We start from the raw sequence: 57,671 nt of genomic DNA on the forward strand, positions 1-57,671 counted from the left end.
AGGGCGAGTTTCGTGACCGCTTATTTTGTTGAGCAACGCAAGGGAGCCGAAGGCCGTGATGGCTGGGTGCCCTCTTTTTGGTTACTTTTTTGGGGCAAGCAAAAAAAGTAACTCGCCAACAAGGCGAAAAGGAATGCAGCAATGAAGAAAGACCTTTTGTTCTAATCACGCTTCTTTTAGATTCGGCCGATACAGTGGCCTAATAATCTTGTGCATGATTTATCCCGTGCCGAAGAACGCTGCATTTATGACCAAATATTTCACGGTATGACTAATCCTGCTAATTTCCCCAACATCCCGCAAGTCTTTTGCAGTGTCTGCTAGAATACAGCCATGGATATTTATTTGATGCTGAAGGCCGTGATCATGGGCCTGGTCGAAGGCGCGACCGAGTTTATTCCTGTCAGTAGTACTGGACATCTGATCATCACCGGGGAGTGGCTGGATTTTCTCTCTAAAGATAAACGCGATGTGTTTGAAATCATCATCCAGCTGGGCGCGATTCTGGCCGTGTGTGTGGAATACCGCCAGCGCCTGTGGAATACCGTGCAACGTATTCAAACCGACACTAATGCGCAGCATTTTGTGCGTAACCTGATCATCGCTTTTTTACCTGCGGCGTTAATCGGCCTGGCATTTCATCATCAAATTAAAGAGCATTTGTTTTCCTCTTTCACCGTTGGCATTGCGCTGGTGGTGGGTGGGGTGCTGATTTTGCTGATTGAAAAATTTGCACCTCCTGGCCAAACACGTGAGGTGGACCAGATTTCTGCCAAGCAGGCGTTGCAGATTGGGTTTGCGCAAGCGCTGGCATTGGTTCCTGGCATGTCACGTTCAGGGGCTACCATTCTAGGCGGCATGTGCTTTGGCTTGAGCCGTCAAACAGCGACCGAGTTTTCGTTCTTTTTGGCGCTGCCGATTATGTTTGCGGCGACCGGGCTGGATCTGTTCCAGGCGCGTGATTTGCTGTCTGCCGATGATGCGTTGATCTTTTTGATTGGCTTTGTGGTGTCATTTTTGTCTGCGCTGGTGGTGATTCGTGCCTTGATTCGCTTTGTGGCACAGCATTCGTTTGCGGTGTTTGCTTGGTACCGCATCGTATTTGGTATTCTGATATTGGCCTTTTTTGCACATTAATCTGTTTAAGGTTTGAGTCATGAATCGTGCACTGTTTAAAAAAATTGCGTTGGGTATTGCCGCTGTTCTGGCCGTGTTGCTATTGCTGGTGGTTTACCTGGCGGTGACCTTTAATCCTAATGATTACAAGTCAACCGTCATCCAGTTAGTCAAAGATAAAAAACAGCGCACGCTGGATATCAAGGGCGATATCAAGCTCAGTTTCTGGCCAAAAATCGGTGCCGACTTAGGCGAGCTCACTTTGTCTGAGCATCAATCTGACAAACAGTTTGCTGCGATTAAAAGTGCGAAAGTGGCGCTGGCGGTGTTGCCACTGCTCAAAAAGCAAATCGTCGTCGATACGGTTTACCTCGATGGCGCGCAGGTCAATGTGGTTCAGCATGCCGATGGCAGCTTTAACTTTGATGATTTGCTGAGTAAAGATGAATCAGAATCTGAGCAGATTAATTTTGATGTGCAAGGCGTCAAAGTCACCAACACGCAAGCCAGTTTTAGCAATGAAGGCACCGGGGCTCAATACAGCGTAGACCAGTTAAACCTGACCACTGGCCAAGTGGCGTTGAAAAAACCGTTTGATGTGGCGACAGATTTTCACCTGCTGGCCAATCAGCCAGCGGTGGATGCCAAAGCGGCGATTAAAGCCAATATCATGGCTGACCCTGAAGGCAAACATTTTGTGGTGAAAGGCCTGGATGCGCAATTAAAAGGCGCTCTGCTCGATGGCAAGGATGTGACCGTGACTGCGCAAGGTTCGGTAGATGTGGATGCGGCGAAAACAGCCTTGGATGTGTCTGGCCTTAAGTTGGCCATGCAAGGTGATTTTAAAGGCGTGCAGCGCGATGTCAGCGTGCAGGCACCGGCCTTGAAGGTGAACCCTAGCTTGATTAGCAGCGATAAAGTGCTGCTGTCGCTCAAGCAAAAAGATACCAATGGTGATGTAGACCTGGCAGTTGTATTGGCTGAGTTAAAAGGCAACCAGCAAGCGGTAGAAAGCAAAGGCATTACGGCCGATGTGAAGGTGAATGCTGGTGCGCGCAAGGTAGAAGGCCATTTTGCCTCGCCAGTGAAGGCTAACCTGGCTGACCTGATTTTTGAAGTGCCTGCGCTGGCTGGCAAATTTGATATTAAAGACCCTGCTCTGCCGAATGGCGCCATGCAGGGCCAGTTCAAACTGGCCGCCAATACCAACGTGAAGCAAGAGCAGGTGAAAACCAGCTTTGACTTGAGCCTGGCAGAGACCAAACTGAATGGCGATGTGAGTGTGGCCGGTTTCAGCACACCACATATCGGTTTTAAACTTCACGCCGATACCTTGAACTTAAATGCGCTGTTGGGTAATACGGGTGCTAAAAAACAAGCTGCGGCTAGCAGCACTAAAGCCAGTAGCAAGGCCGATAAGCCTGCGGATTTGAGCGCGTTAAAAACCTTGTTTTTGGATGGCAGTATCAATATTGGCAAGATTCTCTATAGTCCTTATACCTTGAGCGGCCTCAATGTCGGTATCAAAGCCGATGGCCAGAAACTTGCCTTGCAAGGGCTGGATGTCAAACTCGACGACAGCCACATTCAAGGCAATGTCGGCGTGAGCCAGTTCAGCAAGCCGCTGTACACGTTTGATCTCAATATCGACAAGCTGGATTTGAACCGTTACTTGTCTGCCGCAGAGGCCAAGGCTGGGGATAGCCAACCTGCCGAAAAAACCGCTGATAAGGCTGAGCAACCGATTGATCTCTCTGCGTTAAAAGCGCTCAATGCGCAGGGCAATATCCGCGTCGGCTGGTTGAAATATGGCAAAACAGAAGCCAAAAACCTCAATATTGGTTTAAAAGCGCAAGATGGCCTGGCCAGTCTGGATCCACTCAATGTGGATGTCTACCAAGGCACAGTGCGTGGCGCTGTCAAACTGGATGCACGTGCCACGCCTGCGGTGGCGATTCAGCAAAATCTGCAAAACATCGCGGTGGGGCCATTGTTGGTCGATACCATTAATAACGACATGCTTTCAGGCAGCGGTAACTTGAATGTCAACGTCACTGCGCAAGGTAATACGGTGACGGCGCTAAAAAAGTCACTCGGCGGCTCGGTTGATTTGCGCATGGCCGAAGGCGCCGTTAAGGGCTTTGACCTCGCTGGCGCGATTCGCGATGCCAAAGGCAAGCTCAACGTGCTTAAAGGTCAATCCAGTGCCGACGTTGATAAAAGCAAAAAAACAGACTTTAGTGAGCTGACAGCAACGTTTAATATCAAGAACGGCATTGCACATAATGACGACCTCGCCATGAAAGCACCGGTGTTTCGCCTGACCAAAGGCGAAAGCAAAGGCGATATTGATATTGGCAAAGAGCAGATTAACTATGTCGCCAAGCCCACCCTGGTGAATTCACTCAAAGGCCAGGGCGGTAAAGATGCCGAGCAACTTGGTAGTATTGGTGTGCCAGTTAAAATCACCGGCACATTTGCGGCACCTAAATTTGGCATCGATATGGCCGCGCTCGGGCAAGCACTGGCGAAATCTGTGGCACTCGATGCACTGACTGAGAAGCTTGGTGGTAGTAATGCCGATGCATTAAAAGGGTTGCTCAATGGTAAATCATCGGGCGAAAGCTCTGGCGGTGATGCTGCAAAATCCGAGAGCGGGACGACAACAGAGCCAGCAAAACCTGCTGATCAGCTCAAACAAAAGGCGCTCAAAAAGCTGCTGAATTTTTAGCTGTGAGTGTATTTGCCGACAAACTCATCGCCTGGCAGCAGGTGCATGGCCGTCACGATTTGCCGTGGCAACAAACGCGCGACCCTTATGCGGTGTGGGTGTCTGAAATCATGTTGCAGCAAACCCAGGTTTCAGCCGTCATTGGTTACTATGATCGCTTTATGCAACGGTTTCCCACCATTGCCAGCCTGGCCGAGGCCGATCAAGACGAGGTGATGCGACACTGGAGCGGGTTGGGCTATTACTCCCGCGCGCGCAATCTGCATCACGCCGCGCAGACCATCATGCGTGAGCATGGCGGTGTTTTTCCAACAGATTTCGACACTATCCAAACCCTCAAAGGCATCGGTCGCTCAACGGCGGCTGCGATCAGTGTGTTTGCTTTTAATCAACGGCAGACTATCCTCGATGGCAACGTTAAACGTGTGCTGGCCAGGCTGTATGCGGTTGACGGCTGGCCAGGCTTGCCTGAGGTAGAAAAAAAGCTTTGGCACATTGCCGAAGCGTTGTTGCCCGATGACGGCTTGCCTGCTTATGTGCAAGGCTTGATGGATTTTGGCGCCACTTTATGTACGCGTAGCAAGCCGCGCTGTGATGGTTGTCCTATGCAGGATCAGTGTCAGGCATATCAACAACAGCGTGTGGCCCAACTGCCCGCCTCTAAGCCGCGCAAAGCATTGCCTGAAAAGCAGGTCACCATGCTGATGATTGTGGATGCGGGTGAGATTTTGCTGGAAAGGCGACCCAATAAGGGCATCTGGGGTGGTTTGTGGAGCCTGCCTGAGATCTCTGCAACACAAATTGCCGTGCCACATGCGCAGGAGAAACTAGGCCTGGAAACAGAAGCGCTAGAAGTGTTGCCTGTGCTATGGCATAGCTTTACGCACTTTAAACTTGAAATTACGCCGCAACCATTGCAACTGACAGGGCGGCGGCCTGCTCTGCCCCCCAATATGCAGTGGCTGTCATTGTCTGATGCAATTGGAGCCGCGCTACCAACCCCGGTGCGTACTTTAATTAAAGCGTTTAAACAGCTTGGTGGTTAACGCTTAGATATTTGCGAGCCTAAACACATGGCTGGCCAGTTCGGCTTGGTTGCTTTTGAGATGCTTTAACAAAGATGATGCGCTATCAGGCTTAACCAGCGCTTTGGTGTAGATCACCGGCAATTCAAAAATGGCGATTTCCCGCTCAACAATGTTCAGGTTGGTGTGTGCCGACCCTTGAATCACATCCATGAGTTTGTCATATACATTGTCAGTGACGCGGGTATAAGGAAACAGAATCCAAAAGTCTGTGCCTTCCCTGCCTACCAAATCAGAGCGTCTGAAGGAGTTCTGCAGATCGTGCGTCAACGAAGATAGTTGACGCAATGCCTCTGGCGCACCGTAAGCCTCACCCAAGCTATTGTCATCGCCATACGCAATTCTCACCAAGGCGATATTAAAGTCATCAGAGTGTCTGATCAGCACTTGGCAAATCCAGTCTAATGTATCAATAAAACGACTACATAACTGAATGTCAGAAATCATGAGAAGCCCCGGGTAAAGTCATATATAAAGATGCAGATAGCCGTAAACACGCTGTAAACCATTACCATGCTAGCAGAAACTTTTAGATAAATTGAGTTTGAACAACCCGATAAAACCATTCCTTTTCATAATCTTGCAATTGGCCGAACTAGTCAGACTGTTGCAATTCTGCAACAAATCAAACTTGCGCTAAGCAATTTGACGTATTCACTTGCGCCAAAAGCCCTGGATTTGCAAGAATTGCTCTGACCTTGTTGGAAATGCTTTTAGTGATTCCGCAGGAGTTCTCGAGTATGTGCGTTTTTGCGCGCATCTTAAAAAGCAATATCCTTACACAAGTTGTGAAAACAACATTTTTGGAGATTCGTATGAATACAAAATTGAACGTTGCAGTTGCAGCAGCCCTGTTCGCTGCCGCTACTGGCGCACAAGCTGGCATCACTATCCCAGCTGGTGACTGGACTCTGGACATCGGTGGCGTTGTTAACGCTTACTACACTCAAACTAGCTTCAGCGGCGACACTGGCGCAGGTACTTCAGCCCTAGGTTTAGGTAATGGTAATGCTGATAATAGTGCAAACATCACTACAGGTCTTCTGCCAAACTACCTGAGCGTTTCTGGTAAAACACGTCAGAACGATTTGGATGTTGGTTTCACAATCAGCATTAACCCAGGTGCATCTACTACTGGTGCTGGTGTACAAGGCTCACAACAAGAAAACCGTCAGGCATTCTTGACATTCGGTGATGCTTCTTGGGGCTCTATCAAGCTGGGTAAAGATCTGGGTATCTTCGCTTCAGACGCTATCTTGAACGACATGACATTGTTGGGCGTTGGTGGTGGTGCAGGTTCATTGGCTGGCAACACTACAACATTGGGCCGCATTGGTTCAGGTTTTATGTATGCTGACTGGAAATCTCAAATTGCTTACTCCTCACCAAACTGGAATGGCTTCCAGTTTACAGCTGGTTTGACTCAAGCATGGGATGCACAAAGCAGTGGTATCGGTTCATCTGTAAGCGGTAGCAACGGTACAAACAACCCTAACGCATTCAGCGGTCGTCGTGGCGGCGGTCAAACTGCATATGAAGGTAAAGCTTCTTATGAGTGGACTGGTGATGTTGCAGGTAAAGTTTGGGTTTCTGCAATCCACCAAAAAGTCGAAGACATTACTTCACTGTCTGCAACTTCTGGTTTTACGAATGATCGTGCATATGCATGGGATATCGGTACAACTATCAAAGTTGCTGATTTTGGTTTGACAGGTTACTACTACGATGGTAAAGGTATTGGCCAAACATTCCAATTACGTGATGGTTTTGACCTGAATGGTAACCGCCGTGACTCTAAAGGTGGTTATGTACAAGGTACATACACTGTACCAGGCGTAGCAACTAAGCTGGGCGTTAGCTGGGGTCAGTCAAAATTGGACGGCAACAGTGTTGATGCCTTCCGTGATGTAACTGACTCTATGTGGACAGTTGGTGCTTACCATCCTCTGACCAAGCACTTGAACTTGGTTGCTGAGTACTCACAAACTAAACGTGAGTTGGATAACAAAGGTGCAGCAGATTTGGATGCTAAAGCAAAAACCATCTCTCTGGGTGCGATCCTGTTCTTCTAGTTTAATGGCAGTTTAACTGCTTAAATTAAAAGTTAGAAAAAACGGCAACTTCGGTTGCCGTTTTTTTATCTATATAAAAGCTTATCTGCTGATAATGGTTAATCAATTATGAATTTGTATCCTGTTACGATCGTTGAAAATTTTTATGAAGACCCGGATGCCGTACGTACTTTTGCGCTGAATCAAAAATATCAATATCGTCATCAGTTGAAAGATGTACCTTATGTTTTTCCTGGGGCGCGCACAAAAGATCTTTCGGTGATTAATAAGCCCTTATTTGAGAATGTGAGTACCAAAATTGTCTCACTGTTTCATAACTCTGAGTTTGAGCGTATGCGTTGGGCCATCTCTACAAACTTCCAGAGTGTGAGTGAGGATTACGGTAGAGGTGTGATTCATACCGATGGCAATGCAGTGTTTGCCGCTGTATTGTATCTGAGCCCGGATGCTCCATTGGATTCTGGTACGTCACTATTCAGGTCAAATAAGAGTTTTGATCAAGACGCCTATGAGAAAGCATTAAAGCAAAACGATAAGCGTTTTGCGGATGGCACTGTCAAGATGGATACTTCTTATCACAGCATGTTTGATGAAATCGTACGTATTAATAACGTCTACAACACATTAATTTTGTATGAAGGCCGACATTTTCATGCGGCAAACAATTTTTTTGGGAAAACGCTGAAAGACTCACGTTTAGCGCAAGTCTTTTTTGTCAGTAGTATCGATGCGCAAAAACATAGCTCATTTCCGCTATGGCGCAGTCAACAAGTTCATATATAACTTAGTCGTCTATCCCCAGCTCTTGAATCTTACGCGTCAGCGTATTGCGACCCATGCCTAACTGATTGGCTGCCTCGATGCGGCGGCCATCTGTATGGGCCAATGCGCGCGTGATCAGGATGCGTTCGAACTCTTTGGTTTTGGCATCGAGAATATTGGTTTCACCGCGATTAAGCGCATCGGTCACTTCTTGAGCCAGAGCCTCTTGCCAAGAGCCACCGGTGTTATGTTTGCCGGTATCTTCTTTCAGTTCTGGTGGTAGGTCGTTCACATCGACGTTCTGGCCTGGTGCCATCACGGTCAACCAATGACAGACGTTCTCCAGTTGGCGGACGTTGCCGCTCCAATTGACTGACATCAGGTACTTGATCGCTGCTGCCGAGAGTTGTTTGGGCTCTACACCGAGCTGCTGTGCGCTGTGGGCGAGAAAATGTTTGGTCAGCAAGGGGATGTCTTCCCTGCGCTCGCGCAAAGGCGGCAAACGCAGGCGGATGACGTTTAAGCGGTGAAACAGGTCTTCACGGAAAAGGCCTTGTTTGACGCGTTCCTCCAGGTCCTGGTGGGTCGCCGCAATCACGCGCACATTGACTTTAATCGGTTGATGACCACCGACGCGGTAAAATTGGCCATCAGATAACACGCGCAATAAGCGTGTTTGCAAGTCAGCAGGCATATCGCCGATTTCGTCTAAAAATAAGGTGCCATTGTCTGCCTGCTCAAAGCGCCCTCTTCTTGCCGCTGCTGCGCCGGTAAATGCGCCGCGTTCGTGGCCAAACAGTTCGGATTCGAGTAAGTCTTTAGGGATCGCTGCGGTGTTGATTGCAATAAATGGTTTATCCGCACGCGGGCTATGCCTGTGCAGCGCGCTGGCAACCAGCTCTTTACCACTGCCTGACTCACCGTTGATGAGCACTGTGGAGTGCGAGCGACTCAAGCGGCCGATGGCGCGGAACACCTCTTGCATGGCTGGTGCCTGGCCGATAATTTCTGGCGAAGGACCGGTATCTTCAACCGCTTCTACCGATTGGCGCATGCTTTCTTCAACGGCGCGTTTGATAATTTCAATCGCTTGGTCAACATCAAAAGGTTTGGCCAAGTACTCAAAAGCACCGCCCTGAAATGCGGCGACTGCGCTTTCGAGGTCAGAGTAGGCCGTCATGATAATGACCGGGATATCCGGAAAGCGTTGTTTGACTTCTGACAGAAAGTCTAACCCGGAGCCGTTAGGCATGCGAATATCGCTAACGATGACTTGCGGTTGCTCGCGGTTGAGGGCGTTTAGTGCTTCGGCAGGAGACGAGAAGGTTTTAAAGTCAAAGTCAGTGCGTGCCAGTGCCTTTTCAAACACCCAGCGGATGGATTTGTCGTCGTCTAAGATCCAGATTGGCTTCATAGCTATTTCTCGTCAATTATTATGCTGATGATTTTAATTGCGTGCTCTCGATGGGCAGCAATATATGGAAGATGGTTTTACCCGGCTGTGAGTCGCAATCTATCATGCCATGGTGCTGGGTAATAAATGTCTGCGCCAGCGCCAGCCCTAAGCCCGTGCCGCCTTCGCGGCCAGAAACCAGCGGGTAAAAAATACGTTCTTTGATGCCTGCTGGGATGCCGGGGCCATTATCAATAATTTCTAGATGGATCCCCACACGATAACGCTTTCTGGCCAGTGTAATCTGGCGTTCGGCGCGCGTGCGAAAGGTAATGCTGGCATGTTCAGTCTGGCTTTGTTGCATGGCTTGCGCGGCGTTACGGGCAATATTGAGCACCGCCTGAATCAGTTTTTCGCGGTCACCAATCAGCTCGGGTAGGCTGGTATCGTAGTCGCGGATGACGCGAATATGATTGGGCGACTCTGCCAGCAGCAGGCTGCGTACACGTTCCAGTACCTCATGGATGTTGGTCGGTTCGTATTTAGGCACGCGGTGCGGCGCCAGCAATCTATCCATCAAGCTGTGCAAACGGTCCGCTTCTTTAATGATGACCTGTGTGTATTCTTTCAGGCTGGCTTGCGGCAACTCGAACTCTAGCAATTGGGCGGCACCGCGTAAACCGCCTAGCGGATTGCGGATTTCATGCGCCAGGTTACGCAACAGCTCGGAGTTGGCTTGTTGCTGAATCAGCATGCGTTCTTCGCGCGCAATACGTAATTGCTGGTCCATTTGTACAAACTCCATGATCAGCATGTCTTCTGGCGTTTGATTGAAGGTGGCTGAAATCGGTGTCACGGTACAGGTTACCGCGGTGGTGTGCCCGCGTTGTGTGGTTAGCGTGAACTCGTGTTCTCTAAAAGGGCCTTGTGTTTGTATGGCATTAGTCACCGCCATTTGGAGAATTTCGCAATTCACGAATACATCGTGAATGTGCAGGCCATGGATTTGGTTAGCACTAAACGCGAACAAAATCTCTGCACTGGAGTTGGCATAAGTGACTTCCAGCTGATTATTGAGCAGAATCACTGCTGTCGCAATGTGCTCTAAACCGCTAAATCCGTTGGGAGATTTTTGAACCATATCCTAAATTTGTTAAAAAGAGTGAATCACGCCCTGTTTTAAAGCAAAAGCCAAGCCAATTCTAACTTAGTTATCAAAAATGGATTAAAGAATTCCCAAAATGGTGCATTTAGAGGTTGAGTTCTTTGTTGAGTAGCTCAATATTGCGCTCGTGCGCCTGAATTTCAGCTTCGATCAGATGTAGTTTTTCTTCGTATTTGGCGACGTTTCTAAACGTTTTTCCGTTGGCACCTCTATACACTTCTGGCGTATTTTGCGCTTCTTCATAGAGTTGTTTGGCGTTCTCAAGTGCTTGTTTTTCTTGTGCTAATTCATTCATCAGCAGTTCGCGGCGTTTTTGGTCGCGTTGATTTTGTGTCTGATTGTCGACCTTGGGGAAATTGGCCGGAGAGGGTGTTTTGGCACTAGACTTTTTTTCGCGGACGGCGGGAGGTGGTTCTGCGGTTTTCGGCCCGCTGATGACCAATTCAGCTTTACTGTGGCCCTCTGGCTTGATGTTGGTGTATGTTGTCACGCCATTGCTGTCGGTATATTTGTATATATCGGCCAGGCTGTTGTTGCATACCAGAGCAAACGCAAAAATGTAAAAAAGTCTTTTCATGGCAATAGTTTAGAGTAGATTGTTGAGGTTATCAACGTGTGTTTGCGGCAAAAGGTTGACCATGTCAAACGCCCATAAAAAAACAGGGCAGCCTAAGCCGCCCTGTTTTAGTGCATCCTCTTGCGATTAGCAGGAGTAGTACAAACCAAACTCAACTGGGTGTGGTGTTTGACGCAATTTGGTGACTTCTTCCATTTTCAATGCAATGTAAGCATCAATCCAGTCGTCAGTGAATACACCACCGCGTGTCAGGAACTCACGGTCTTTGTCCAGATACTCAAGCGCTTGCTCCAGTGAAGAACACACAGTTGGGATCAATGCATCTTCTTCTGGTGGCAGATGGTACAAGTCTTTAGTCGCTGGTTCACCTGGGTGAATCTTGTTCTGAACGCCGTCCAGGCCAGCCATCAGCAAAGCTGAGAAAGCCAGGTAAGGGTTGGCAATCGGATCTGGGAAACGCGCTTCAACACGGCGTGCTTTGTCTGAATGCACGAATGGAATACGGATCGCAGCAGAACGGTTTTTAGCTGAGTAAGCCAGTTTTACTGGTGCTTCGTAATGTGGCACCAGGCGTTTGTATGAGTTAGTGCCTGGGTTGGTGATCGCGTTCAATGCGCGAGCATGCTTGATGATACCGCCGATGTAATACAGGGCGAAATCGCTCAAACCAGCGTAGCCGTTACCTGCAAACAGGTTTTTGCCATCTTTCCATACGGATTGGTGTACGTGCATACCAGAACCGTTATCGCCAAACATTGGTTTAGGCATAAAGGTTGCAGTTTTGCCGTAAGCATGCGCAGTGTTAGTGACCACGTATTTCAGGATTTGTGTCCAGTCAGCACGTTGTACCAAGGTGGCAAATTTAGTGCCGATTTCACATTGACCAGCAGTCGCCACTTCGTGGTGGTGCACTTCAACAGGCACGCCCAGCTCTTCCAGTGTCATCACCATGGCAGAGCGGATGTCGTGCAATGAGTCGACTGGTGGCACTGGGAAGTAGCCGCCTTTTACGCCTGGTCGGTGGCCTGTGTTGCCGCCTTCGAATTTTTCACCTGATGACCAGGCTGCTTCTTCGGAATTGATTTTAACGAAGCTACCACCCATGGTGGCATCCCACTGTACGCTGTCAAAAATGAAGAACTCTGGCTCAGGGCCAAAGTAGGCAGTGTCGCCCAGGCCGCTGGATTTTAGGTAGGCTTCTGCGCGTTTTGCCAGTGAGCGTGGGTCACGGTCATAGCCTTTACCATCTGTAGGATCAACCACATCACAGGTCAATACTAATGTTGGCTCGTCAAAAAACGGGTCAATGTATGCGGTGCTTGCATCAGGCATCAGTTGCATGTCAGACGCTTGAATGCCTTTCCATCCTGCGATAGATGAGCCGTCAAACGCATGGCCTTCAGTAAATTTATCTTCGTCGAAGTGAGACACTGGCACAGTCACGTGCTGCTCTTTACCTCTGGTGTCGGTAAAACGGAAATCAACAAATTTGATGTCGTTTTCCGCAACCAATTTCATTACATTAGCAACAGACATTACATTCTCCTCAATGATCAAGCTCAAACAGTGATTCAAGTTACGCACGTCAAAAAGGGACATGTTGCGGATGTCCCAGAACGTACGCAAGGTAAAAAAACAATAGGTTGTTTGAATTCAGCGCAATGACTGAATCCATTAAAACTCAATGTGTAATATTAGCAGGAAGCATGCCACCCCAAAATAACCATTTTGCATCCTTTTGGCGTATCTAGCATAAAATCATCATATCCACATGCACCTTTAATGTGCGATGCAACAAATTAAGCACCAATATGGTGCATAGTGATTTTGCATGGCTTTCGCAGGTATACTCGCCGTTTTAGAAGTGTTGATTAAGAATGAAGGTGTGATTTGGAAAGCGTAGAGAATATCTTAACCCAGGCACGGGCTCGCGCCTCACAAACCGGCTTGTCATATGCAGGTGCCGTGACGCCACAAGAGGCTTATGCGGTGATTAGCCAGGATAGCAGCGCGGTGTTGGTCGATGTGCGTTCGCGCGCCGAGCTGGAGCTGGTCGGCCGCGTGCCAGTCGCGACACATGTGGAATGGGCATTTTATCCAGGCATGGTGGCAAACGCCGATTTTGCGGCGCAATTGCAGGCGCAAGTGGACAAATCCCGCACGGTGATTTTTATGTGCCGCACTGGCGGGCGTAGCCATAATGCAGCCTTGCTGGCGCAGCAATTAGGCTACAGCCATGCTTATAACATGGTGGAAGGGTTTGAAGGCGAGGCCAATGCGCTTAAGCAACGAACCCTGATGAATGGCTGGAAACATGCCGGATTGCCCTGGACTAACTAAGTATTGAAATGAGTGGAAGCACCGCCGCGTATGACCGTTGAAAAGTATGCCGTGATTGGTCATCCAATCGAACACAGTAAATCGCCACTCATCCATCAGGCCTTTGCACAGCAATTCAATCAATCCATCGTTTACGACAAAGTGCTGGCACCGCTGGATGGCTTTGCTGCAACGCTTACACGTTTGCGCGCCGAGGGGTATGTGGGTGCGAATGTGACGGTGCCATTCAAGTTTGAGGCATTTGATGCTTGCCACGAGTTGTCTGCGCGCGCGCAAGCCGCAGGCGCGGTGAATACCCTTAGCTTCAAAGCGGCACAGTTGCTTGGTGACAATACCGACGGCTGTGGCCTGGTCAATGATATTCTCAAGCATCAACAGACCTCGTTGGCAGGCAAAAAAATCCTGTTGCTCGGTGCGGGCGGTGCGGCACAAGGGGTGATGTTGCCCTTGCTTGAGCAGCAACCTTTACAACTGACCGTCGCCAATCGTAGCCTCGATAAAGCGCAGGTCATGGCAGGCAGATTTGCCGCACAGGCGGCAAGTAAACAGGTTGTCTTGCAGGTGCAGACGTTTGCGGATTTAGCGCAGGGCTATGACGTGGTGATTAATGCCACTTCGGCCGGGTTGACTGAGAGTGCCTTGCAAATGCCAGCGCTGGTCTTCCAGCAAAACACGTTGGCCTATGACATGATGTATGGCCGCGACACGCCATTTATGCAGCAGGCGCGTGCTGCGGGTGCGCGCGTGGCAGATGGCCTGGGCATGCTGGTAGAGCAAGCCGCTGAGGCATTTTATCTGTGGCATGGTGTGCGCCCCGACACCGCGCCTGTCATCCAGTCTTTCCGCCAGCCCTAGTTTTTTTGCCATGAAACAAGCCATTAAACTGTTTTTTGGCCTCTTGCTACTGTGGGTGTGCCTGTATCAGGTGTGGGTGCTAATACACATTTTATGGTGGGTTGAGCATAACCCTGATTCAACCGCCTTTATGGCGGCGCGCCTCGAGATCATGCAGGAGAGTCACCCTGATGCAAAGTTGCAGCAGCAGTGGGTGCCATATGCCAAGATCAGCAGCCACTTAAAGCATGCCGTGATTGCGGCCGAAGACAGCAAGTTTGTCGATCACGAAGGGTTTGACTGGGTGGGCATAGAAACCGCATTCGAGAAGAATCTGAAAAAAGGCAAAATTGTGGCAGGTGGCTCGACCATTAGCCAGCAATTAGCCAAGAATCTTTTTTTATCCGGGCATCGAACACCGTGGCGCAAAGCGCAAGAGGCAGTCATCACCTTTATGCTGGAAAAACTACTCAGCAAGCGTCGTATTCTGGAGATTTACCTGAATGTGATTGAGTGGGGCGATGGCGTATTTGGTGCCGAAGCCGCGGCTCGCCACTATTTTCATGGCAGTGCCAAGTCACTCGGCCCGGCGCAGGCTGCCAGGCTAGCGGCCATGATCCCTAATCCGCGCTTTTATGATGTGCATCGCAGTACGCGCTATCTGAGTCGCCATGCGGGCACCATACAGGCGCGCATGCGATTGGTGAAAATACCCTGATTTTAACGGTTTGTTTCAGCGATCAAACCCTCACGCCGCCACATACAATGTTTTATATAAATATATGTATGTGGCTTTACCACATCCGTATGCGATGCAGCCACATTAAAAATCACTGATTAGCAATGAGGGCGCATCTTGGGGACAGGTTGCATGTTGACCTTAGCCCTTGACAGCGAGATGTTCTAATAAGGGTGTGAGGTAACGGCCAGTATAACTGGCCGTATTTTTTGCCAGTTCCTCAGGCGCACCTACGCCGACCACCAAACCACCGCCATCACCACCCTCGGGGCCCATGTCGATCAGCCAGTCTGCGGTTTTAATTACATCTAGATTGTGTTCGATAATCACCACCGTATTACCTGAGTCACGGAGTCTGTGAATCACATCCAGCAATAATTGAATATCGGCAAAGTGCAAGCCGGTAGTCGGTTCGTCCAGAATATACAGTGTGCGGCCGGTATCACGTTTGCTGAGTTCGAGTGACAGCTTGACGCGTTGCGCCTCACCACCAGACAGTGTGGTGGCGGATTGCCCCAAGGTAATGTAGCCTAGGCCCACATCGAGCAAGGTTTTCAGTTTGCGCTCGATGACGGGTTGCGCACTAAAAAACTGATGTGCTTGCTCTACGGTCATGGCCAGCACCTGGTGAATATTTTTGCCTTTAAACTGGATCTCTAATGTTTCGCGGTTATAACGCTGGCCTTTGCACACATCACAAGGCACATACACGTCAGGCAAAAAGTGCATTTCAACGCGTAGCACGCCGTCACCCTGGCAAGCCTCGCAACGGCCACCCTTAACGTTAAATGAGTAGCGGCCAGGGCCGTAACCACGGGCGCGGCTTTCGGGCACGCTGGCGAATAAATCGCGAATAGGGGTGAACAAGCCAGTATACGTCGCCGGGTTAGAGCGCGGGGTGCGGCCAATCGGGCTTTGGTCGACGTCGACCACCTTATCAAAAAACTCCAGGCCATCAATGCTGCCATGCGGCGCCGCTTCAGTGCTGCTGCCATACAAATGGGTGGCAACCACGCGGTAAAGCGTATCGTTAATCAGCGTCGATTTGCCGCTACCAGAGACGCCGGTGACGCAGGTGAGCAGGCCGACCGGGATTTCGATGCTGACATTTTTCAGGTTATTGCCGGTGGCATTGTTGAGTTTGATCCAACGCGCTGGATCAGGCCGCGTACGCGGCAATTTAAAGGTGATCTGTTTTTTACCACTGATATATTGCCCGGTCAGTGAGTTAGGGTCGGCTTCGATTTCTGCAGGCGTGCCAAAAGAAACAATATTGCCGCCATGCTCGCCAGCCCCTGGGCCAATGTCGACCACAAAATCAGCCAGTTGAATTGCATCCTGGTCATGCTCGACCACAATGACGCTATTGCCAATATCGCGCAGACGTTTCAGGGTCTCCAGCAAACGGTCGTTATCGCGTTGGTGCAAACCAATTGAAGGCTCATCCAGCACGTACATCACGCCCGTCAGGCCGCTACCGATTTGTGACGCCAGGCGGATACGCTGCGCTTCACCGCCAGACAGGGTTTCGGCTGAGCGTGATAATGACAAGTAATCCAGCCCCACATTGGTCAAAAACTTGAGGCGGTTTTCAATCTCTTTGACGATTTTGTCAGCAATGGCCAGCTTTTGGCCGCTGAGTTGCAGCGTTTCAAAAAAGTGCAGCGCCTGTTTTAGTGGTACTTCACAAATCTGGTGGATATTACGATCGCCCACTTTGACGTGGCGCGCTTCTTTACGCAAACGTGTGCCCGCGCAATCGGGGCAACTGGTCGCATTGATATATTTGGCCAACTCGTCGCGCACCGCCGTCGAGTCACTCTCGCGGTAACGACGCTGCAGATTGTTGATAATGCCTTCAAACGTATGTGACTTGCTGAAAAACGTGCCACGCTCATTGAGGTATTTAAACGTGATTTGTTCGCGGCCAGAGCCAAACAGCAAAATTTGCTGGGTTTCTTCTGGCAGGCTTTCAAAAGGTGCTTCGAGGTCAAAACTATAATGCTGGCTCAGGCTGGCCAGCATCTGAAAATAAAACTGGTTGCGTTTGTCCCAGCCTTTAATGGCGCCGCTCGCCAGTGACAAATGCGGAAAAGCCACCACGCGTTTTGGGTCAAAAAACGTGACCTGGCCCAGGCCATCACATTTAGGGCAGGCGCCCATCGGGTTGTTAAAACTGAATAAGCGCGGCTCGAGCTCCACCAGTGAGTAATCACACACCGGGCAAGAAAACTTAGCCGAAAAGAGATGCTCTTTGTCAGTGTCCATTTCGAGGGCAATCGCCTTGCCATCGGCTAGGCGCAGTGCCGTTTCAAAGGACTCAGCAATACGCTGCTTCATGTCTTCGCGCACTTTGAGGCGGTCTACCACCACATCCACGCTGTGCTTGGTGGTTTTGGCGAGTTGCGGCAGGCTGTCCATTTCGTAGATCTTGCCGTCAATGCGCAAACGCACAAAGCCTTGGGCTTTCAGCGTATCAAATAAATCTAGCTGTTCGCCTTTGCGGTTAGAGACCACCGGCGCCAGAATCATCAGCTTGGTGTCTTCTGGCAATTTGAGAATGCTGTCTACCATCTGGCTGACGGTTTGCGCTTCAAGCTTGATGCCATGATCCGGGCACTCCGGGTCACCGGCGCGCGCGTACAGCAAACGCAAATAGTCGTGAATTTCAGTCACGGTGCCCACGGTTGAGCGAGGGTTGTGCGAGGTAGATTTTTGTTCGATGGAAATCGCTGGCGACAAGCCTTCGATCAGGTCGACATCCGGTTTGTCCATACGCGCCAAAAACTGGCGGGCATAGGCCGATAAACTTTCGACATAGCGGCGCTGTCCTTCTGCATAGAGCGTATCAAAGGCCAGTGAAGATTTTCCAGAGCCGGAGAGGCCAGTCACCACAACCAGTTGGTTGCGTGGAATATCCAGATTGATGTTCTTCAGATTATGGGTGCGCGCCCCGCGAATTTTGATAAATTCCATGATACTTTCACGAACAGACAGCCAACCTGATAATATACGCAATTATTCAAAATTAAGCCAAGATTTCTTACAGATTCATGCAGTTCTCCGAAAAAATGACCCAAATAGAAACACGTGCCACGGCGGCGCTGGCGTCTATCTATGGGCTGCGTATGCTGGGCATGTTTTTAATCCTGCCTATTTTTGCGATTTATGCTGAAACCCTGCAGGGCGGTGACAACCACGCCTTGATTGGTCTGGCACTGGGTGCCTACGGTTTTATGCAGGTGATTTTCCAGCTGCCGTTTGGCATGGCCTCAGACCGGTTTGGCCGCAAAAAACTGATTTACCTTGGCTTGATCATGTTTGCCGTGGGCAGTGTGTTTGCCGCCACCGCGCAGGATATCTATATGGTAATTGTCGGCCGTGCGATTCAGGGTGCCGGTGCGATTTCTGCCGTGGTCACCGCACTGGTGGCTGATTCTACGCGTGAAGAGCACCGCACGCAGGCGATGGCCATGATAGGCGCCACCATCGGCGTGACATTCGCCGTGTCGTTGGTGGCAGGGCCGATTTTAAACCAGTGGATAGGCGTCTCGGGCATTTTCTGGCTGACGGCGGTGTTATCAATTGTGGCGATTGCGGTGGTGAAATTTGCCGTGCCCGAGCCATTGCATGCGCACTTTCACTCCGACGCGCAGGCGGCGCCGGCCAAAATACGTGAAGTGTTGCGCGACACCCAGTTATTGCGCCTGAACTTTGGTACGTTTTGCCTGCATGGCGCGCAAATGGCCATGTTTATGGTGGTGCCGTTTGCCATTAAACACAGCACCGGCATGAATGAAAACGCACACTGGAAGATTTACCTGCCAGTGCTGGTATTGTCGTTTATTCTCATGGTGCCTGCCATTATTTACGCCGAGAAAAAGGCTAAATTAAAACCCGTCTTTATCAGTGCTGTCGGCTTGATGCTGTTGACGCAAATTGCTTTCATGTTCAGCCTGAACAGCCTGTGGGGCATTGTCGCCACTTTGTTTTCTTACTTTGTCGCATTTAATGTGCTTGAAGCCTCTTTACCGTCACTGATCTCAAAAATGGCGCCTGCCGCCGCCAAAGGCACGGCCATGGGTATCCACAATACCGCGCAATCATTTGGCATGTTTTTAGGCGCCGCGCTCGGTGGCTGGTTATCGCACAGCTATGGTAGTGCGACGGTATTTGTGTTCTGCGCTACCTTGATGGTGATCTGGTTTGGCCTGGCCATGGGCATGCAAGCACCGCCCAGTGTCAAAACCAAAATGTTCCATATACAAGGGTATAATGACGAGCAGGCCGCTCAGCTGGTGCAAGATATTCGCGCCATGGAAGGTGTGTATGAAGTGGTCGCCATTCCTTCCGAAACCATGCTCATGGTAAAGTTGGAAAATCAGCGCAGCAAAGCATTTCAGGCGGCATTGTCGCAAGCAATTATGAATCGAATAGGGGAGTAGTGACACCATGGCATCAGTCAATAAAGTGATTTTGATGGGCAATCTGGGACGTGACCCGGAAGTGCGCTATATGCCAAACGGTGAGGCAGTCGCAAACTTCAGTATTGCCACCACCGAAAACTGGAAAGACAAATCCGGCGCACGCCAGGAAAAAACCGAATGGCACAACATTGTCATGTATCGTCGCTTGGCCGAAATCGCTGGCGAATACCTGAAAAAAGGTCGCCCGGTATACATTGAAGGTCGTTTGCAAACCCGCAAATGGGAAAAAGACGGCGTGACCCGTTATAGCACCGAGATCGTGGCGGACCAGATGCAAATGCTCGGCACCGGCCGTGAAGGTGGTAGTGCCCCTTATGAAGGCGGCGAGATGGACCAAGGCGGTGGCATGGACGATTACAACCAGGCGCCACCACGCCAGCAACCTGCTGCCATGGGCGGCGGTAACAATGCCGGTGGTGGCAACCGCAACGCCTTCCAGCCCGCGCCAGCGAGCAAGCCCGCAGGCAACTTTGATGATTTTGATGACGATATTCCATTTTAGCCCTTATAAAGATGATTCTGTAAAGAATAAGATTATTAAATGAAGTAACAGTCTTCACTAATCAGATAGTTACAATAAATCAGGCCCTCTTCTTTCTGTTAAGAAATTAGAGGGCTTTTTTCATTCTAAAAAAATGTGAAGTTATAAGTCCTGACAAAGGAAATCTGTAAAGATAGTAATTTCAAAATAGATTTTGTAAAACAAGTACAAAAATAGAAGAAATAGAAATATTGAATGATATTGACTGATGAAATTGCGAGAATTGATAAAACCACAATTGAAATATGGCATCTTTGATGAAAACAGAAATATTGCCCTTGTTCTTTGGATTTAAAGTTTGCGCACAATTTTATTGGTTATTAATATATTGAAAAAATGTGAAAAATTATAAATAAAACAATGCGGGCAGCGATGTTGAAGATCTTCCGCATTTGGTTATGCCAAGAGTTCATACATGCATGATTCTACTTATTTCAAGAAGTATGGGTACAACGCATAACGTACTCTCTTAGTTTTTAACTGGCATTGAATGGGTAGCACTCCTGCTTACCATTATTTAATGGACTACACATGATCTGCAGTGCGGAAGAAACTGGGCATTTAGTGTGTGCGTTAAAATGGTAACTAAATACAATCTTGCAGCTTTTCCAGAGCAGCAGGAACGCGATTTGGTTGGCTTTATAGAAGGGTCAACACACTCTACTAAATTCCAGTCACCTAATTCGATGAAGCGGCTTTCTACCAGATGAAGCCGTATACATATTATGCTTCTGCGCTGTTGGCTCGACTCGTCTGGCTTGCAGTGTTATTGGCGATAGGCGGCTGTGCCACAGACGCCACTGTTCAGCCAGATGGAACGCTTGTTCGACATTATATAGGCTATGTCCGAGTGGCCGTGCCTCAAGCCGAGGCTAAACAACCAGTTTACGTTTCTGATGTTTCTACCATCGGAATCCGCGTGGGCGATGGCATGGGTATAGGTTACTCACGCGATAAGAGCCTTGTAATTCCTTTGGACTGCAGGCTTGTCGTACTTGTGGCAACCCAAGAGCAGCTTGATGACGCGGTTAGGAAGTTGTCTTTTTTCAAAGGAATGCCAGGATTTTGTGCTGCAGTAAGTCCAACCCTTCAGTCTGGAGATGCTAAATGAAAAGTTTGCTGAATTCTTTTAGTTTTACTAAACATACGATTCCCATAGTCTTATTGCCTGTGTTATTTGGTTGTACTGCAACTCCCAAACACACAAATGTTTTGATATTCGGTACAAATACTAAAGTGGCTCTTGATGTATCTCAAGATGCAACAGCAAGTGTTGGCGTCACGCTAGGCTATAAGCGACAGGAAGCTGTATGGATGCCACTTCTGCCAAATCAAGCTACCACTACAGAGGATGGTTTGAAACCTTCTACTTGTACAACCGCAGATTGCCCAAAGTTTGAAGGAGTTGATGGGGTGCAGAGGGATACCTACTCTGTACTAGCTAGTTTTGGCTCCAAGCTAGGTGGCGGCATTGATTCAGAAGGTAAGAAAGCACAAGTTACTGGGGAAATTGCTCAGTATTTTGCCACCGGCTTAGCAGCAAGAATGCTCGCACAAAATGGCGGAGCAGGACTCGTTAATACAAATGGTAACGGTGCGTTGACCGCTGCTCAACAAGCAGAAATAGCAGACAAGGTGAAAGTGATGGATAACGAGTTCAATGAATTGTTGATAGAGCTGATGGACTCGAAAGATCCAAACAAAGTCAATACAGCTCGTCGAGATCAGGCACTTGCGAAGCCGCCTGGAATCAATATTGCAGAGAGTCGGCGAAAACGAATAGTGGCCGCAAACTCAATGGATGAGCTCAAAAAGGTTATTACAGCCTACCCCCATGAAAGCATTGCTAAGCCCATGCTAGATACATTAAACGCTAAATAAAGGAGCTAAGTATGTCTGCACAAGAAGTTTCAATCGCTGTGTTCTCTACAATTGTTGATGCAAATGCTCATATCAAATCCAAAGAAGGTCAAGGTTTTGTGTTGGAAAAAAATATCGAAACATTTGAAAATGTTTCCTACGACAATCTGACTAGGCGCAATCAGGTAAGTGATGATGCAAGTGGGCATACTTGGGCTGTAATAATGCGTAGATAGCCGTATCGACATTGCAATCAAAGCAAAAACAGCATGTTATTTTGCTATGCCCTCAGGCGATCTTTGGAAGCTATCCGTGCCTGGTTCTCCACTATATGTAATCGAACACTTCAACGATGGATTAATTACGTTTCCAGGTTGACTTCCAATAGTCGATAAGGACGGTATGCTTATTGGTGCAATTGGTGTGAGCGGAGACGCAGTGGAGAATGATCATCTGGTTGCTCAAGCTGGAGTGAATGTAGCTGGTGTTTGCGACGTTCCTAAACACCCATGGCGTACATAAGCTTCCTACAGACTAATATAAGAAAAAATTAAGATTTAATGGACACGATTGTGACTATCACCATTCTAGCCCATGTGAAGATGATTAAATAAAGTAGTAATCTTTAAGTTAGTTGCAATAAATCAGGCCCTCTCCATTCTGTTAAGAAATTAAAAGGCTTTTTTCATTCTACAAAATGTGAAGCTGTAAGTTTCCCTAAAGTAAGCCTTCGGTTTCTTCAAAACTCATTCGGTTGTTTCATTCACAAAAGTTATGAGTTCAAAGTGATTTCTATTTCATACATTTATAGAGGAGTGTTCTACCAAAGATTTTTTAATATTTACGTTTGTCATGAGTGTCATTTTGAAAGACATTTTGTACTTTAAAAAACTTTACACATAGCTTTTTCATATCTCTGATGATTAGTATTATCAATATAATTAAGAATTGAGAAACGCAACACTGAATTATACGATTTGTTAATTTTAATTATTAATTATATTTATAATCAATGATTTATAAATTTTTCGGTTTATATTCATGGTAAACCACCACACCTTCCATTCCTTTTTCAGATATGCAAGTATGTAATAACAATGTAAAGAAATCACTTGTTAACTTGCATCTTATTTGGAAAATACCCCATGAGAATTTTGAGAGTTATGCATGAAACGGGCGAGTCACTGCCTATTTTAGTGGATGAAGATGGATTGCCTATCCCGTCTCCAAATGAGTTTGTTTTCTTTCGGAGACACAAAAGTTACAACACGATTACGCGAAATCTAAGAGAGTTGGCGGTCTTCTATAAGTGGTTATCAGACAGGGATATCGACTTAGAGGAACGAATAACTTCAGGAAAGCTTCTCACAGAGGCGGAGACCAGTACAAGCTTAGTTGGGTTTTTAAGAAAAAACCTTGAAGTGGGGCACAAACCGGTTTCACCGAAAGTTTTTAATCTTCGATTAATCACAGTCCGTCTTTATCTTTTATGGAAAATAGATGTGCAGATGTCCTCTTTGATATTTTCGGATCCTCGATACAGCTTTATTTCATCTGCTAGATACCGCTTAATTTCCAGATTTGAAAGATTGTTTATTAATTCCCCAACGAATACCGGGGATATAGTTAGCAAATCGTTGACCCAGGATCAAGCACAATTCTTGTTGAATTGCTTGAATCCCAGAAATACAGAATCGTTCGGATTTTTTGAACCTGTTAAGTATAGAAATTTCACTGCAATATACTTGATGCTAGCTTGTGGGATTAGACCTGGCGAATTGCTTAGTCTTCGCCTAGAGGATCTGAAGCTGAATGGTATTCCATCGTTAACGATCATGCGCAGAGATCCAGATCCAAATGACTCAAGAAATCCTAAACCTAGTATAAAGCGGAATGGAAGAATTCTCAGACTATCGAATATTAGTCATTTAAGAGTAATAGATTCTTATTGCACCGTTTATCGTGAGAAGCTTGTTGATAGATCGATTGCAAGTTCGGATTACTTAATTCTGAATGATGAGGGTGGACCTTTATCGCATGGCTCTCTAACACAATTATTTATTCGACTTAGAAATGTATATCCGCATGCATTACCAAAAATATTGTCGCCAAAGGCATTAAGACATACTTACTCTATCGAACTAGAAAGGGAGCTAGAGGCTTCCGGCATGGAATATGAGCGTAGACAGCAGGCTTTAGCATATGCAAGAGGTGACTCAAGTTTGGAGTCACAAAGAGTTTACACGGATGAAGAAATCCATCGGCAAGTTAGAGAAGCCTCTGCCAACTATCAAAAAAAATTATTAGGGGAGTAGGTGAGTACATGGTATCCCCAATTAGCATAGACAACATTTTTCCGTTCGAAGGAAAAAATCTCCTTGAGTTTTATACGCGTGAGGGATTCAGTGTAAACATCGAATCTGATATCTGGGTTTTGCCAGTTACTAATAGAGCCAGCAGAATTAACTTCTCAAATATCCAAAATTTGAATCTCAAAGGTTTAATTAAAGACTTTATTGTTGATCAGGCTTCACGAGTGTCAAGTACCTCCGCGTTGAATTATTTTTTTGAAATATCGAGGTTCATCATCTCTCGTGAAAGAGATTTCAAGCTTTTTAATGATATCTCATCTAAGGAGTTTGAAGAGAGATTAATCTCATTAATCGAGGATGTTATCAATGCAGTAAGAAGAAAACACAAGCTTCATGATTTTTACAGGATACGGGAGTGGTATGTCTGGTGCAGTGAAGTTTATCCAGAAGTAGGGTTTTCTGAATTATATGCAAACCAGTTAGATGCGATGACTATCCCAGGTAATCCTAAAGGGGAAGCTGTACGCATGCAAGATCCTGAATCAGGACCGCTAGACCGGGTGTTGGAATTACCGCTTTTGATTAATGCTTTGAAAGAGGACAAGAGTAATCTTTATATCCATTTACAGCAAAAGGCAGTAATCGCATTATCTTTAGCCTTTGGAAGAAATCCCTCAAACCTTACTTATTTACTAGAGTCGGATCTTGAGGATAAAACCTTGGGAATAGGGGGTGAACCTTGTTATTGCCTAAAAATGCCTAGGATAAAAAAAGGGTTACTTAATCCAAGAGACGACTTTATTGAAGAGTACTTGAATTCCACATTTGCTGCCCATGTCAAAGCTCTCATTAACGCGCCTAAACCAATACAAATTAAATATGGTGATGAAGAGGATTCAAAAGTAACCATTAACCCGTTATTCATTAACTTGAGCGGGAATAGTTACGCCATAGCTTCAGGTCGTATCGACTGTAAATACAATATGCTTTCAACAGGAATTGGTAAGCTTATTAAGGATTTTATTAAACGGCACAATTTAGTTTCACCCCTTACCCAAAAATTGTTACACATCACACCACGGAGGTTGAGATACACCTTTGCTACTGGGCTTGTCCTTGAAGGTATTTCATCCAGAGAGTTGGCGAGAGCTCTCGATCACACTGATACACAAAACACGACTGTTTATTTTGAGCTTGGTGAAAAAATTGTTGCCCCTTTAGACCGGGCTATTGAGAAAGGTTTTTCTAAAAATCTAAATTATTTCAAAGGAAAAATAGTGGAAAGTGAAGATGAGGCTATTAATGGGAAAAGAAATGACAAATCTGTTTTCTTTTTTGATGAAAGAAATATTGAAAATCAAGAAATGATTGGAATTTGTGGGGAAAAGCAGCTTTGCCGACTTGATCCACCCTATTCTTGTTATCTTTGTCCGAAATTTCAACCATACCGTCAAGCGGATCATGAACATGTTCTTAATTGTCTTATAGCAGGTAGAGAAGAAAAACTTAAGAAGTATGAAAATGCTCGATTAGGAATCCAGTTGGATGAAGTGATCGCTGCTGTATCTCAAGTTGCTAGGGAGTGTGAAAGGCTAGGGAAAAATGACTGATGGACGATCTTTTAGACAAGCCAAAGTGGTTGCATTTCTTAGCAAGTTTGATAAGGATAGGGTCAAGAATTTTAATGAGCTGATCAAAGTCGCTAAGTGTTTCGAGTTTACTGGTTTTGAAAATGTGAATTGGGAAGATGATCTTTGGACAGTAACAGGAGGGCGCTTAACTAAACTTCCAGGTAGAAAAGTTAAGAGTATTAGTATTAAGTTCAAACCGCCAGAAAAATTATGCTTCGATATGACTTCTGAATGGAAAGATGTCATTAAGGCACTATTTCTACATCGGTTTCATGAGAAAAATCAGTCACTAACGAGCCAGAGGTTCTTTATTACTGCCGTTGTATATATAGCTAACGCTTCAAATGAGTTAGGGAAAAGTTTAATCTCATTAACGCCAGAGGTGCTCGACAATGCCTGTGTTCTTATTTCGAAACATTACTCGGAAACCACAGCTTATAGTCTTCATAAAAATGTCTGTGAATTTGCCGCGCATTGCGACAGTAACAAATTATGCAAAACTTTATTTAAATATAAATATGCAGGTATGAAGCGACCTTCAAAGGTTGGAGGCTTGGGCGGTGCGATTGACAATGGTATTGACTATGAAGACGCTCAGGATACCGCAGGAGAAAAAATAGTAGCACCAGAGGTATATGCAGTCATTGGTGAGCTTCATAGAAATGTCCCAAAATTACATAAATACCGGTTATATGTTTTGATGCTAACTTTATTCGCTTGTTTAGGAAGAAGGTTTAGTGAAATTTCACTTTTGCCAAATCAATCAATTTCAAGAAATGCCAAGGCATTAGCCTATATAGAATACTTTCCAGAAAAGCAGTATCAAGGCGACACCTTAACTCCAAAACGAAAACTCTACTTATATTCTCAAGTAGTTGGCGTTGTTGAGGAGGTTCTTTCTGAGTTAGAAACCTTAACAGCGGCGTCTCGTTCTACAGCGATACAAATGCATAAAAATAATGCGGCCGATTTGCGATTTTTGGAAAATATAAATGAGAACCAAAAGTTATATCCTGCCGATCTTAGAGCGCTTGGAATCTCCGATACACTTTTGACCTCGACTGGTTGGCTGAGGCAGAAAGATCGTGCTTGGCCTGATTACGACGCAAAGACACTCCAGGGAATAGTTCCTGCTAATGCCATTCACTTTACCTACGTGAAACATCTGCGAGAATATTGCTCGAAGTATTATGAGGAAACCAGTACATCAGTAATAAGAGTAGATCAATTTGGAAAAGAATATTTTACTAAGGATTTTTTATTCATAAGGCCACTAGGAATTTCTAGTGGAACTTATGCACCTTGGTTGGCTACTATTTGCACCCACTCCATGTTTTCAACATTTCAAAGATATTTAGAAAATCTAGTCAAGGAGTTTGCTTCAAAAAGTTTGAGTGTAAGCTTCACAAGCCACCATTTCCGTCATACCTTGAATACCTTACTTGATGAGGGTGGTTTGAGTGATTTGATGCAAACACATTGGTTTGCAAGATCTAATCCAGGAGACACCAAAGCGTATCAGCATACTCCCCCGGCAAAGAGGGCTTTAATGCTACACGAAGCAATTAAAGGTGGGAAGGTGGGTGGGAGATTAGCTGAACAAATTGAAATTTTACCAGTTGAGCTTCATGACGCAATTTTAAAGGCACGGATTCAAGCCGTGCATGATGTTGGTCCTGGCCTTTGCATACATCCATTTTCGCAGATTCCTTGTGAAAAGCATTTAGAGTGCTCTGCAGACTGTAAGGATTATTTATGGGTTAAGGACGATAAGGCTCGCCTTTCAGAGCAAAAGCGACAATACGCTATTAACTCCTTGGCTTTAGAAACTGCTGAAGCTATACAAAAATCCACTAAACCTAAGAAAAGTATTGACTGGATTAATCACACGAAAAAGAAGTTGAAAACGTTAGGCGCACAATTAAATGACAATGGTGTTTTCGACTTTAACCCTATAGAGTATTTAAAAGAAATTGGTTATGGCAAAGAACTTTAGACGCATGACAGATCGAGATGTTGCACAAGTTGTTGCCGAGCTTGACCGTTGGGCATTAGGGGCATTGGGTTCAAAACTCACGTGGAGTGCGTTAGAGGAAAGATTCCAGTTTAGTCGCCAGTCTTTACAAGCAAAGTCTGCAATTAAGGCCGCATATTTAGAGGCAAAACAAGCCTTGTCCGGAGGGCTTGTTAAAACAAAGGATCAGGCTATAAAACAAGCTGAAGATTTGCAAGTTGAAATTCGGAGGCTGAAGTCTGAAGTTGAGGCTAGTAGTCGTAGGGAGAAGATATGGTTGCTAAGGTGGCAGACAATTGCTTTTAACATTCGCAATCAGGGTATACAAATGACTAATGTAGATAAAAAGCTAAACGGAAAAGTTAACCTGCCGTCAAAAACTGAAACGGCAAAGATACTTAAGCCATTTGAAAAACCCTTGGGTGAGAAATAAAAGTTGCCAAAAGATATGCTTTTAATTGATTAATATTTCGTAAGCGCCAATTTCCCCACGCATTACAATTAGCCTCAATATACTTAATACTACCTCATTTCTGGATGGTATAGAACATGATGCCGCGGATTTAGGCTTAGCGATCGAGCTTTACAATGGTCATTTATTAACTGATGAAACATTACGTCTACGCAATATCATGGCAGCTGCTGCAGCCCATTTTGAGTCTAGAGAAGCAATAGATCCACTGAATTTACTAACCCAAGCACAGCCAATGTCGCTGAGCCTAAACATAAGCTCTAATCAGCGTAACTCTGGAAGAGATTATTACGAAGGATAATCATTTCAATCTCAAAAGCAGTATATCCATCATGACCAATCAAGCCCAAAATACAAATATCAATATCGCTGATCAGCAAAGAAATGCTAACCGAGATTACTATGAGCTTAGTTCGGCACCATCCATGAGAGTGTATATGGCAACTCGTTCAGATGATGATTTAGACCGGGTAGCAGTGACGAATCAGCGGATGTTCAAGTATCGCTTTGGATTGACCACTAATGCGACGGTGCGCTCAAAGATAATTGCAATCAAGAATCGGTACAATTTAACCGACCTGGAGGTCGAAAAATTGATTAGTTCTGGTCAAATCAGAGTTAAACAGAATCAAGTTTTTGTGATGCCTGACAGTTTATCGCCTATTTTGGTTATGTTATTTTACTAGTCATCAGTTTTGTTTGTGGGTTGAATATACTCGCTGTCAGCGAAGCCCCCTCATCTCCATGGAAAGTTCTTATAGCGCTTAGTATGATATTTAGCGTCTGGAGTATATGCATCTACTACACAAAGAAGTTTATGGTGTCGCCTTGGCGAATTCTGAAGCGCTCCGGGATTCTTAGTGACATACCAGAAATCAATATCTTGGATAGTCTACTAATGCGCTCGTTTGTTGTGGATACAAGTACACATAGTCACAATTAGGTGTAATACGAATAATAGAATTTCGCCATTAGTTGTTACACACTAGAGTTTTATAATTTATTCAAATTGAATAATAAATCTATTAACTACTTACTAACATACCCTTATTCTTAGTAGAATGAGGATTGAATCATGAAAAACCTTTTCCTTTTACTACTGATATCAATAGTGACACTGCAACCGCTCTATGCGGCTACGGCAGATTTCGCACATATGTTGAGTTCGGAGAGTACAGAGGACAAAACTATCAATCATATGATTGAGCATTTTGATCATGTTGCACATCACCATGATGAGGATGGCGACTCTCATGAAGATGAGTCTCAACAATCTGTGGCTCACATGATAGATTTTGAGCACGGCTTGAATTTGGTATCAATACCAATGGCGGCTCCAAAAGTATTACTCAATCAACTGGTAAGTGCGGTTCCGCTTTACTTCCCAGTGGTTTACTTTAATCCATCTAATTCCCCGCCCTTAAAGCCCCCTTATAAAGCCCTCTAAGTGCCTGGCAAGTAATTCTTGCTGGGCGCTTTGCACGTTTATTTAATCAACATGCAGGGGCTTTTCCATGATTTTTTCTTCAAAGGTACTGTGCCAATATCGGCTCAGAGCATATAACTTACTCATCCATGCAAGCTTGCTTTGCTTCATACAAGCACATGCTGAAGATGTGCCATCATTTGGTGTATTACTGCGCCAAGGACTCTCTCAAGCGCCTATCTTACTTGAGCAGTCAGCAAATATTCGTGCAGCAACCGCGAATATTCAGCAAGCTAAAGCTTACTTAAATCCTTCTATCAGCGGTCTCAGCGAAAACCTAAACACAAGAGCCGACTACATCCAGCATACAGTTCTCTTAACTCAGCCATTCGAAATTGGTGGTAAGCGTGCTGCACGAATCGAAGCAAGATCAAAAGATTTATTAGTAGCTGAAACACGTGACCAGGAAATACAAGTCTTGTATGCAGCGGAACTCGCTACTGCTTATGCCATGACAGAGGCGATGCATGAGCGAATGAAAGTGGCAGAGAATGATATTTCCAGAGCCAACGACGATACCAATGCTGCAAAAACATTAGTTGAGTCTGGTAGGGAAGCAAGCTTACGCGTCTCTCAAGCTCAGGCAAATCTTTCAGCAGCAGAAGCTGCGTTTCAAGCCGCGGAAGCTAACTTCATAGAAGCAATGGTGCGATTATCCGCATTGGCAGGTTCAACTTCGACATATACAGGGCTGGGTGAAAGTTTTACCTCAAAAATACTTTCTGAAAATCGTGCAAGAAAAGATGATTCAGAAACTTCACCAGCAATTCGCAGAGCGCAGGCTGAACATGAGGCCCTACTTTCCCAAGTTACAGTCGAAGAAAAAAGAAGTATTCCAAATATTGAGGTAAGTGCTGGTGTTAGGCACTTCGAGGGTATCAGCAGCCAGGCTTTTGTGATCGGATTTGGGTCTGCAATCCCGATATTTGACCAGAATAAAGGTGGTATTGCTGCGGCTAATGAAAGAGCCATTGCGGCGGAAGCTCGCTTGAATGCCACAAAACTTCAAGTTAATGCAAACCTACAGGCAGCCACTGCTCAAGTCAACGCATCAGAGAGGCGACTTAAGGCAGCCCGAGAAGGTGAGCGCGCAGCTACACAAGCATATCAACTCGCAAAAACTGGGTACGAAGCGGGCAAAACTCCTCTTATAGAGTTGCTCTTTACCCGCAAATCTCTGACTGACGCAAAACTATCCACCATTGATGCGAGTTTTACATTCGTCAAATCATTGGCAACCCTAGCTACCGCCGAAGGGCGCATCGCATTTGGAGATTTTAAATGAGTTTCTCTAAGACAATAAAGATCGGTGCTTTACTGGGGCTGACAGCGATTGCTTTTCTATTAGTCGGCTACAAGCTGGCAAGTTGGCAAAATCAAAACGTGCCTGCTAAACAAGAAAAAGAGTCGGTGAATTCCAAAGAATCACCCATTGAAACGCCGCTTGAAAAAGAAATTGTGATTCAAGATCAATTTATCGAATCATCCGGTATAAAAGTCTCTAAGGCAGATGTGGGACAGGTAAGTAATGAGATATTAGCTCCAGCGCTTGTTTCCACACCTCCCGGCGCTGAAGCCATTGTCATTGCCAGAGTTGCTGGCACTATCAAGCAAATCTATAAACGCTTGGGAGATACCGTTAAAGCAGGTGAAACCGTCGCGATTGTAGATAGCCTGGAAGCCACTCGCATGACCGCAGAAAGAAAGTCTGCTATTGCGAAACTAGAACTCGCCAAGAAAGTGTTTGCGAGAGAGTCGATGTTGTTTGAAAAAGGGGTAACACCTCGCCAGGACTTGGAAGCTGCTCAATCTGAATTAAGTGTTGCTGAAGCTGAGGCCTCAGAAGCTCAGATGCTAATACGAGCTGCGCATATTGCTCCAGATGGCCATTCAGTCCTTGTTGTTAGCGCGGTGGATGGGAAAATCACTGCTGAGACTGCAACAGTGGGAGCATTTGTACAACCTGAAACATCACTATTCAGTATAGCCAACGACAAACAGATCCAAATTAATGCGTTCATCACTGCGCAAGATTTCTCGAAAGTCAAAGTCGGTGACTCTGCCACAATTTTGAGTCGTAATGATCAAGAGTACAGCGCCAAAGTAAGGTCTATCACTCCGTCAGTCAATGGCTCTAATCAAACAGCCACGGCGATATTAACGCTTGAAGATAAAAACACATCGCTAGTCATCGGCGAAGGCGTGCAAGTAAGACTGCATACCGTGTCAGCCAATCAAAGTGACATGATTGTGCCTGAAGATGCTATCCAGAATATCGAAGGTAGGGATGTGGTGTTTATAAAAACAAAAGTCGGCTTTAAACCCCATCCAGTAGTCGTTAGCCAACGAGGCAATGGATATGCTCAGATTCTGTCTGGACTGGACCGTAACCTTTTGGTTGCTACTAAAAATGCTTTCTTGATTAAAGCTGAGATGATTAAAAACGCACCGGAGGAAGATTGATGAATAGCATCTTGAGCTTTGCAGTCAACTTCCGGTGGCTGGTAATTTTTCTTACATTCATTATGACTGGGATCGGTGCCTGGCAACTCAATCTACTACCGATTGATGTGACGCCTGACATTACTAATAAACAGGTACAAATCAATACGGTAGTGCCAACATTAACGCCGGTGGAAGTTGAAAAACGCGTGACGTATCCCATTGAAACCGCGATTGCCGGTTTGAATGGCGTTGAGAATTTCCGTTCGTTTTCAAGAAATGGTTTTAGCCAAGTCACGGTCATTTTTAAAGAAAGTGCCAACCTCTACTTTATGCGGCAGCAGGTTGCAGAGCGACTATCACTCGCTAGGGCCAACTTGCCAGACGGTGCCGAACCGATCATGGGTCCTGTATCAACTGGTCTTGGAGAAGTGTTTCATTACAGTGTTGAATTCGCATTTCCTGATGGAAAGAATGCCCCCAGAATAGATGGAAAACCAGGCTGGCAAACAGACGGAAGTTTCCTCACTGATGAAGGTCAGCGTCTTTACGGTCGTATCTCACAATTAGCTTATCTACGCACCGTTCAGGATTGGATTATTCGACCACAACTACGAACAACGGCTGGGGTTGCTGATGTTGATAGTCTGGGTGGATATGTGAAGCAATACGTGGTTGAACCCGAGCCTAATAAGTTATCAGTTTATGGCATATCCCTACAGCAGCTAGGCAAAGCGCTGGAAGAAAACAACACATCGGTTGGAGGTAATTATATTCAACGGTCAGGTGAAGCTTATCTTGTCCGAGCAGATGGTCGAATCAAAACGATTGAAGATATATCGCATGCAGTAGTCACCACTAAACAAGGTGTACCAATCAGTGTTGAGCAAGTAGCCAAGGTAAGTATCGGCGGAGAACTTCGGACTGGCGCCGCAAGCCGGGATGGCTATGAAACAGTGGTTGGTAGTGCGTTAATGCTTGTGGGTGCCAATAGCAGGATCGTTGCCGGTGCTGTAGGAGAGAAGCTAAAAGTAATCGGTAATACTCTCCCACCAGGCATTGTCATTGTTCCAACGTTAGACAGATCTCAGCTTGTGATTGCAACCATCTCCACAGTCTCTAAAAACCTTGTTGAAGGCGCTTTGCTTGTTGTAGTGGTTCTGTTTGTTTTACTTGGTAATTGGCGCGCAGCATTGATTGCGGCGCTTGTTATCCCGATTTCATTTATGTTGAGTGCCATTGGGATGAACTCGCTCAATATATCCGGTAATTTAATGAGCTTGGGGGCATTGGACTTTGGCCTGATTATAGATGGCGCAGTCATCGTTGTAGAAAATGCTTTACGCAGACTCTCTGAGCGACAAAAACATCTTGGCCGCCGACTTGAATTAAATGAGCGGTTAGAGGAAGTGATTGCATCATCCAAAGAAATGGTTCGGCCTTCGGTATATGGTCAAGCAGTCATTTTTCTAGTGTTTTTGCCTTGCCTGACATTCCAAGGGGTTGAAGGCAAAATGTTCTCACCTATGGTAATCACCCTTATGTTGGCTTTGGCATGTGCGTTTGCACTTTCCATGACATTTGTACCTGCATTAATAGCCATATTTCTCAAAGGCGATTACCAGGAGAAAGAAACATTCCTCGTAAAGAAAACAAAGCATTTATACGAACCTCTTTTGCATCGAGTAATGGCGTCTCCACGCATGTGTATTGCCATTGCGGCGCTCGTTTTAGTCGCAGCAGGATTCACCTTTAAAAATGTAGGTAGCGAATTTATGCCTACATTGGATGAGCAAAATCTCAATCTGTCTTCAGTGCGGATTGCCTCTACATCCATTGAGCAATCTGTGGCACTGGATCTGCTTTTAGAAAAAGCATTGCTGAAGTTGCCAGAGGTCGAAACTGTTTACTCAAAAGCAGGTACGGCCAGTTTAGCTGCCGACCCTATGCCGCCTAATGCTTCAGATAACTACATCATTCTTAAACCTAAATCAGAGTGGCCTGAAGGCATTACCACTAAACAGCAAGTCATTGATCGTATTAGAACAGCTACGGAGCCTATTATTGGCAACAATTATGATGTAACTCAACCAATTGAGATGCGCTTTAACGAATTGATTGGTGGGGTTCGAAGCGACGTGGCAGTAAAACTATATGGCGATGATGTAGACCAACTGGCGCTCGCTGCTAAACATATCTCAAATGTGTTGCGTAAAACACCCGGAGCTATTGATACACGGGTTGCCCAGACAAGTGGATTCCCAACGTTTGAAATCACCTTTGACCGTGCAGCTATTGCTCGCTATGGATTAACTGTCAAAGAGGTTGCTGATACAGTTTCTGCGGCGTTGGCCGGGTTACCTTCAGGCCAGATATTTGAAGGAGATAAACGTTTTGATGTGACGATCAGGATGCCACTTGAACAGCGTAATAATCTGGATATTATCGGTTCATTGCCAATCGTAACTTCTGTTGGGGGTGAGCAATTCTCAGTGCCTCTTAGGCAGTTGGTGCAGTTCAAGTTTACCCAAGGCATGAATGAAGTAAGCCGTGATAACGGCAAGCGACGTATTTACATTGAAGCTAATGTGGAAGGTCGAGACTTAGGTAGTTTTGTCGCTGATGCACAGAAACGCATAGAACGAGAGGTCAAATTACCCACTGGCTCCTGGATTGAATGGGGTGGACAGTTCCAAAACCTTCAAGAAGCCACCGAACGTCTTTCAATGATTGTACCCATATGCCTGTTATTGATCGCAGCGGCTATTTACCTTGCAATTGGCAATATTGGACTATCAGCAATCGTGATGACGACGGTTCCGCTAGCTATGGCCGGCGGGGTATTCGCATTGGCACTCAGAGGTATTCCGTTCTCGATCTCGGCTGCCGTTGGATTTATCGCAGTTTCGGGTGTAGCTGTTTTAAATGGCTTGGTATTGATCTCTGCTATTAAAAAACGTATTGATGCCGGTATACCTGTAGAAGAAGCTGTGAGTGAAGGCTCCATGGAACGATTCAGACCAGTAATGATGACAGCATTGGTAGCGATACTTGGGTTTATTCCAATGGCGATCGCCACCACTACAGGAGCTGAAGTTCAAAAGCCTCTTGCGACGGTGGTTATTGGCGGGCTAATGTCTGCCACAGCCTTAACTCTCTTAGTTTTGCCGGCATTAACCACCATGCTTCTTAAGCGTAATAAATAGGGAGATTTCGATGTTTTCAGTATTAGAAAATCGCACTTATCGTCATCTGTTTCTAGCCCAAGTTGTTGCTTTACTCGGGACGGGGTTAGCTACAGTTGCTCTTGGATTCCTGGCTTTTGATTTGTCGGGAGGTAATGCTGGCGAAATACTTGGCACTGCCCTCGCCATTAAAATGGTTGCTTATATTTTGGTCGCTCCGATTGCTAGTGCAGTAGCAATCAATTTTCCTCGAAGAAAACTGTTGGTAACGCTTGATTTAATTAGAGCAGTGGTAGCGTTAGCGTTGCCATTCGTCACTCAAGCTTGGCAGGTATATGTGCTGATATTTGTTCTGCAATCAGCCTCTGCTGCCTTCACACCAATATTTCAGGCGACGATCCCTGATATTCTCCCGGAAGAAAAAGACTACATAAAAGCGTTGTCACTTTCCAGACTGGCTTACGACTTAGAGAGCGTCGCCAGCCCGATGATTGCGGCAGCACTTATAACAGTCGTCAGTTTTCATGGGATATTTGTTGGCACTACGATTGGATTCATTGCATCAGCGGCGCTCATCGTTTCGGTAATATTACCGAAGAACTTACCACTCATTCAACGTAGTATTTATGAAAGAACCACCAGAGGCATTCGAATCTATTTGTTAACTCCCCGGTTAAGAGGGTTGCTGGCTCTAAACTTGGTGGCGGCTTTCGCAAGTGCCATGGTAATTATCAATACAGTAGTGTTGGTGCAAGGCCAATTTAGATTAAGTCAAACATTCACCGCGATAGCGTTTGCTGTGTATGGGGCGGGATCTATGTTATCTGCGGTATTAATCCCACGGTTACTCATTAATAAAACAGATAGAAGTGTCATGCTCACCGGAGCATGGATGATGAGCCTGTGCTTACCTTTTGGAGCGTTTGCTGATCAATATAATTTGATGCTACCAATGTGGTTTGTTTTAGGTGTCGGGTATTCATTAATGCAGACACCTTCAGGTCGATTGCTGCGACGTTCATCGCACGATGAAGATCGACCAAGTTTATTTGCAGCACAGTTTGCCCTGTCGCATTCATGTTGGCTAATTGCATATCCGATGGCAGGATGGCTTGGAAGTGGTGCTGGGTTACCCATGACATTCATCACCATGGGAGTTTTAGCGGGAGTAGCCACCCTGGCAAGTATTCTGTTCTGGCCCAGACAAGATTTAGAAGTGATTCCTCATCAGCACACTGAATTAGCATCGGATGACCCTCACATGCAACTAGTAAATGCTTCTGGAGTCCATGAGCATTTATATTTCATCGATGATATACATTCCGAATGGCCTAAAGAAATACAAAAGTTCTAATCATCAATAAAAAAGCGGCCAGCAAGGTGCTGAGCCGCTTTTCATCACTCGATAAGATCATTTACTCCAGTGACCAAGAACCCATTGCCATTGATGAGTCCCGTAATCCCATCTCCAATGTGCTTTTACCCATTTAGTTTTTCCTAGTGGGCGCATCGTCTGCATATTCTGCATGCGATCTATGGGCTTAGGTGGTTTGGGTGGTTTTGGGCTTTTAATTTTAAAAGTAACCATCTACTCCTCCAGTCTCAGCCTATTCAATGACAATGATAATCGCCAGTTTTTCGATCATGATGACACCCATCTTTGTCAGTTCCCCCAGAATGCGCATGAGCAAAACTAGATCCAATGGTAAAGACCATAACTACTAAAGCAATAATTCCTTTCATAACCAACCCCCTTTAGGACTGTATTACATTAATGGAATCATTCACTAATCAATAGTAAATGCTTTTGAAGCATACTCCTTTCGGCATGAAGCTGCTGGAAAAGCTCAGTGGCTGGTGTATCCCTGTCCACCAGGCCTTCACTTTCAAAATATGATTACGTTAACGATGATTGAAAACTCATGGACTTTGAGTCTTCATCGCTTTTTGTATTGTTTTGGCTAAGTCGGCAGCTCGTCCTTTGCCCCAGTAATGCATGAACAGATAATGCGGCTCTTCATCAGTCATATGTTGATGAATAGCAACTACGTTAATTCCGCCCCCACGCATCGTTTTTAGAACACCTTGCAATTCATTAGGAAGCATCGCGAAATCACCATCTACAACGGCCTTGTCATCGGTGCCGGCAAAAGCCGCCCAAGTATTTACACCCATGGCATTCGCAATCGGTTTCCCGTGCATGGAAGATGCTCTACCGAATGAAATTTTGAACATGCCGTCTTTGCTTTCCCCCTTTTTTCCAAAAAGCTCTTCAAGTGGTGGGGCAGAAATTGTACTGATTGATGGGATTTCACCGTCGAAGGACTTCTGTGGTTCAGGCTTTGCCTTCCTAATGGCATCAATCGTCTCGTAAACATGCTTTACACCATTGGCCAACGTAATTTCGTTTCCCATCCCGCCAATATGCATGAAATACACTTTGGGATTATCAAAGAAGAAGTGATTATGAAGCGCTGTCACTTCCAGCCCTGACTCAAATGCTGCACTCATAACCGGGTTAACTTCATCTTCGAACAGAACAGTATCGCCCATCATCATAAGGTGATTCTGTCCCGGAGTGAACGCTGCCCAAGAGGTCAATCCCATAAAAGGTGGCATCTTCCAATTATCGACATTAACCTGAACATCCGTGCGAGGGCGAGATATCTTGAATACCTGTTCTGTTTCGGTGTACTGACCTTTTAAACCCGTAATTTTCTCGATTGAAGCTGTATCAAACGATGGCCCAGCAACGATTGCCGTAGAAGTGAAAAGAGACATCGCAGTTGCGATACCCAGTGTTTTAAGTCGTTGCATCATTTTTCCTTTCACAAATCAAAAGCTAAGTTTCAACAACATGCCCAGTAGGCCTGATGCAAGAATCACGGCAATAACACCGACCTTAAATCTGAAGATCGCTATTAAAGACAGGGCAGCGAGAACGAGGGAAAGCCAATCAATACCACTGCTAAAGCCGGTAGGCCAAAATACGTGATAGGCAAAGAAAAATGCCAGATTAAGAATGACTCCGACAACCGCAGCGGTAATTGCAGTCAACGGCGCAGTGAACTTTAGGTTGCCATGCGTAGTTTCTATGAAAGGGCCGCCCATCAGGATGAAGACAAAACTAGGGAGAAAAGTAAAGAAGGTTACGATGGAAGCAGCAACGAAAGCGGAACCAAATACGGCATTTACGCCAAACACCTGACTTACCCATCCCCCTACAAAGCCAACAAATGTCACAACCATGATCAATGGCCCTGGTGTGGTCTCTCCCAAGGCCAAACCATCAATCATTTGGACCGGTGTTAGCCAGTTGTAATGCTCCACCGCACCCTGATATACGTAAGGTAAAACGGCATAAGCCCCACCAAAGGTAAGCAGTGCTGCTTTTGTGAAAAACCAACCCATCTGAGTGAAAGCGGAATCCCAGCCATAAACAGTTGCCAATGCTGAAATTGTTACAGCCCATATTCCTAACCCAATTGCTAGTACAAGGCCAAATTTTTGCCATGTGAATAAAGCATGGTCAGGAGTTGGCGTGTCATCATCGATCAACGCTTTGCCATATTCATGTTTGCTGGCGCTATGTCCGCCTCCGCCCTGGAAATATTGAGGATGATATTTGCCACCTAGATATCCAATCACACCAGCAGTGAGAACGATGATAGGAAATGGCAATTTGATGGCAAAGATTGCTATGAATGCAAGGGCAGCTATGCCCCATAGCACTTTGTTCTTAAGTGCACGTGACCCTATTCGGTATGAAGCGAATAAAACAATGGCAACAACTGCAGGTTTGATCCCATATAGAATTCCTGCTACTGCAGGCAAAGAACCATATGCCATATATACAAAGGCTAGGCCAATAAGAATAAAAAATGAGGGCAAAACAAAAAGAACACCAGCAGCAATACCTCCCCATGTCCGGTGCATGAGCCAGCCAATATATGTAGCTAATTGTTGAGCCTCAGGGCCTGGAAGTAACATGCAGTAGTTGAGAGCATGCAGGAACCGTTTTTCAGATATCCAACGTTTTTTCTCAACCAGGTCGTGATGCATGATGGCGATTTGTCCTGCAGGGCCTCCAAAACTGATAAAGCCCAACTTGAGCCAATACAAGAAAGCCTCTTTGAAGGAAATAGGGGTATTGGGGGAAGAGGTATTATTATTTGTCGCGTCCATAAGCTCTCATTTCGTGGGAATTCCCAAGATTTGAGCAGACCTTGGACGGAAATCGTCTTGAAACGGGGAGGCTGCTTAATCCCCATGCCTTCATTATAATTTTATTCTAGTGACATGACAATATCTAAAAAATGCTTTTTCAGTGAGTATTTGTTTGTGGCTGATTTTTAGGATAAACACGAACGAGCAAAACTTTAGGCCCAAGCATTTTTTTGACTACAACATCGAATTTCTCGAAAGGAATACGCTGTCCTTCTTCTGGTAATTCAGCTAACTTCCACAAAATTAGACCAGCAACCGTATCAGCCTCTACCGATTCAATATCGATGCCTAAAGTACGCTCTAAAGTATTGATAGACAAAGTTCCTTTACCCAAAAGCGAACCATCATCAAGCTTTGTCCATTCACTTTGAGACTGGCGGAATTCATCTCGGATATCTCCTACCAACGCAGATAGCAAATTATCTAATGTGATAAATCCAATTGGGGGATAGCCCTCATGACCAACTATTGTTAGATGCGGAGCACCCTTTTGAAGGCGTCGGAACAGCTCATTTGCTGAGGTGTCTGGCTTGACGAGAGTCACTGGCCTTAATATCTTATGTATAGCGTTAAAATCTGGATTTTTGCTGAAGGTAATAAACAAATCTTTGATATGCACTATCCCCTGAACTTGGCCCTCATTTGAGACTAGTGGATATCGGCTATAACGATGTTGGGCAATACGTTCCATATGTGCTTTGAACGTATCACCTTCCAATAACACCGCCGCTTCCTGGAATGGATGCATAAGATCAGAGACTTTAAGTTGCCGGAAATCAATTGCCTGCGCTAATACTTTCAATTCCGATGCGCTAAACTCAGCACTAGGTCGAGAGCTTCTTAGAATGATCTTTAGCTCTTCAGGGGAGTAATGTGTATCGTGTCCTTCTTTAGGCTCTAATTTCAAAGCCTTAATGACCAGATTAGAACTTTTATTTAATACCCAAATGGCAGGAAACATTACCCAATAAAAAGTGAAGAGGCCCGGAGAAGTCAACAAACCTATGCGCTCAGCCATACGAATGGCTAAGGACTTTGGCACTAATTCACCGACCACAATGTGTAAATATGAAATGGTGAAAAAAGCAGTGACGAAGGCAATGCCATGTATCCACTGTTGATTTGTTACTCCAATACTTACCAATGCAGGTTCAACTAAAGCGGCAAAAGCGGGCTCACCTACCCAGCCCAAACCTAACGAAGCTAACGTGATGCCCAATTGGCAAGCGGATAAATAAGCATCTAAATCACTATGTACCTTTGCCAGCATCCGGCCGCGCCATCCCAGATTCTTTGCAATGGCATTCACACGCGTGCTGCGCAATTTAACCAGGCTAAATTCAGCGGCTACAAAAAAACCATTTAAAAGCACGAGCAAGAATGCCCAGAAAACTAATAATAAATTACTACTCACGAATAATGCCTTAATTCCCTTGTCAGCTGAAATGCAATTTGAGGGATTTGTAGTTTATATCTAGAACAGGTGGAATACCAATTGAACTGCTGAGACTCAACTGATTGTATTTCAATGAATCAATTGATTGGATGAATAGGAATGTAGCTTAAGTGCGATTAATTTCTTTTAATTCATCGTATATTTTTTTTTGCAGATCATCTAACTTTAGCTCTTCATTTGCGATTAGATACGATAAAGTTAGTATCGTTAAGGGGTGAACTCCAATAGCATTTGCCAGGCTATCAACTTTCTCAACACTCGGTCTTTTTTTCCCATTCTCTAAAACTGACATATAAGTTCTGCTGGATATGTCGCTAAAAAACTCTTGCGTCAATTCTTTGCTTAGTCGGATTTCTTTAATGGCTTTGGCCATAGCAAGACCTTGGCAAAACTGGCCAATCATTGCGCCAAAAAGCAGCCTCAGTGGAACGGAGTATGCGATTTCACCTCCCTTTCAGAAACTGAAGTGGATGCCATCCTTGCTGATTTGCCTGTCTCTAAAGTCTGGGGCGTGGGTAGACGGCTTGAGGCAAAATTAAATGAGGTAGGTGTCTTTAGCGCACTGCGGTTAAAGAAAGCGGATCTAAAGCGAATCCGCGACAAGTTTGGGGTGCTACTGGAGCGTACTGCACGAGAGTTGAGTGGTGAAATTTGGATTGAAATGGAAGATGAGCTTCCTGAAGCCAAACAAGTCATGAGTTCACGTTCATTCGGCGTACGAGCTTCTACTATGGCAGATCTCAGCCAGGCGGTTGCTTTTCATGCGGGGATCGCTGCAGAAAGGATGCGGCGTAAAGGATTATATGCGAACGGAGTCTATGTCTTTGCTCAGAATAGCCCGCATGATAAAGCTGAGTATTACTCAGGTCAGCTTTCAATCGACCAGTTTCATTAAATTGATCACCTAATTTCTAAATGAAGTGCTCGCCAAAGTCGACTTGGTTGCTCACACTGTTTTTTTAATGATGAATATTGTTAACTATTGCCAAATGCTCATACAACTCCTGCCTAAAGTATAAGTTCATTGAATTGTATGAATCATAAAATTGCATTTATATTGCATAGATGCGGCACAATTAGAAAAGGCCACAAACTTTACACGGCATTAACCAACTCTGAGGACCAGGTGTGGTAAGTAAGATTTATGGCCTATCTAAATTATAAAGTAAAGATTACATTGATTTTCCAATGTTACTTTCAGTATTAAATAACAAATATTTCAATTACCCTGCACAGCAAGACAACTGTTTAACATCCTTAAAGAAGGTCAAAGCACATAGCTTCAGTCCTTCCACCATCGTTAGGTATGGGAATAATTCTTGGCTTATGCCTTGTACAGTCATGCGATGACGGATTGCAAGCACCGCTGTTTGAATCATTTCACTTGCTTCTGCCGCTAATATCTGCACACCAACAATGCGGCCAGTTTCTTGTTCAGCGACGATTTTAATAAATCCCGTGGTTTCAAAGTTAGCCAGTGCACGTGGCACATTTTCTAGGCCTAATTTGCGGCTTTCAACCTGTAAACCCTGTGCTTGCGCCTGTTGTTCTGTCAGGCCTACAGTCGCCACCTGTGGGTCGGTAAAAATCACCGCAGGCATAGCCGCAAGATCTAATGTGGCTTCATTCCCTGTCATATTGCGCGCCGCTGTTTTCCCAGAGGCCGCGGCTACATAGACGTATTGCGGTAATGCGGTGCAGTCACCTGCGGCAAAGATATTCGGTAATGAAGAGCGCATCTGTGCATCGACAATGATTTCACCCTGTGAGGTCATATTCAATTCAATATTTTCTAAGCCAAGATCTCTCGTATTGGGTGTGCGCCCAGCTGCAACAAGCAGCTGATGGCCTCTTATCGTCTCGTCACCCACAGTCAAATGAAACAAATTGTCTTCATGCTTAACATGATTAACAATCGCGTGTGACATGACGACCATCCCTTCAGCAACTAGTGCTTGTTGCAAGCCGTCTGCAATGTCTGGGTCTTCTTTAGAGAGCAGAGTTGAACGGGCAAGCATGGTTACTTTAGCGCCTAGTCGTAAAAATGCCTGTGCAATCTCAACCGCCACTACGGATGCCCCCAACACAATCAGATGTTGAGGTATTTCTGTGGCGATAAGTGCCGTGGTAGACGTCCAGTAAGGCTTATCCGCTAAGCCAGCAATTGGAGGTAACGCTGGGCTACGCCCTGTGGCGATTAGAAAGCGATCTGCTGTCATTATTTGCTTAGCGCCGTCTTCTTTTGTAACAATGACAGTATTGGCGTCTTTGAAACGTGCACGTCCTTTGACCAGATTAATCTCGGGATTACTCTCAAGAATAGATTCATACTTCTCATGACGCAGTGCATCAACCCTTGCCTGTTGCTGTGTGACCAGTTTTTCACGGTCAATGCCAGGTGTGTGTGTTTCAATGCCAGAGAACGGATGATGTGCTTGTTGGTGCGCCATTTGTGCAGCACGAATCATGATTTTGGAGGGTACACAGCCTACATTGACGCAAGTACCCCCAATCGTGCCAGCTTCAATCATGGTGACTTGAGCGCCCAGATCTTTTGCTTCCAGTGCTGCTGCAAATGCGGCGGATCCACTACCGATGATGACGATATTGAGTGGCTTATTATGTGATTTTACTGTTACTGGTAAAGCTGGTGATTGCGTGTCATCCAATTGAGCACTATAGCCAGTAGCTTGGACGGTTTTGATCAATGTTTCAATATTAAGATCCGTTTCAGGTTTTACTGTTATTTGTGCTAATTTTTCAGCATAAGATACTGAGACTTTATCCACCCCTGCTACTTTTGTTAAAGCGGCTTCAAGGGTACCTGCACAGTGATCACAGGTCATTCCACTAATGTTGAGATTGATTGTATTCATATTAAGGCGTCTTTTTTAATGATGTGTTTTTTATTTTAGAGGGGTAACCAGCATTCGCTGTGGCATCGGTAAGCTTTTGCAAGGTAGTTTGGGTATCATCGAAGCGAACAACTGCTTGCTTATGTTTAAAGTCGGTTGTGACCTGTTGCACACCCTTCACTTTACTAAGCGCTTTCTTGACAGTGATAGGGCAGGAAGAACATGTCATGCCAGCAACCTCAAGCGTCACGTTCTGAATTGCCGCATATGCAAAGATTGAAGTGCTCAACGCGGTCACAAATGAGGTAGTTAAAATAATGGATTTCAACATGGACAATTTCCTATTCAAGTAAAGTAACAAAGTAAGGGTAAAGTAAAGCAATCAACACCAGCGCTGACACTACCAAGAACATTACTCGATAGTTTCTATTGGTCTGTGGTTTAGCACACAATGTATTCGGTACACATGCATTTGCAGGTTTAGCTGAGTAGATTTTGCGATAGGCCAAAGCCATGCAGATCAAAGCAATGCCGATGAAAATGGGTCTATAGGGTTCAAGCATCGTCAGATTCGATATCCAAGCGCCGCCAACACCTAAGCTGATTAAAATCAGCGGTCCTAAACAACAAGCGGAAGCTGCAATCGCGGCTATTGCACCGCCAATGAGCGTGGTATTCGCTAGTTTATCTTGTGCCATAAAATCTCCATCTATAGAGTTAAAAGCGTACTATAAAGGCTGTACTATAGTACGATGTCAATCTGTTTTAAAATTTATTCAAGGTGATGTGATGCAATCAAAACTAACCATCGGCAAAGTGGCCAAAGCGGCTTCTGTCAATATTGAAACGATCAGGTTTTATCAACGTAAAGGTTTGATAGCCGAGCCTGCTAAAGCCTTAGGTGGCTTTCGTTATTACTCAGAAAAGTGCATTGAGGAGATACACTTTATTAAACGCGCCCAGGCGATAGGGTTCACGCTTGAGGATATTAAAGAGTTATTAGCCATGGAAGCTTGTGATGCTTGCCAGCAAACGCATGATGCTTCATTGATAAAATTAAATATGGTGAATGCCAGAATCGCTGAACTTGAACGTATCCGCGAAACGCTTCGAGAACTGATTGGAAAATGCGAAAAAGAGAATTACGAAACAGCATGTCCAATCATTGATTCTCTGCACAAGCACTAAATAGTTAGCTACATTAATTGGCTGATCGTATATCAATATAACCATATACTTCAAGCGATGCACATTGAATATCGTAGACCCTTAGAGCAACAACAATATTGATCTTAGTTTATAGGAGATCAAGCGAGAACAACTGCTCTCCGGAAATGGAATTTATCAACTCGTTAGGAAGGATTGGCCAAGTCCCGATAGTTTCAATGTATCCGAAGCCATAAGGTGGTCGTTCCAACATGTCAAGCCTAAGGTGTTGAAGCGTATGAATTGCATCTGTGTAGTATGTTAGATGCAATTCCAGCGAGAAATAGTGGCTAAAAAAATGATCTAATTGCTTGTCAGCTATCGATTCGAGTATTTCTCGAAACCGCCAATTATGGGAGGGCTCAGTCTGCAAGTACAACAGCCAGACCAAAGCCATGGCCGACAGATTGTCCATTCTCCTCAATGACAGCATCAAACAGCGATCAAAGATTTGTTCCCGACCATATTTTTCGATCAACTTGGTAATTTCTACAACAGAGTCAGGATTAATTCTAACTAGGCCATAAGCTTGTAGAAGTTGATCTACACGCCTTTGAACAAGACTAGGTGTGGATGTTTGCTCCTGTAGAATAGCCCAAAATTCAGCTTGGTATAGTGCCTGTGTACCATGAAATAAAGGGAACTGATCAACGGCTGTAACCAGCGAATTCATATCGCGCCAGCGCGGATCTTGCCCTGCAGGTTTTCGGGCGACTTTGCGTATCCATTCAAACATTCTTGGCCTGTGGTCAATCGAACGAGAAGGCATGCCATTATCCGTCCAAGCAAACTCATAATCTAAAACATAATCTGACCAATTGCAGCGCCGTTTAATTTCTCGATACCAAGCCCACACTCTGGCTTTTTCTGCCCAATGTGTCCTTTGTCCTCCGCGCTTCTTTTTCATGGTGTCACTTGAATAGGGGTTCAGCACATCCTAGAACATTTATGTAAATGCAGTCAAGATTAGCCCTAATTAACTTAATTCAAGGTTCAGCTATGACCCACAACCCTCTGGCCGATTTGTCGAAGCAGCTAATATTAAGGTTTGGCCCGACTATGGGTGGTCAAGATCTCTATGCGGCACTAGGGTTCAAAACTTACGCTGCTTTTCACCGCAGTCAGCAGAGACAAGCATTAGGTGTACACGTTTTTAAATTGCCAGGACGAAGAGGTTGGTTTGCGTTAACCGTTGATATTGCAACATGGCTCATGAAGCAATCGAACATTCAAAGCTAAACAATGGGATTCGATGAAATGATGAAAGGAAAACACATGGGACCTTAGTTGCAATCGATTGCGAGATTCCACAAAGCGCAAAAGGCTTGGGTTATGTATGACCCAAGCCTTCTGACAAAACATCAAGATCGCACCCTTGAGATTTGAATTGTCTACTCTCCTGTATCGGCTGTCAAGGTCGACGTCTCGCTTTGTCCATTACCAGAATTTAACCATTCAATTATTTAGCCTGCCTTACTATGCTTGCAGGCGGTTTTTACAGGAGTTTATTCATGGCAATACCTATATTCAAACGTAGAGAAATCGTGCGTTTATTATGCGCGGGTGGAGATTTGTCTAACCGCCAGATCGCTAATTTGGTTGGCGTTGCATCGGGCTCTATCAATAAGATCGCATCACAGTTACCAACACTGGGTGTAACTTGGGAGCAACTTAAAGCATTTGGAGATGATGCATTTCTTGCAGCTTTTATCAAAAAGCCAGAACTTGCAGCATCCAATCGTTCGCATCCAGATTGCCTGCTTTGGCATAGAGAAATGGAGCGTGACAAAGATGTGACTCTACGTTTACTCTGGGAGGAGTGGCATATAGAGCATATAGATGGCGTTTCATACACACAAGCAACACGCATATATAAAAATTGGTTAAAGAAGCAGCGTGTAAGTATGCGCAAGATTCATCATCCTGGCGAAACCATATTTGTTGATTTTGCTGGGCGCAGGCTGCCAATCTATAACCGTGACGATAATAGTGTACGGTATGCCCAGGTATTCGTGGCGACATTGGGCGCATCAAGTTATTCATTTTGCATTGCTGTTTGGTCGCAGGCGATACCGGACTGGATATTCTGTAATGTCAAGATGCTAGAATATTTCGGTGGTGTTCCACGTATCATTACTCCAGACAATCTCAAGTCTGCAGTGTCGAAAGTCACTCGAAATGGTCCGCATATTAATCCAACTTATGCAGAGTTTGCAGAGTATTACGACACTGCCATCGTGCCAGCACGGGTACGCAAGCCAAATGACAAAGGTTTAGTTGAAGTAGCTGTGCTCATAATCCAACGCTGGATTCTTGCAGCATTGCGTCACCGCCAGTTCTATTCTCTGGAAGAAGCGAATGCGGAAATTCTGCATCTATTGGATATTTTTAATAGCAAAGAAATGAAAGCCTACAAGGCGTCACGCCGCCAACGTTATGAGATGCTGGATCAATTAGCTTTAAAACCCCTACCAGATCAGGCCTACGAATATGCCGCTTGGCGGCTCAAGGTGCGTGTTGGAGACAATTACCATGTACAGCATGAAGGGCACTATTACTCGCTGCCCTATGCTATAGCGCATGCATTCGTCGATATCCGTACAGGGCCTAAAACTATCGAGATAATACACAATGGTATGCGGGTAGCTACGCACATTTTATCCAATATTATAGGTGGATATACAACTAACCCAGCGCATCTGTCACCAAACCACTTGCAGTATGCCGAGGGCAGCCCCGATCAATTGTTGCAATGGGCAATGGCTGTCGGTGCGGCCACAGAAAAAGTATTCCAGCATCATTTGCTGGAGAATCGTCATTTAGCAAATGGGATCCGGGCTGCGTGTGCAATCCAGAAGCTGGGACGGCAATATGGAGCGCACCGGCTGGAAGAAGTCTGTGAGTACGCGGTGAGTATCCATTCTATGACTCATACCAGCATTCTTTCAATATTTCGTAGTAAGGCAGATAAACGACCTAGACCGGATGCAGAAGCCGAACCTTTGGTAAGTCACGCCAATGTGCGTGGCAGTAAATACTACAAACAAATAACTGGAGAAGAAGAATGATGATGCAACAAACCATCTCTAAACTGAGAGAGCTAAAACTCCTTGGCATGGCCGATGCTCTGCAGGCTAATGTTGGACAACCAGCATTTCGTGGCCTGTCATTTGAAGAGCAGTTTGGTATTCTGGTTGACAGTGAAGTGTCATCGCGTGATAGTCGCCGTCTCAACCGTCTGCTCAAAATGGCCAGACTACGCTACCCCTCAGCTTGTCTGGAGGATGTGGATTTCAGGCAGTCTCGTGGCCTGGAAAAACCGTTATTTGCTTTACTGGCGGTTTGCGACTGGGTGCGTCAACCAAAGCATATCGTTTTTACTGGGGCGACTGGAACAGGTAAGAGCTGGGTGGCCTGTGCACTTGGAGTTCAAGCATGTCGCCTTGGATTGTCTGTTATTTATAGATCTTCCAGCCAGATCGCTGAAGAAATCTCAACTGCAGCTGCAGATGGTTCGTTACCGCAATTAAAAGGTAGGCTGATCAAAGCTGCAGTACTAATTATTGATGATTTGGGACTGATGCCATTTGATTCTTTGGTGGCTAGAACCTTGCTGGATGTTGTCGATGAGCGTGATCGATTGCGTGTTGGTGCACTGGTTCTTACTAGCCAGTATCCCATTGATCACTGGCATGCATTTCTGGGGGATCCTACGATTGCCGATGCCATTCTGGATCGCATGGTGCATGCTGCTTATTATATCGATTTGAAGGGAGGCTCCTTACGTAAAGGTAGGTCAAAAGAATAATTAGGGTATGGTAGTGGTACCAAATCCATCTTGTTGCCACTACCAAAAAATTGTAATTAGGGGATTGCTCATGCAACTAGTGCGCATTTCATTGCAAACGCTGGACACTGCTATGCAATTCCCGAATATAGGCTTTGCAATTGCTGGTCAGAACGTCATGCAACTTCTGAGTAGTGTGGGATGCATTTAGGTGAGCAATGAAGATGAAATTTTGCGTCAATAGATTTCCCAGCACCCACGAATTCGACAACCAAGATCACTAAAACTGCTCTATGGCTTTTAAAGAAGTTATATCGACCAGGTGTGTATTATCAAAAGTGTGGGGTGATGCTACTAGAGACCTTATCTAGAGGTGGTTTGCAGAGCGATATGTTTGGCTTTAGTAAAAGTGATTCAAAATCCGAATCATTAATGGATGTGATGGACAGGATCAAACATAAATATCCAAACAATCCTGTTAAGTCGGCTGCTGAAGGCAATATTCAAGAGTGGAGGATGCAACGAAATTATCTCAGTCCCAATTACACTGGCGACTGGTCCCAGTTACTACAAATAAAATAGTTTTTCTTGGATAATGTAAAACGCACACCCTGATTTGGAAGCCCTATAAAGAGGCGAATATCTTCTCGAAAACCATGTACTATTCGTGGGCATCAATTATTGATGGAACAACGACACCTCGGTTATGTACTGTTTATGGTCGATTGTTTATAATCAACTGGGCATTGTGTATCAAAGAATTTTTTGGAAGCCGTATGTTTAATTTATCTAGCTCGCCTTTCAGGAAAGAAAAAGCCTTCGACATTAAAATCGATGTTGAACAGCCAATTTCATTTTCATCTGAAAGTGAGTTAGTCCAAACTTTCACCACAAACTCACATAAAAATATATTTAACCACTTGGAGTGGACTAGTGAGTTAAATGCTGGAAATGGCATTGCAGATATTGTTTTGTACAATACAAGAAAAGATTGGAAAAATAACTCTTCGCTTGCACTGATCCGGCCACAAATGGCTAATTCATTGGTGGCTTTACCCTACAGAAAAGCATTTGATGTTGAGTATTTTTCCTCTCTTGCATGTATATCAAAAAGTACATCAGAGAGAGTGTTAAAAGAATTTTCCTTGGCAGGCTATTGTGACAAGTCAGCATCTGGCTGGATAAAGTTGAAGCAACCAAGGCCCCCTATAGCTAATATTTATGCGATTGAAGCAAAGCTTAAAGATTGGAGGCGGGCTTTATTGCAAGCAACAAGCTATCAAGAGTTTGCTAACCAATCATGGGTTCTGATGGATAGTAAGTTTTGCAAAAAAGCGATGGAAAATAAGCTTGAGTTTACAAAGCGTAATGTTGGTTTGATTTCTATTTCGCCTGATGGGAAATTAAATCCCTTGATCGGATGCAGCACGATAATACCAAAATCTCAATATCGTTTTTGGTATGCGAACGTCCTACTTTTGGCCTCTACACTCAAGCTATAAACTCTCTGTAGAACCAGTTGATGGCATCAAGCCAAGGCTTAATATGATCGCCGTTTCCATGTCTCTCCAAATCTAGAGGCCAGTCTTTTATTTGTTGATAGAAGCTTCCAGCTTGATTTAGCCTCTCTCGAAGGAATCGATATCGTTCTGAGATCGTCAACTCTGAGAGTTGATCAACTTGAGATTGATAAGAAATAAAGAAGTGTTTATACAATCCAGGGTAGTTGAATGAAGGCTCAGCAGCAGCGTCAAGGGCTTGATTCCCGTAAGGCGTCTCCCAATACACTTCGCTCCATATCTCTGGTAAGCCTGCACGAATTTGTTGTGCATCAGAATATAAAATCCAATTATAAAGACCTGGAAGATATAACCTTGCCCTCGGCCCACGTCTTTCCTCGTCTACAACCACAAACTTGTCGATTGAGAACATTCTAGTATTCTCGTAGGCACCAAAAGTTAATTCAGTGCCATCTATTAAGCTAAATAGGAGACCTTCTGTATTTGCGTGGCCAATAGTAACTTTCAAACCAACATCAGCCAACTCTTTCACCATGCATAAATAGGCTTTGAGCAGCTCAAAGTCTTGTATTTGTTTGGTTTTGCTTTGTGCGTCCATTAAAATGTAGACGCCATTGATTCTGGGGTATTTAGTGACCCAATTTAGTATATTTGTTCTGTAACCCTCATGTTTAATCATCCCCTGAGTAAGGGGGAGCGTTAAGAACACATCACCATCGTACCCTGATTCTTCAATTGCCTGAAGAAACGGGTGAACTGTATAAATATCTTGTTTTTCACAGTAATCTGGAACCATATCTGCAAAGTACCTTGCAGGAATAATTACTCTATTAAACTGTTGGTTTACTTGAAATTGAACGCATTGTCGGGCTGCTTCCAAAGCAAGCATAGTAAAGTCAACGGTTGAGAATCCTTTGGAGATGGTTTCAGGAAAGAAATCATACGTTTTAAGTTTTACCTTTTGAGAGCTTGGCAAGTAGAACTGAGGATCAAAAAAAGACTGCTGTCTTAGCTCCAGGTCCATGCTTTCAACTGCATCCTTTGCTTGATGGATTGGGCTTAAAATCAGTCCATTACCGCAGAGATCTCTCTGTAGAGAGTCTTTGTTCCAAACTGTGTTGTGACCGCACTGATGAAATAGATTTATTTTCATTGTTTTTATCTCCGAGGGCATGCTTCTAATGCAGCGGTAAGATCTACTATTCTGCGAAACCTTTTGTACGGTTCTTTTTCCATTATCTTTTGTATGATGTTTGAAAACTCAGCTGAACATAATCCTAAGTCATGTAAAGGTTTCGCCTTATTAGTAACGACATTATGTAGGACTGTATATAAATCAGAAGCTCCGTCATCAAAAGGGTTGAAACCAGCCAGTAATTCATAGCATAAAGTGCCTAATGAGAAAAAATCGCTTTTGAATGATATATTCAATTTGTCATTTCGTGCTTGCTCTGGGCTAGCATACTTGGGAGTGCAGGGGCCAAAGTCTCCAATGGTTAATGTAACTCCAGCTACTCCCTCCACCCTTACGATGCCCAAGTCGATGATCACAACTTCTCCATCAGGTCGAATCAATATGTTTTGAGGCTTAATGTCGCGATGTATTAGTGGAGGTTTAGACTCCCAAAGTGGTTGCAGTGCAATTACCAACTTTTTGATAAGATCTAAAACAGCTGATTCGGAGATGTAATTACCTCTGAGTTGGTCTAGTGGTTCAGCTTGTACTCGCTCTTCAATTGTTATAAAGAGTTTGGACGATAGCGGTTCTTCGGTAGCAGGGTCTTGAACGAACGTTTCAGAATAAATCAGTCTGGGATAGTGAGGAGTTGCGAGTGAGGATAATATTTGAATTTCTCGCTGAATGTAGCTTACTGTTTGCGGTGAATCTCCGCACGCTACTTTTAAGACGACTTCTTCCCACTGTGTATGATCAGGTATCCAATCAGCATTTTCAGGATTGCAAAAATATACTACTCTTTGACCTGAAGGAGATGCAACTGCTTGGATAGTTAGTCCCGGAAGTAAACGAGCCAATAAATCCCTCAGATCAGGAGTATCAAATAGTTTCATTCTTATTAGTTATAGCTTTATCAAGAAACATACTGAATATAGTACAAATTTGTAAATATAGCAGTCAATATTTATAAACCTGAGTCTATGGTATTTGGTCAATAAAGAATGGTGTTGGAAGTAGTGCATTAGATGGTCATCTCATCGATGCACCTTACTATATTCAACGCAGATTAATAGTAAATTTCTGGTATACCGAAGTGAGTACCCCACCCATCTCGGTGGGCAACATGGCAAATGTGTAGTAGAAGAGTGGAATCGGTCTGCCTGGTATCAGCAAAGCTAGAAATCATGTAATGAGAGCCTGAAGCTGTGACGATAATTTTTTGGTCGTTGTCCACGCCTACGACTCGCGAAGTATGGAAAGCTACTTTTCCAGACTCAGTAATCAAATACCCGACTGCACAGATCGGTTCAACCTCACTTAGTTTTGTAAGTCTTTTATATAAGAAGGCTTCAACTAATGTGCCTTTGAAGTTTGTGTTTTGTATGCGTGTGGCTAACCTTGATAGGTCTTCTGAATTTGCATATTCAAGCTTGAGCAGATCTCTATTTATTCTGACAATTTCATCTAAGCTTTCAGGAATTAAATCTTGCGCCTGTTGTATGAGATTTGAGGAATTCATAAATCGAGCTAAGCTAATTTTAATATGGTCTCAAAAATCAGTTCGTTTTGATTTTTATTAAGTCCGTTTAGGTCGTGTAGTATGAAACTCCCATTATCTAGATCATAACGATAAACATAGCCGCTGCAGCCTTCATGAAAATATTCTGCTTTTCTAATTTGTACCAAACGATGAAGAGCCCATTTTTCAGACTTATTCAAATGACCTGGACTAAGGAGATATGCATCCTTTAGTTTGTGGGATTCAGCAATACTGGCAAGGCTCTCAAAATTAGAAACAAGTTTTTGAGTAACGCATGAAGGTTTCCTTCCTTCATCCTCAAACTCTTGTATTTCGCACATAAACAATGGGTCAAGCACGGGTAATTCAACGATAGCTAATGAAACCATGCTTATATCTTGTTCGTGAATGACTATGTTCTTTTTCTTAGCGTTAAACATATAGATAGCGGTAAAAATGAATGATATATCATTACATAAAAAATCTACTTTATTCATATATTAACTTAAAAATTTATAGTTTTTTAAAACAAAATGACTGATATATCGTGTAGTTATATATCAGTCATTACTGAAGAATGTGATTTTCTGAGCTGAGAGATATCACAAAATGGAACTTAAAGGAGCGTTAGGTGAGGTATTCGCTCAAGCGCGAAAATCAGTAAAGCTGACACAGGAAGATTTCGAGACAATTTCCCCTAGAAGCTACATTAGCCATCTGGAGCGCGGCCTCAGCTCCCCAACCATTGATAAATTGGATCAGTTGGCAGGGTTGATGGGTGTTCATGCTGTTTCATTGTTATTCCAAGCCTACCTTATACATGATAAAAGTCTTGATGCCTTGCAGCTAATGACCAAGATATTGGAGGACTCAAAAACCATAAATGAGTCTCAGGTTAAATTAACCTAACTTCATTGCCGAGTCGGATTACGCTGAATTACTAGAAAGATTCTTCATGAGCCCTCCCAACTTCAGAAACCGATCTCCAAAGGAAATATTGAATGATTCAAATTTCTACGAATCCTCGGGACGAGTATTCAAAGCTTTATCCTGGTTGGATATTGCGGTAAAGACAAAAACTGTTAGTGCTTTGGAGTATGCTGCGCTTGAAGTTAGATTGGCCATAGAACAATTAGTATTTGAAGAGTTAATAGTTGGCGTGGGCACTACTCTTGACCGGAAAGATTATAAAAAATGCAAAGGTGATGTCGTCAAGTTAACTAAGGTTATAAATAGACTGATTCCAAAGTATGAAATGCTTGTTGATTTCAGTAAAGCAATGATGCCTCCGAATTTTCCCATTACTAAATGGGACAACAAAAAACTAAATTCTCACCATGGCAGAGTGTCTCAATACCTTCATTGGTCAGGAGGATTGGATGTGACTATACACTCAGAAAAGTGGTTCCAACGAGGTGTAGATTTAGTCACAGAAGTTGCAAATTATATGTGGAATGGCCTAACAACTGGAAACACTGCGGTGATGAATTTGGAGAAGCTTGAGCCTGAAATTTTGGAACTATGGGAATTGTTCTCCACTGGGGAAATTTCGCTAGAAACTGCAGTCCTTCGAGCGGAAATTTTAGAGCCATTGTTAATGGCCAGAATTAATAATCGCTAATCTCTGATCATTAAATAGGTTTTGGATGCCTGTTCCCGACTTATTAAATAGAGGTCAATAAAAGCTTAATATTGAATAATGAGTTGATACTAAGTCGAATAACTTGTAATTGGATGTACTCGCAGGTATGAACAATATTTTGAAAGGGCGAAGAGGTGCCATTATTAGATGCAGAAAAATTAAAGGAAAATGCGCTGACTTCCATTCGATTAGGAATTGAGGACTTTCAGCGCAGTCAGATTCCATTTGATCAAGGGGGTGATCCTGAACGAGCCCTTTCAGCTATTCGGAATTTATTTGCAGGAGTATTACTACTCTTTAAATATAAAATTGCTACATCCGTAGATGATCCTGAACATGCAGCTACTTTGATATTTAATCCCCCTGAAGTATTACCTCAAGCGGATGGTCACGGCGGAGTTGAGTGGCAACCTGTAGGAAACTTCAAAAAAACGACTATCGATGTTACAACGATAAAAAAGCGCTTCGATGGTTTCGGCATTGAAATGGATTGGGAAACTATCGATAAGCTCCAAGAGTGCCGCAATCATTTGGAACATTTGCATCCGGCTAATACACTCGGTGAAGTCGCAGACTTTGTCGCTGAGCTGTTCCCGATATTACGTGATTTTGTACATTCTGAGATGAACGAACAACCTGCGGACCTATTGGGTGGGGCTTGGCCGATAATGCTCAAACATCACACATTTTTTATTGACACAATTAAAGAGTGTGCAGAAGCCTGGACTGAAGCCGCCGTGCCAAAGCTAATCCAACCTTGGTTGGAAAAATGCCAATGCGAGGCTTGTGGCTCATCTCTTATACGTCCAGATAGTGATGACCTTGACGATGGGTTGCAAGTAGATGAGGACGATATAACATTCAGGTATGAATGTGTAGCTTGTGGATACAGAGACCTCATTGCACCTTTGATTATCAAAAGTCTAAGTAATGACTTTGATTATGATCCACGTGATGGTGGTGAGCCTAGTGTAGAGCGCTGCGATGAATGTCAGCGTGACACGTTCGTCATTCATGAGCAACAGTGCTTATGGTGTGAAGTGGAGCTCGATTACAAAGAGTGTAACGTTTGTGAAGAACCGTTGCGCCAGGATGATCAGGCAAACGGAGGACTTTGTGGATACCACCACCACGTATATGAAAAGGTTATGCGAGAAGATTGAATGAAGATTGTGTATATTTTCTCATATCACCTTGATGGGCATAAGGCCCTTAGTGAACTCTGACATTAATTGATCAGCCTCACAGCATACTCATTATGCTAAATACAAAAGTCTCAAGGTTGCTATCAGGGTCAGTTAACAGTCCTTTTGATATCAGCAAACAAGTTGACGATGTTATAAAAAGTCTATGATTGGAAGAGGAAAACTTAAACAGTTAATTCAAGCAGCGTTGCTGATTCGTAATCATTCTATATGAGGGCTTTCAAGTATGAGAGATATTTTTGTAAAGATATTATCTTTACACTCAAAAACTCCAAGCTCATTTCAAAGCACTTTTCCTCCCAAAAAAGGAGCATAACTTAACATTTATTTGTGTAAGCGTCATGATGTCGTTATTTATGAATCGTTTTAAGTAGGAAATCTCCCCTTTATAAGTACTACCGTTTTGACAGTCACCAAATCAATTATTGTAGATTTAATAAAGCCTTGTTTTTACAGGGCTTTATTATTTTGTGCATCAACAAAATGTGTGATTGAGATGTAGAAATAGAAAATGATGTGGTTCTGCTTAATAAGAAAAACCAGGCTAGTGCATGTGGGAGAGTGAGCAGGCATAATCTGCCTCGCAGATAGCGTCAGATCGGAATCTGCCACCTCTTGAATCTATACACCTAGTCAATGATAAACGCTGGCTGGGGTGCTTCAGTCAAAAACTAACATTGTTTTAGGCAAGAATTTAATAAATTTAAGACTTGATTCGACATTTAAATTAATTCATTCTTGGCGGTGTTCATGAGTTTATTTATTTAAATGAATCATGCGTACATTCATGTCAGTCACCCGTTGTAATGCGCTTTTCTAGGAAGGACCCCCACTCATGGCAACCCTCAATATCAATGGTACCACTCACCAAGTAGATGCCCCGGATGATATGCCCCTGCTATGGGCGATCAGAGATATTATCGGCCTGACAGGCACCAAGTTTGGCTGTGGCATTGCGCAATGCGGCGCATGCACGATTCATGTGGATGGTCAGGCGACGCGTTCTTGTGTCTTACCGATTTCGGCCGTGAGTGGTAAAAAAATTACGACCATAGAGGCGGTTGGCGAAACCGCAGCTGGTCAGTCAATTCAAAAAGCCTGGTTAGACCAGGAGGTGATGCAATGTGGTTATTGTCAGTCCGGTCAGATCATGTCAGCTTGTGCTTTGCTTAGCCAACACCCGCAGCCGAATGATGCGCAAATCGATGCTGCCATGTCAGGCAATATTTGCCGCTGTGGCACTTATCCACGTATACGTGCGGCGATCAAGTTAGCTGCCAAGGAAGGAGTCTGATCATGTCACAAGGGCTTATTCAAGCATTAGCCGATCAATACACGGTGGCGAATCCTCCTCGACGTCAGTTTCTTAAAATAGCCGCCTCAGTCAGTGCAACCGCGGCTGGCGGTATGGTGTTAAGTATCAGTTTGCCGGCCTTGAGCCAAAGCAAGCAAACCCAGGCCTATAGTGAGTTGGACAACGGCAAGGGCGTGCTGGCGCCTAATGGATTTATCAGGATTGATAAAACAGGCGAGGTCACCATGATTATGCCCAAGGTTGAAATGGGACAGGGGGTGTATACCTCTATTCCTATGCTATTAGCAGAAGAGCTAGAGGTGGATCTGCACACGGTGAAGCTGGAGCATGCCCCGCCCAATGAGAAGCTTTATGCAGATGCGTTGTTGGGCGCGCAGGTCACAGGCGGATCAACCTCCATCCGTGCACTGTGGGAGCCGATGCGTCAGGCGGGCGCCGTGTGTCGATCATTGCTCGTGACTGCCGCTGCACAGAAATGGAAAGTGGCTGCAGCGAGCTGTTATGCAAAATCGGGCGTG

53 protein-coding genes and 1 pseudogene (1 of these 54 running past the window's edge) are annotated in these 57,671 nt (G+C 44.8%); 35 read left to right on the plus strand and 19 right to left on the minus strand.

Annotated elements, in window-relative coordinates:
- Positions 1–333 precede the first annotated feature (333 nt).
- From E6Q52_RS07050 to mutY, 3 genes are read left to right on the plus strand one after another with little or no spacing between them, the layout of a single operon-like run.
- A complete protein-coding gene (locus E6Q52_RS07050; protein WP_292820366.1) occupies positions 334–1,137 on the plus strand; it encodes an undecaprenyl-diphosphate phosphatase in 804 nt (267 codons plus the stop codon).
- A gap of 19 nt (positions 1,138–1,156) precedes the next feature.
- Positions 1,157–3,847: an AsmA family protein gene (locus tag E6Q52_RS07055; protein ID WP_292820369.1), complete on the plus strand. Its 2,691-nt coding sequence runs from the start codon at positions 1,157–1,159 to the stop codon at positions 3,845–3,847.
- Between the two features lie 2 nt (positions 3,848–3,849).
- The gene (mutY, locus tag E6Q52_RS07060) at positions 3,850–4,893 is read left to right on the plus strand and encodes an A/G-specific adenine glycosylase (protein ID WP_292820372.1); all 1,044 of its coding nucleotides are present in this window, start codon (positions 3,850–3,852) and stop codon (positions 4,891–4,893) included.
- A gap of 3 nt (positions 4,894–4,896) precedes the next feature.
- Here the strand turns inward: mutY and E6Q52_RS07065 are convergent, their stop codons facing one another.
- Entirely contained in the window at positions 4,897–5,379 is a 483-nt protein-coding gene (locus E6Q52_RS07065) for a hypothetical protein (RefSeq protein WP_292820374.1), read from the minus strand.
- Positions 5,380–5,747: 368 nt separating this feature from the next.
- On the opposite strand from E6Q52_RS07065, the gene E6Q52_RS07070 reads away from it, so the two are divergent.
- Together E6Q52_RS07070 and E6Q52_RS07075 are read left to right on the plus strand one after the other, a co-directional pair.
- A complete protein-coding gene (locus E6Q52_RS07070) occupies positions 5,748–7,004 on the plus strand; it encodes a porin (RefSeq protein WP_292820559.1) in 1,257 nt (418 codons plus the stop codon).
- Between the two features lie 108 nt (positions 7,005–7,112).
- Positions 7,113–7,787, plus strand: a complete 675-nt coding sequence (locus tag E6Q52_RS07075) for a DUF6445 family protein (RefSeq protein ID WP_292820377.1) — start codon at positions 7,113–7,115, stop codon at positions 7,785–7,787.
- 1 nt (position 7,788) lies between these two features.
- Here the strand turns inward: E6Q52_RS07075 and ntrC are convergent, their stop codons facing one another.
- The 4 genes from ntrC to glnA form a co-directional block, all read right to left on the minus strand.
- Positions 7,789–9,180, minus strand: a complete 1,392-nt coding sequence (ntrC, locus tag E6Q52_RS07080) for a nitrogen regulation protein NR(I) (RefSeq protein ID WP_292820380.1) — start codon at positions 9,178–9,180, stop codon at positions 7,789–7,791.
- Positions 9,181–9,199: 19 nt separating this feature from the next.
- Entirely contained in the window at positions 9,200–10,300 is a 1,101-nt protein-coding gene (glnL, locus tag E6Q52_RS07085; protein ID WP_292820383.1) for a nitrogen regulation protein NR(II), read from the minus strand.
- A gap of 109 nt (positions 10,301–10,409) precedes the next feature.
- On the minus strand, positions 10,410–10,901 hold the full coding sequence (locus tag E6Q52_RS07090) for a DUF4124 domain-containing protein (protein ID WP_292820386.1): 492 nt from the start codon (positions 10,899–10,901) through the stop codon (positions 10,410–10,412).
- A 126-nt stretch (positions 10,902–11,027) separates the two neighbouring features.
- Positions 11,028–12,437 carry a type I glutamate--ammonia ligase gene (gene glnA, locus E6Q52_RS07095; RefSeq protein ID WP_292820389.1) on the minus strand — a complete coding sequence of 470 codons (1,410 nt, stop codon included), beginning with the start codon at positions 12,435–12,437 and terminating at the stop codon, positions 11,028–11,030.
- Positions 12,438–12,791: 354 nt separating this feature from the next.
- Between glnA and E6Q52_RS07100 the strand changes: the two genes are divergently transcribed.
- The 3 genes from E6Q52_RS07100 to mtgA are packed head-to-tail and all read left to right on the plus strand — an operon-like array spanning position 12,792 to position 14,793.
- On the plus strand, positions 12,792–13,241 hold the full coding sequence (locus E6Q52_RS07100) for a rhodanese-like domain-containing protein (protein WP_292820392.1): 450 nt from the start codon (positions 12,792–12,794) through the stop codon (positions 13,239–13,241).
- A gap of 30 nt (positions 13,242–13,271) precedes the next feature.
- Positions 13,272–14,096: a shikimate dehydrogenase gene (aroE, locus tag E6Q52_RS07105; RefSeq protein ID WP_292820395.1), complete on the plus strand. Its 825-nt coding sequence runs from the start codon at positions 13,272–13,274 to the stop codon at positions 14,094–14,096.
- A 10-nt stretch (positions 14,097–14,106) separates the two neighbouring features.
- The gene (gene mtgA / locus E6Q52_RS07110; RefSeq protein WP_292820398.1) at positions 14,107–14,793 is read left to right on the plus strand and encodes a monofunctional biosynthetic peptidoglycan transglycosylase; all 687 of its coding nucleotides are present in this window, start codon (positions 14,107–14,109) and stop codon (positions 14,791–14,793) included.
- Positions 14,794–14,955: 162 nt separating this feature from the next.
- On the opposite strand, the gene uvrA is transcribed toward mtgA, so the two are convergent.
- Complete coding sequence (uvrA, locus tag E6Q52_RS07115; protein ID WP_292820401.1) at positions 14,956–17,790, minus strand: excinuclease ABC subunit UvrA; 2,835 nt, start codon at positions 17,788–17,790, stop codon at positions 14,956–14,958.
- 77 nt (positions 17,791–17,867) lie between these two features.
- On the opposite strand from uvrA, the gene E6Q52_RS07120 reads away from it, so the two are divergent.
- The 15 genes from E6Q52_RS07120 to E6Q52_RS07190 all read left to right on the plus strand — a co-directional run bounded on the left by E6Q52_RS07120 (position 17,868) and on the right by E6Q52_RS07190 (position 36,598).
- Positions 17,868–19,259 (plus strand): MFS transporter, encoded by a 1,392-nt coding sequence (locus tag E6Q52_RS07120; protein WP_292820404.1) that lies wholly within the window; start codon positions 17,868–17,870, stop codon positions 19,257–19,259.
- Between the two features lie 7 nt (positions 19,260–19,266).
- Positions 19,267–19,803, plus strand: a complete 537-nt coding sequence (gene ssb / locus E6Q52_RS07125) for a single-stranded DNA-binding protein (protein ID WP_292820407.1) — start codon at positions 19,267–19,269, stop codon at positions 19,801–19,803.
- Positions 19,804–20,949: 1,146 nt separating this feature from the next.
- Entirely contained in the window at positions 20,950–21,723 is a 774-nt protein-coding gene (locus E6Q52_RS07130) for a hypothetical protein (RefSeq protein WP_292820410.1), read from the plus strand.
- Between the two features lie 11 nt (positions 21,724–21,734).
- Positions 21,735–21,938 carry a hypothetical protein gene (locus E6Q52_RS07135; RefSeq protein WP_292820413.1) on the plus strand — a complete coding sequence of 68 codons (204 nt, stop codon included), beginning with the start codon at positions 21,735–21,737 and terminating at the stop codon, positions 21,936–21,938.
- A gap of 148 nt (positions 21,939–22,086) precedes the next feature.
- Complete coding sequence (locus E6Q52_RS07140; RefSeq protein ID WP_292820562.1) at positions 22,087–22,224, plus strand: heme-binding protein; 138 nt, start codon at positions 22,087–22,089, stop codon at positions 22,222–22,224.
- A 623-nt stretch (positions 22,225–22,847) separates the two neighbouring features.
- Positions 22,848–24,017 (plus strand): site-specific integrase, encoded by a 1,170-nt coding sequence (locus E6Q52_RS07145; RefSeq protein ID WP_292820415.1) that lies wholly within the window; start codon positions 22,848–22,850, stop codon positions 24,015–24,017.
- Positions 24,018–24,025: 8 nt separating this feature from the next.
- Complete coding sequence (locus E6Q52_RS07150; RefSeq protein ID WP_292820418.1) at positions 24,026–25,624, plus strand: hypothetical protein; 1,599 nt, start codon at positions 24,026–24,028, stop codon at positions 25,622–25,624.
- The gene (locus E6Q52_RS07155) at positions 25,617–27,641 is read left to right on the plus strand and encodes a hypothetical protein (protein WP_292820421.1); all 2,025 of its coding nucleotides are present in this window, start codon (positions 25,617–25,619) and stop codon (positions 27,639–27,641) included. The genes E6Q52_RS07150 and E6Q52_RS07155 overlap by 8 nt, the downstream gene beginning before the upstream one ends.
- Positions 27,625–28,092 (plus strand): hypothetical protein, encoded by a 468-nt coding sequence (locus tag E6Q52_RS07160; protein WP_292820424.1) that lies wholly within the window; start codon positions 27,625–27,627, stop codon positions 28,090–28,092. The genes E6Q52_RS07155 and E6Q52_RS07160 overlap by 17 nt, the downstream gene beginning before the upstream one ends.
- Before the next feature lie 371 nt (positions 28,093–28,463).
- Entirely contained in the window at positions 28,464–28,817 is a 354-nt protein-coding gene (locus tag E6Q52_RS07165) for a hypothetical protein (RefSeq protein WP_292820426.1), read from the plus strand.
- A gap of 389 nt (positions 28,818–29,206) precedes the next feature.
- Entirely contained in the window at positions 29,207–29,578 is a 372-nt protein-coding gene (locus tag E6Q52_RS07170) for a hypothetical protein (RefSeq protein WP_292820429.1), read from the plus strand.
- Between the two features lie 67 nt (positions 29,579–29,645).
- Positions 29,646–30,902, plus strand: coding sequence for a TolC family protein (locus E6Q52_RS07175; RefSeq protein ID WP_292820432.1), 1,257 nt, complete (start codon positions 29,646–29,648; stop codon positions 30,900–30,902).
- A complete protein-coding gene (locus E6Q52_RS07180; protein WP_292820435.1) occupies positions 30,899–32,080 on the plus strand; it encodes an efflux RND transporter periplasmic adaptor subunit in 1,182 nt (393 codons plus the stop codon). Before E6Q52_RS07175 ends, E6Q52_RS07180 begins: the two co-directional genes overlap by 4 nt.
- A complete protein-coding gene (locus E6Q52_RS07185) occupies positions 32,080–35,265 on the plus strand; it encodes a CusA/CzcA family heavy metal efflux RND transporter (protein WP_292820438.1) in 3,186 nt (1,061 codons plus the stop codon). Before E6Q52_RS07180 ends, E6Q52_RS07185 begins: the two co-directional genes overlap by 1 nt.
- Positions 35,266–35,275: 10 nt before the next feature.
- A complete protein-coding gene (locus E6Q52_RS07190) occupies positions 35,276–36,598 on the plus strand; it encodes an MFS transporter (RefSeq protein ID WP_292820441.1) in 1,323 nt (440 codons plus the stop codon).
- A 257-nt stretch (positions 36,599–36,855) separates the two neighbouring features.
- Here the strand turns inward: E6Q52_RS07190 and E6Q52_RS13150 are convergent, their stop codons facing one another.
- The 5 genes from E6Q52_RS13150 to E6Q52_RS07210 all read right to left on the minus strand — a co-directional run bounded on the left by E6Q52_RS13150 (position 36,856) and on the right by E6Q52_RS07210 (position 41,300).
- A complete protein-coding gene (locus E6Q52_RS13150) occupies positions 36,856–36,987 on the minus strand; it encodes a YHYH domain-containing protein (protein WP_367124986.1) in 132 nt (43 codons plus the stop codon).
- Between the two features lie 177 nt (positions 36,988–37,164).
- Positions 37,165–38,061, minus strand: a complete 897-nt coding sequence (locus E6Q52_RS07195) for a DUF1259 domain-containing protein (RefSeq protein WP_292820443.1) — start codon at positions 38,059–38,061, stop codon at positions 37,165–37,167.
- Positions 38,062–38,079: 18 nt separating this feature from the next.
- Positions 38,080–39,429: a chromate efflux transporter gene (gene chrA, locus E6Q52_RS07200; RefSeq protein ID WP_292820446.1), complete on the minus strand. Its 1,350-nt coding sequence runs from the start codon at positions 39,427–39,429 to the stop codon at positions 38,080–38,082.
- A 139-nt stretch (positions 39,430–39,568) separates the two neighbouring features.
- Positions 39,569–40,885, minus strand: coding sequence for a hemolysin family protein (locus E6Q52_RS07205; RefSeq protein WP_292820449.1), 1,317 nt, complete (start codon positions 40,883–40,885; stop codon positions 39,569–39,571).
- A gap of 148 nt (positions 40,886–41,033) precedes the next feature.
- Positions 41,034–41,300, minus strand: coding sequence for a helix-turn-helix transcriptional regulator (locus E6Q52_RS07210; protein ID WP_292820452.1), 267 nt, complete (start codon positions 41,298–41,300; stop codon positions 41,034–41,036).
- On the opposite strand from E6Q52_RS07210, the pseudogene E6Q52_RS07215 reads away from it, so the two are divergent.
- Positions 41,289–41,798, plus strand: a pseudogene (locus tag E6Q52_RS07215) (DNA polymerase V subunit UmuC); the annotation flags it as partial. The gene E6Q52_RS07210 and the pseudogene E6Q52_RS07215 sit on opposite strands and share 12 nt — an antisense overlap.
- Before the next feature lie 352 nt (positions 41,799–42,150).
- Here E6Q52_RS07215 and merA read toward each other — a convergent pair.
- From merA to merT, 3 genes are read right to left on the minus strand one after another with little or no spacing between them, the layout of a single operon-like run.
- On the minus strand, positions 42,151–43,803 hold the full coding sequence (merA, locus tag E6Q52_RS07220; RefSeq protein ID WP_036316742.1) for a mercury(II) reductase: 1,653 nt from the start codon (positions 43,801–43,803) through the stop codon (positions 42,151–42,153).
- Between the two features lies 1 nt (position 43,804).
- Positions 43,805–44,113: a mercury resistance system periplasmic binding protein MerP gene (gene merP / locus E6Q52_RS07225; protein WP_019898828.1), complete on the minus strand. Its 309-nt coding sequence runs from the start codon at positions 44,111–44,113 to the stop codon at positions 43,805–43,807.
- 10 nt (positions 44,114–44,123) lie between these two features.
- Positions 44,124–44,480 carry a mercuric ion transporter MerT gene (gene merT / locus E6Q52_RS07230; RefSeq protein ID WP_019898829.1) on the minus strand — a complete coding sequence of 119 codons (357 nt, stop codon included), beginning with the start codon at positions 44,478–44,480 and terminating at the stop codon, positions 44,124–44,126.
- Between the two features lie 91 nt (positions 44,481–44,571).
- Here merT and E6Q52_RS07235 point away from each other — a divergent pair, with 91 nt between their 5' ends.
- Positions 44,572–44,970 (plus strand): MerR family transcriptional regulator, encoded by a 399-nt coding sequence (locus tag E6Q52_RS07235; protein WP_019898830.1) that lies wholly within the window; start codon positions 44,572–44,574, stop codon positions 44,968–44,970.
- A gap of 109 nt (positions 44,971–45,079) precedes the next feature.
- Here the strand turns inward: E6Q52_RS07235 and E6Q52_RS07240 are convergent, their stop codons facing one another.
- Positions 45,080–45,895, minus strand: coding sequence for a hypothetical protein (locus E6Q52_RS07240; RefSeq protein ID WP_019898831.1), 816 nt, complete (start codon positions 45,893–45,895; stop codon positions 45,080–45,082).
- 92 nt (positions 45,896–45,987) lie between these two features.
- On the opposite strand from E6Q52_RS07240, the gene E6Q52_RS07245 reads away from it, so the two are divergent.
- The 5 genes from E6Q52_RS07245 (at position 45,988) to E6Q52_RS07265 (ending at position 50,277) form a co-directional block, all read left to right on the plus strand.
- Entirely contained in the window at positions 45,988–46,227 is a 240-nt protein-coding gene (locus E6Q52_RS07245; RefSeq protein ID WP_029144095.1) for a hypothetical protein, read from the plus strand.
- A gap of 272 nt (positions 46,228–46,499) precedes the next feature.
- Complete coding sequence (istA, locus tag E6Q52_RS07250; protein ID WP_019898833.1) at positions 46,500–48,056, plus strand: IS21 family transposase; 1,557 nt, start codon at positions 46,500–46,502, stop codon at positions 48,054–48,056.
- A complete protein-coding gene (istB, locus tag E6Q52_RS07255) occupies positions 48,053–48,796 on the plus strand; it encodes an IS21-like element helper ATPase IstB (protein WP_019898834.1) in 744 nt (247 codons plus the stop codon). The genes istA and istB overlap by 4 nt, the downstream gene beginning before the upstream one ends.
- A gap of 219 nt (positions 48,797–49,015) precedes the next feature.
- Positions 49,016–49,357, plus strand: coding sequence for a DUF4113 domain-containing protein (locus E6Q52_RS13155; protein WP_367124996.1), 342 nt, complete (start codon positions 49,016–49,018; stop codon positions 49,355–49,357).
- Between the two features lie 194 nt (positions 49,358–49,551).
- Positions 49,552–50,277, plus strand: a complete 726-nt coding sequence (locus E6Q52_RS07265) for a hypothetical protein (protein ID WP_292820459.1) — start codon at positions 49,552–49,554, stop codon at positions 50,275–50,277.
- Here the strand turns inward: E6Q52_RS07265 and E6Q52_RS07270 are convergent.
- The 4 genes from E6Q52_RS07270 to E6Q52_RS07285 all read right to left on the minus strand — a co-directional run bounded on the left by E6Q52_RS07270 (position 50,267) and on the right by E6Q52_RS07285 (position 53,488).
- Positions 50,267–51,448 (minus strand): hypothetical protein, encoded by a 1,182-nt coding sequence (locus E6Q52_RS07270; RefSeq protein ID WP_292820462.1) that lies wholly within the window; start codon positions 51,446–51,448, stop codon positions 50,267–50,269. The two genes, E6Q52_RS07265 and E6Q52_RS07270, sit on opposite strands and share 11 nt — an antisense overlap.
- A 5-nt stretch (positions 51,449–51,453) precedes the next feature.
- The gene (locus tag E6Q52_RS07275; RefSeq protein ID WP_292820465.1) at positions 51,454–52,365 is read right to left on the minus strand and encodes a protein kinase; all 912 of its coding nucleotides are present in this window, start codon (positions 52,363–52,365) and stop codon (positions 51,454–51,456) included.
- Between the two features lie 173 nt (positions 52,366–52,538).
- Positions 52,539–52,991, minus strand: a complete 453-nt coding sequence (locus tag E6Q52_RS07280; protein WP_292820468.1) for a hypothetical protein — start codon at positions 52,989–52,991, stop codon at positions 52,539–52,541.
- An 8-nt stretch (positions 52,992–52,999) separates the two neighbouring features.
- A complete protein-coding gene (locus E6Q52_RS07285; protein WP_292820471.1) occupies positions 53,000–53,488 on the minus strand; it encodes a hypothetical protein in 489 nt (162 codons plus the stop codon).
- Positions 53,489–53,600: 112 nt separating this feature from the next.
- Here E6Q52_RS07285 and E6Q52_RS07290 point away from each other — a divergent pair, with 112 nt between their 5' ends.
- The 5 genes from E6Q52_RS07290 to E6Q52_RS07310 form a co-directional block, all read left to right on the plus strand.
- Entirely contained in the window at positions 53,601–53,900 is a 300-nt protein-coding gene (locus E6Q52_RS07290) for a helix-turn-helix transcriptional regulator (protein WP_292820474.1), read from the plus strand.
- A gap of 46 nt (positions 53,901–53,946) precedes the next feature.
- Entirely contained in the window at positions 53,947–54,612 is a 666-nt protein-coding gene (locus E6Q52_RS07295; protein ID WP_292820477.1) for a hypothetical protein, read from the plus strand.
- Between the two features lie 155 nt (positions 54,613–54,767).
- Positions 54,768–55,796, plus strand: coding sequence for a hypothetical protein (locus tag E6Q52_RS07300; protein WP_292820479.1), 1,029 nt, complete (start codon positions 54,768–54,770; stop codon positions 55,794–55,796).
- An 877-nt stretch (positions 55,797–56,673) separates the two neighbouring features.
- Complete coding sequence (locus E6Q52_RS07305) at positions 56,674–57,132, plus strand: (2Fe-2S)-binding protein (protein WP_292820482.1); 459 nt, start codon at positions 56,674–56,676, stop codon at positions 57,130–57,132.
- A gap of 2 nt (positions 57,133–57,134) precedes the next feature.
- Positions 57,135–57,671, plus strand: partial view of a xanthine dehydrogenase family protein molybdopterin-binding subunit gene (locus E6Q52_RS07310; RefSeq protein ID WP_292820485.1) — the 5' end (the start) only. The gene runs 1,680 nt beyond the window's last position; 537 of the gene's 2,217 nt are visible here — the first part of the coding sequence; it begins with the start codon at positions 57,135–57,137; the stop codon falls past the right edge of the window.

It is taken from the genome of Methylophilus sp. (assembly GCF_008015755.1).
GTDB lineage: Bacteria > Pseudomonadota > Gammaproteobacteria > Burkholderiales > Methylophilaceae > Methylophilus.

Excerpts from the sequence above, each read along its gene's own strand:
- istA (WP_019898833.1), top strand. The coding sequence starts at position 46,500 with ATGGCAATACCTATATTCAAACGTAGAGAAATCGTGCGTTTATTATGC.
- glnL (WP_292820383.1), bottom strand. The coding sequence starts at position 10,300 with ATGGTTCAAAAATCTCCCAACGGATTTAGCGGTTTAGAGCACATTGCG.
- E6Q52_RS13150 (WP_367124986.1), bottom strand. The coding sequence starts at position 36,987 with ATGAAAGGAATTATTGCTTTAGTAGTTATGGTCTTTACCATTGGATCT.
- merT (WP_019898829.1), bottom strand. The coding sequence starts at position 44,480 with ATGGCACAAGATAAACTAGCGAATACCACGCTCATTGGCGGTGCAATA.
- E6Q52_RS07130 (WP_292820410.1), top strand. The coding sequence starts at position 20,950 with ATGAAAAGTTTGCTGAATTCTTTTAGTTTTACTAAACATACGATTCCC.
- E6Q52_RS07075 (WP_292820377.1), top strand. The coding sequence starts at position 7,113 with ATGAATTTGTATCCTGTTACGATCGTTGAAAATTTTTATGAAGACCCG.
- E6Q52_RS07175 (WP_292820432.1), top strand. The coding sequence starts at position 29,646 with ATGATTTTTTCTTCAAAGGTACTGTGCCAATATCGGCTCAGAGCATAT.
- uvrA (WP_292820401.1), bottom strand. The coding sequence starts at position 17,790 with ATGGAATTTATCAAAATTCGCGGGGCGCGCACCCATAATCTGAAGAAC.
- mtgA (WP_292820398.1), top strand. The coding sequence starts at position 14,107 with ATGAAACAAGCCATTAAACTGTTTTTTGGCCTCTTGCTACTGTGGGTG.
- E6Q52_RS07265 (WP_292820459.1), top strand. The coding sequence starts at position 49,552 with ATGTTTAATTTATCTAGCTCGCCTTTCAGGAAAGAAAAAGCCTTCGAC.
- E6Q52_RS07280 (WP_292820468.1), bottom strand. The coding sequence starts at position 52,991 with ATGAATTCCTCAAATCTCATACAACAGGCGCAAGATTTAATTCCTGAA.
- E6Q52_RS07160 (WP_292820424.1), top strand. The coding sequence starts at position 27,625 with ATGGCAAAGAACTTTAGACGCATGACAGATCGAGATGTTGCACAAGTT.
- ssb (WP_292820407.1), top strand. The coding sequence starts at position 19,267 with ATGGCATCAGTCAATAAAGTGATTTTGATGGGCAATCTGGGACGTGAC.
- E6Q52_RS07275 (WP_292820465.1), bottom strand. The coding sequence starts at position 52,365 with ATGAAACTATTTGATACTCCTGATCTGAGGGATTTATTGGCTCGTTTA.
- merP (WP_019898828.1), bottom strand. The coding sequence starts at position 44,113 with ATGTTGAAATCCATTATTTTAACTACCTCATTTGTGACCGCGTTGAGC.
- E6Q52_RS07295 (WP_292820477.1), top strand. The coding sequence starts at position 53,947 with ATGAGCCCTCCCAACTTCAGAAACCGATCTCCAAAGGAAATATTGAAT.
- E6Q52_RS07285 (WP_292820471.1), bottom strand. The coding sequence starts at position 53,488 with ATGAATAAAGTAGATTTTTTATGTAATGATATATCATTCATTTTTACC.
- aroE (WP_292820395.1), top strand. The coding sequence starts at position 13,272 with ATGACCGTTGAAAAGTATGCCGTGATTGGTCATCCAATCGAACACAGT.
- E6Q52_RS07165 (WP_292820426.1), top strand. The coding sequence starts at position 28,464 with ATGACCAATCAAGCCCAAAATACAAATATCAATATCGCTGATCAGCAA.
- E6Q52_RS07305 (WP_292820482.1), top strand. The coding sequence starts at position 56,674 with ATGGCAACCCTCAATATCAATGGTACCACTCACCAAGTAGATGCCCCG.
- E6Q52_RS07145 (WP_292820415.1), top strand. The coding sequence starts at position 22,848 with ATGAGAATTTTGAGAGTTATGCATGAAACGGGCGAGTCACTGCCTATT.
- istB (WP_019898834.1), top strand. The coding sequence starts at position 48,053 with ATGATGATGCAACAAACCATCTCTAAACTGAGAGAGCTAAAACTCCTT.
- E6Q52_RS07185 (WP_292820438.1), top strand. The coding sequence starts at position 32,080 with ATGAATAGCATCTTGAGCTTTGCAGTCAACTTCCGGTGGCTGGTAATT.
- E6Q52_RS07150 (WP_292820418.1), top strand. The coding sequence starts at position 24,026 with ATGGTATCCCCAATTAGCATAGACAACATTTTTCCGTTCGAAGGAAAA.
- E6Q52_RS07170 (WP_292820429.1), top strand. The coding sequence starts at position 29,207 with ATGAAAAACCTTTTCCTTTTACTACTGATATCAATAGTGACACTGCAA.
- E6Q52_RS07065 (WP_292820374.1), bottom strand. The coding sequence starts at position 5,379 with ATGATTTCTGACATTCAGTTATGTAGTCGTTTTATTGATACATTAGAC.
- E6Q52_RS07120 (WP_292820404.1), top strand. The coding sequence starts at position 17,868 with ATGCAGTTCTCCGAAAAAATGACCCAAATAGAAACACGTGCCACGGCG.
- E6Q52_RS07055 (WP_292820369.1), top strand. The coding sequence starts at position 1,157 with ATGAATCGTGCACTGTTTAAAAAAATTGCGTTGGGTATTGCCGCTGTT.
- E6Q52_RS07090 (WP_292820386.1), bottom strand. The coding sequence starts at position 10,901 with ATGAAAAGACTTTTTTACATTTTTGCGTTTGCTCTGGTATGCAACAAC.
- ntrC (WP_292820380.1), bottom strand. The coding sequence starts at position 9,180 with ATGAAGCCAATCTGGATCTTAGACGACGACAAATCCATCCGCTGGGTG.
- E6Q52_RS07195 (WP_292820443.1), bottom strand. The coding sequence starts at position 38,061 with ATGCAACGACTTAAAACACTGGGTATCGCAACTGCGATGTCTCTTTTC.
- E6Q52_RS07050 (WP_292820366.1), top strand. The coding sequence starts at position 334 with ATGGATATTTATTTGATGCTGAAGGCCGTGATCATGGGCCTGGTCGAA.
- E6Q52_RS07070 (WP_292820559.1), top strand. The coding sequence starts at position 5,748 with ATGAATACAAAATTGAACGTTGCAGTTGCAGCAGCCCTGTTCGCTGCC.
- E6Q52_RS07245 (WP_029144095.1), top strand. The coding sequence starts at position 45,988 with ATGACCCACAACCCTCTGGCCGATTTGTCGAAGCAGCTAATATTAAGG.
- E6Q52_RS07135 (WP_292820413.1), top strand. The coding sequence starts at position 21,735 with ATGTCTGCACAAGAAGTTTCAATCGCTGTGTTCTCTACAATTGTTGAT.
- chrA (WP_292820446.1), bottom strand. The coding sequence starts at position 39,429 with ATGGACGCGACAAATAATAATACCTCTTCCCCCAATACCCCTATTTCC.
- glnA (WP_292820389.1), bottom strand. The coding sequence starts at position 12,437 with ATGTCTGTTGCTAATGTAATGAAATTGGTTGCGGAAAACGACATCAAA.
- E6Q52_RS07155 (WP_292820421.1), top strand. The coding sequence starts at position 25,617 with ATGACTGATGGACGATCTTTTAGACAAGCCAAAGTGGTTGCATTTCTT.
- E6Q52_RS07240 (WP_019898831.1), bottom strand. The coding sequence starts at position 45,895 with ATGAAAAAGAAGCGCGGAGGACAAAGGACACATTGGGCAGAAAAAGCC.
- E6Q52_RS07235 (WP_019898830.1), top strand. The coding sequence starts at position 44,572 with ATGCAATCAAAACTAACCATCGGCAAAGTGGCCAAAGCGGCTTCTGTC.
- merA (WP_036316742.1), bottom strand. The coding sequence starts at position 43,803 with ATGAATACAATCAATCTCAACATTAGTGGAATGACCTGTGATCACTGT.
- E6Q52_RS07180 (WP_292820435.1), top strand. The coding sequence starts at position 30,899 with ATGAGTTTCTCTAAGACAATAAAGATCGGTGCTTTACTGGGGCTGACA.
- E6Q52_RS07190 (WP_292820441.1), top strand. The coding sequence starts at position 35,276 with ATGTTTTCAGTATTAGAAAATCGCACTTATCGTCATCTGTTTCTAGCC.
- E6Q52_RS07290 (WP_292820474.1), top strand. The coding sequence starts at position 53,601 with ATGGAACTTAAAGGAGCGTTAGGTGAGGTATTCGCTCAAGCGCGAAAA.
- E6Q52_RS07270 (WP_292820462.1), bottom strand. The coding sequence starts at position 51,448 with ATGAAAATAAATCTATTTCATCAGTGCGGTCACAACACAGTTTGGAAC.
- E6Q52_RS07210 (WP_292820452.1), bottom strand. The coding sequence starts at position 41,300 with ATGGCCAAAGCCATTAAAGAAATCCGACTAAGCAAAGAATTGACGCAA.